Genomic DNA, 56,334 nt, shown 5'->3' with positions numbered 1-56,334 from the left:
TGCTTGCGTGACATCGATCAATGCTGCGACCCGGTGTGGTTTTGATTTCAAATCACGCAGTAACTGTAAGCCACGTAGCGCACGGCTCGAGACTTGGAACTGATCCGCGAGACGCATCTTCTTCAAGGCACCCCGTTGCGTCAAAAGAACGATCTGCGGCGCTTCCTTGAAGCCGATCGCACCCGCGACGACGTCCTGATCCTTCAGGTTGATCGCCTTGACACCAGCGGCCCGGACACCGACGACCGGGACGTCATCTTCCGTGAACCAGAGTCCGAAACCGTTCTGTGTCGCAAGGAACAGGTCCGTTTGACCCGTCGAGACCTGAGCGTACAAGACTTCGTCATCTGCCTTCAGACGGACGCCTTGGAGTGGTTTTGACTTCCGCTGTGCATTGTAATCACTCAGTTTCGAGCGTTTGACCATCCCTTGACGGGTAACGAACAAGCAGTGGTGAGCTTCATCGAACGAGCGGACGAGATCCGCTGAAAGAACCCGGTCACCCGGTTCGAGAGGGACGAGGTTTGCGACGTGTTGACCGCCATCTTTCCATTTCGTATCCGGCAATTGGTGGACCGGAATCAGCAAGTAGTTTCCGCGAACGGTCCAGACGATCAAGTGATCGGTCGTCATCGCTTGCCCTTGGAGCAACGGACGATCCTGTTCCTTCAAGTCCGGCAAGTCGTTCGAGGCACCGAATGAACGGAGTGATGAACGTTTGACGTAACCGTTCTTCGACAGGAAGACCATCGTTTCCTCGACAGCGATCATGACTTCCGTCTTCAGCTTCAGTTCTTCAACTTCCGCTTCGATCGTTGAGCGACGTTTGTCCGCAACTTGTTCTTTCAAGACCGTCAATTCCTTGACGATGAGACGATTACGTGTCTTTTCATCGTTGAGGATCTTCTCAAGACGAGCGATCTCCTTCTCGAGTTTCGCTGCTTCTTCCTGCAACTCGACGATATCGGTATTCGTTAACCGGTAGAGTTGAAGCATGACGACGGCTTCCGCTTGACGGTCCGTGAAGTTGAAGCGCGCGATCAGCTTCTCCTTCGCATCTGCTTTATTCGATGCAGAACGGATCAAGGCAAGTGTCTCATCGAGGACAGAGATCGCTGTCATCAAGGCGGAGACGACTTCCTGGCGGCGTTTCGCTTGCTCAAGATCAAACGCCGTCCGACGGATGACGACTTCCTTGACGTGTGCGAGATACGCATCAAGGAGCGTCAAGACGCCCATTTGCCGCGGTGTCCGCTCGTGGATCGCGACCATGTTGTAGTTATAGGCAATTTGTAAGTCAGTCTGTTTGAGGTAGAAGTGTAAGACACCTTCTGCGTCCGCTTCCTTCTTCAACTCGATGACGACCCGTAAGCCGTCGCGGTCGGTCTCATCACGGACTTCAGCGACACCTTCGACCTTTTTATCAAGACGGAGTTCTTCCATCCGTTTAACGAGATTCGCTTTATTGACCTCATACGGGAGCTCCGTGATGACGATTTGCTGGCGACCGCCCCGCAGTGTCTCGATCGTTGAGCGCGAGCGGATGATGACTTTCCCGCGTCCTGTCTCGAACGCCTTCTTGATGCCGTCAAGCCCTTGGACGACACCACCAGTCGGGAAATCAGGACCTTGCATGTGCGTCAATAAGTCATCGACGTTCTGGACCGTCCCTGAGATCCGACCGATCGCAGCATCGAGGACTTCTCCCGCGTGATGCGGTGGAATCTCGGTCGCGTAACCAGCGGAGATCCCCGTCGAACCGTTCATCAGCAGGTTCGGCAGTAGTGATGGTAAGACGAGCGGTTCCTCCGTCGTATCATCGAAGTTGAGCGTGTAATCAACGGTCTGTTTGTTGATTCCGTCAAGAATGAGACTTGAGACTTTCGACAGACGGGCTTCCGTATACCGCATCGCTGCCGCACTATCGCCGTCGATTGATCCATTGTTTCCTTGCATATCGATCAACGGATAGCGGAGTTTCCACTCTTGGCTCAAGCGGACCATTGCTTCATAGACCGATGAGTCACCATGCGGGTGGTAGTTACCGATGACGACGCCGACCGTCTTCGCCGATTTTCGGTAAGCACGGTCGAACAGGTTGCCTTCCGTATGCATCGCATACAAGATCCGGCGTTGAACCGGTTTCAGACCATCTCGGGCATCCGGTAAGGCACGATCTTGAATGATATATTTCGAATAACGACCAAACCGGTCGCCGACGACTTGCTCGAGCGACAGGTTCAGGATGTTTTGTAGATTAGACATGTTCGTTCACACTCTCTTTCGTCACGTGCTCATTCTCGATGATCGAGAGGTCTTCTGCGAGACCGAAGGCGACATTGTCCTCGATCCACGTCCGGCGGTGTCCGACGTTATCTCCCATCAGGACAGAGACGCGTTTTTCCGCTACGGCAGCATCGTCGATCGTAACCCGAATCAACGTCCGTGTCTCGGGATCCATCGTCGTTTCCCAGAGCTGCGGTGCGTTCATCTCCCCAAGTCCTTTGTAACGCTGGATCATATAACCTTTACCGAACTTCTTCGTCGTTTTCTTAAGCGTCTCTTCGTCCCAGACGTATTCGAACTTCTCCGATTTGCCTTTCCCTTTTGAGACACGATAGAGCGGTGGTAAGGCAACGAAGACCTTCCCAGCGTCGATCAACGGACGCATGTAGCGGAAGAAGAAAGTCAGCAATAAGACTTGGATATGCGCGCCATCGGTATCGGCATCGGTCATGATGATGACTTTATCGAAATTACAATCTGACAAGTCGAAATCAGCTCCGACACCGCCGCCAATCGCGTGAATGATCGTGTTGATCTCTTCATTCTTCATGATATCGGCAAGTTTCGCTTTCTCTGTGTTCAAGACCTTCCCACGAAGTGGAAGGATTGCTTGAAACGTCCGGTTTCGTCCTTGTTTCGCAGAACCACCTGCAGAATCACCCTCGACGAGGAACAATTCATTCTTGTCCGCGTTTTTTGAAGCCGCAGGCGTCAGTTTTCCGTTCAAGATGCTCGAACGTTTTTTCTTTTTCCCGTTTCGTGCTTCTTCGCGCGCTTTCCGTGCCGCTTCCCGGGCTTGCGCAGCGCGAATTGCTTTTTTGATTAACAGCGTCGCCGTTTGCGGGTTTTCCTCCAAGTATGTCGAGAGACGACGACTGATGACAGCGTCACAGCTCGTCCGCGCTTCCGGTGAGCCGAGTTTCGACTTCGTTTGTCCTTCGAACTGGAGGAATTCTTCTGGGATCCGGATCGAGACGATCATCGTCAACCCTTCGCGGATATCATTTCCGTCAAGGTTCTTATCCTTTTCCTTCAAAAGCGTGTTTTTCCGGGCATATTCATTCATGACCCGTGTCATTGCTGTTTTTGCCCCGACTTCATGTGTGCCGCCGTCGCGTGTCCGGACGTTGTTGACGAACGAAAGGACGTTTTCCGAGTACGCATCCGTGAACTGGAAGGCGATATCGACTTCGATCTCATTTTCCGTTCCTTCGAATGCAACTGTCGGATGAAGCGTATCTTTATCATCGTTCAAGTACTGAACGAATTCGCTGACACCGTCTTGGTACTGGAAGATGTCCTGTTTGTCGGACCGTTCGTCCGTCAACGTAATCTTCAGACCTTTTAGCAAGAAGGCTGATTCGCGTAAGCGTTCCGCAAGCGTATCGTAGTTGTATGTCAACGTACTGAAGATCGAGCCATCTGGTTTAAAGTAGACGCTCGTTCCTTTTTGACGCGTCGTACCCGTTTCAAGCAACGTCGTCTTCGGAATCCCGCCGTTTTCAAACGTTTGCTCATATTGTTTCCCGTCACGGAAGATCGTTACTTTCAAATCCGTTGATAAGGCGTTAACGACCGACGCCCCGACGCCGTGTAAGCCACCGGACGTCTTATATCCACCTTGACCGAACTTACCACCGGCGTGAAGGACCGTGAAGATGACTTCAGCAGTCGGTTTTCCCGATGCGTGCATCCCCGTCGGCATCCCACGTCCATGGTCACGGACCGTGATCGCATTATCTTTATGGATCGTGACATCAATTTGTTCCCCGAATCCTGCGAGTGCTTCATCGATCGCGTTATCAACGATCTCGTAGACGAGATGGTGAAGTCCACGGTGATCGGTAGAACCGATATACATACCAGGGCGCTTCCGGACTGCTTCGAGTCCTTCGAGCACCTGTATGGCATCATCATTGTAGTTATTTAAGTCTGTCGCCATTCATTTCACCTCAAAATTCAAAATTACGACGTCGTTTTTACAAACGTTCGTTCGTTATTTCAAGTAGTCTGTCTCTAATTGTAGGCATCTTCTTGCTTCCTGACAAGCATAACCTGTAATGGGCATGAAAAAAGACACCTTCACGAACGGGTGAAGATGCCTAAAGTCGTGCGATGATTCACAGGTATTGATGCTCGATTTTGATGCAACGATTCTCAATATATGGAATGCCAGCGCCGAGCGCCAGGCTCTCTGCTTCGACACTTGAGAGACCCAGTTGATTCCAAATCATCCCGACGTCACCGTGAGCGACAGCATCTTTCGCGACATCCGCCAAAAACTCAGACCGACGGAAAACGTCAACGATATCGATGTGTCCTGGAATGCTTGCAACACTTGGATAGACTTTTTGACCGTTCCACTCGTTTAACGTTGGATTGACCGGAATGACTTCGTACCCGTGTTGAACCAAGTAGTCAGCAATCCAGTTCGCCGTCTTCCCAGAATCACTTGAGACACCGACGACGGCAATGCGTTTTGCATCCTTCAAATACTGACGTGCTTCTTGATCGGTAATCATTTAGAACTCCCCCTTATGAAAATAACTCTTACCTAACACTCTATACCCGAACCAAGATGAAGTATGCGAAATCGAGCACGTTTTCGTCGTTTTTCAGAAATCGTCTTGAAATCAAATGAGTCGACCAATGACCCATCAGACGTCTTCTCGATGCAACTGAGAGCGAAATTGACTATTCATTCTTTTTTAGTGATTTAGGTGACATAATACTATTATTGTTATTAAATAGACTCTACAACCCTTAAACCTCTAAAAATAAGTTAAATTATCACGTGCATCGAGTTGACCAACGACCCGTCTATCACCTTGTCGATGCAACTGAGCGCTCCCTGTCTGACAATTTAACATTGCGTGAAATAACTATTTCACGCAAACAAGTGTCTGACGTACCAACGTTTGGTATACTACTACTAGAGGGGTGATTGTCGGATGAGTTTATTTAAAAACCTAGGAAAAACGATACATAAAACGACCGTTTCGGCTACAGCACCAGCGATTCCCGGTTATGAGCGGATGCCACGCTTCATTCAGTCCTATTTAGATCAGTTAACAGCCAAACATTTCTCATTAGCAACGATGCGCCGCTACGTCTACGATTATGAGGCGTTCTTTCAATTCGTCGCTGCGGCGTCAGGTGAAGAGGTAACAGCGCGAGATATTCCGCTTGAAGCATTCGTCGAGATCGATGCAGCAGGAATCGAAGCCTACGCCGAATACCTTGCCTTAACGAAACAAAATGCACCGAGCGTCATCAACCGGAAGTTATCAGCGTTACAGTCACTGTTTCGTTATTTGGTCGATACCGGTCAGTTGTCGGAAAACCCGGTCGCCAAAGTCAATCGACCGAAACAAGCGAAACGGGAACCGGTTTATCTGACAAAACGCGAATGGGATGAATTGATTCAGTTGTTACCGTCAAACGTCGAGATGAATGCCCGGGAAGCATCACATTATGAACGCGATCGCGTCCGCGACGTGACGTTGTTTCAATTACTTGGCTACAGCGGGATGCGTCTCAGTGAGATGACTCAACTCGTCTGGAACGATGTTGATTTCCACGAAAACACGCTCCGCGTCATCGGGAAAGGTAACAAAGAACGACTGATTCCGCTCGCAAAACCAGCCCGAATCGCCTTGCGCAAATACGCGATTCATTATCAGATGCCAACGAGCGGCGCAGTGCCTGTCTTCCAAAAACACGGGAAACCACTCAGTCCACGAGCGGTCCAGCATATTTTGCAGCGGCACACGGAACGACTGAAGCCAGTCCTGCCCTTTTTAGAGCGCAAAAAAATTACACCGCATAAATTGCGGCATACGTTTGCGACACGTCTTGCGACCGGTGGGGTCGACGTCCTGACGATCCAGCAGCTACTTGGTCACGAATCCGTCGCAACGACACAAGTCTATGCCCATATCGGTGATTCCGAGAAAAAACGCGCCGTCGATTTATTTGATGGTGAACGATAATAATATTATGTTAACTAAAGGAGGAATCTCATGAATTACGGGCTCAGTGAACGCAAAATCAAACAGATGTCTGATGCCTATGCCTTTCGACGGGGAAAAAAGTATGTCGCCGCCCGTAAGGTCACGTTGCACAATTACCGGATGGGTGACGAGCTGATCGAAGCGAGCGTCGACGGCGAGGAACGATTCACGGTCACCGTTCGCGTTAAAGCGCACGGTGTCGACGCTGGATGCAACTGTCCGTCACTTGCGATGGATACGTCATTTTGTGGGCATATCGTCGCTGTTTTGCTGGCGATGCATCATGTGCAGGCACACGGCACACCAACACCGCTCTCGCCGCAAATCCGCCCTTTTACGGCAATTCAAGTCGACGACGCAGGCGCGCGCAAATATTTACGCAGTCTCACACCTGATCGTCGGGTGGCGATTCATTTCGAACTGACTGGACCCGTCGTGACGCTCAAACGATTGACGGATAAACAGCAGCATCAACTGTCCCTGCCCTACTTCGATCGTTTGCTTGGACAGACGGAGTATTTGCAGCGGGTTGCCAATGTTTCGTTCAGTCCTGATTTACAGGAACGGATCGTTTCCGGTACGCCGATCGTTAAGCTCCATCTCGATCGAACGGCTCAGAAAGTTGAAGTCCGCGTGTCGTTTGATTATCAAGGGATTCAGCTGAATCCACTCGACGAGACGATTTATGCTGGACGGGATCAAGTAACGGAGCAAAGTGTCTTACGCTATTTAAGTGAATTCCAAGCGACACCATCGAATTCGCACTATGTCATCACCAGTGATGCCGCGCAGTATGCTTTTTTGCGGAGTCTGCTTGACGAACGGGTTGCGCTCGGTCAACTGGAGTTATTTGCAACGCAAGCCATCCGAACGACGTTACCAAAAGGACCCTTTCATCCGCGGATCGAAGTCGACGTGACAGACCGCCTCGACTGGCTTGTGTTCAACTTTTCGATGGACGGAATTCCGGAAGACGAGCTGAAACGTGTCCTGAAGTCGCTCATCTTACAAAAACGCTATCACCGCTTGAAATCCGGACAGTTCGTATCTTTAGAGGCACGGGCCTTTCAGCAGTTGCAACGGGTTCTCGCCCAGATGGAAGCGAGTGAACGCGACTTACGCGACGGACGACTCGTCTTACCTGCCGTCCGGAACATGAAGCATCTGATCGGTGCCTCCATCCTGCATCTCCATGCCGATTTGCTCGAGAAATGGTTCGAATTGAAATCCGGACAAGGATTCCGGCTCGACTTGCCGAATTCGTTAGAGTCACGACTCTATCCGTATCAACGGACGGGCATTCAATTTCTGAAGAATTTGGACGCGCACGGATGTCACGGCATCTTGGCCGATGAGATGGGGCTTGGAAAGACAATTCAAGCGATTTGTTATGTAGCAACGATTTCGGATAGTCGTGCACTGATCGTCGTACCGGCATCACTGCTCCGCAACTGGGAGGCGGAACTGAAGCGCTTTTTACCCGGTCGACCGGTTCATGTCGTGACGGGATCTCAAACTAGCCGACTTTCCGAACTAAAGTACTTGGCTGAAAACACAGTGACGATCGTCTCCTACACGACGCTTCGGACCGACGTCCGTCGCCACCCTGTATATGACGTCGTTTTCTTTGATGAAGCACAGCACTTGAAGAATCCGCAGTCACAAACGGTCAGTCAACTGCGACATCTGCAAGCAAAACGCCGGTTCGCCTTGACGGGAACTCCACTTGAGAATCGACCGCGCGATATCTGGTCGATCTTCCATGTCTTGTTTCCGGAATTACTGCCGGATTTAGCGACGTTTGAGAAATGGTCGTTTGATGACATGCAACAATTCATTCAACCATTTTTATTACGGCGTGAGAAAAAAGATGTCTTACAGGACTTACCAAAGAAGCAGATCGAGCATCATTATGTCGAGCTCGGACCGAATCAAAAACGATTATATGCGTCGTATCTCGCCAAATTGCAACTCGAGACGCTGCAGCATTTAGACGAAACGAAACGTGAAGATCGTTTGAAGTTACTGGCGGGCTTAACGCGGTTGCGGCAAATTTGCAACGATCCGGGATTATTCGTCGAGGGGTACACAGGGGAAGCAACGAAACGAACGCGTCTGCTCTCACTGATTGCAGAAAAACGAGCAGCCGGAAAACGGATCTTGATCTTCTCACAGTATACGCAAATGCTCGAGCGCATTCGTTCGGATCTCGCGCAACGTCACCTCCCCCACTTCCTATTGACGGGTGAGACACCGCTCGAAGACCGGGTCGCGTTATGCGACCGGTTCAATGACGGTGAAGTCGATCTCTTCTTGATTTCGCTGAAAGCTGGCGGAACGGGACTCAACCTCGCCTCCGCTGATACCGTCATCCTGTTTGACAGCTGGTGGAATCCGGCCGTCGAACAACAGGCAGCCGATCGCGCCCATCGGCTTGGACAACAGTCTGACGTGACCGTCATCAAATTGCTGACACGCGGAACGATCGAAGAGAAGATGACGGAATTACAAGATCGAAAAGCCAAAATGGTCGATGCCGTCCTGACGGCTCCAGACAGTGACGCCTTGACCGTCAAGGAACTCGTTCATCTCGTAACGACAAAGGAGGAACAACGGTGATCCTTGATCTCCTGCTTGGTTATCTCATCGGTAGCATTTTAGGTGGTACGCTCTTTAAGTACATTAGTCGTACCGATTTGGCACAGGTCGGTTCCGGAAACATCGGTGCCCGCAATGCCCATCGTGCCGGTGGGCTTCCGGCTTTTTTATTCGTTTATCTGTTTGATGCCGCGAAGACAGTCTTTGCGTTGCAGATCACTGACACGTTTTATCCGGTCGCCCTCGCCGTGCTCATCGGTCACTTGTTTCCGTTGTTTCACCCACGACGCGGCGGTAAAGGGTACGCTGTATTTTCCGGAATCGTCTTCGCTATCACGCCATGGGCATATCTTGCCGGATTAGGCATACTCGGTTTGTCTTATCTCGTAACGAAAGATAGTGTCAAAGCGGGGCTTATTCCGGTCGTTTTACTTCCGTTACTACCCGTCTTCTTAGACGCAGGGTCAGTCAATATCTTGTGTACCGTTGCCGTAAGTCTACTTGTCCTGTGGGCTCATGATGCACTCCACAAGACAGCCATTACATAAGGAGGACGTCTCCATGATCGACTTTTCCATTGCAACTGCGGACGACGCGGAAGCAATCCATGAATTGAACTACCTCACCTTTACAGAAGAGATTCCGCAACATCAACCGAACATCGAACGGAAACGAATTGATCGATTCCATGATCAGAACACTTACTTGATCGGTAAGGAAGACGATCGACTCGTCGCGATGATCGCCATTCGAAAGCATCGTCCCTTTTCGCTTGAGGAAAAGGGCGTGACGCTAGACGAGACACTGACGGACCCAGCGGAAATCCGCTTACTTAGCGTTCGTCCCGAATACCGCAATAGTCGTACGTTCATGCAATTGATGCGCTTTTTAATGGTCTACCTCGAGCGGGAGACGATTGATCATGTCTATATCAGTGGTACGACGCGGGAAGCAAAACTATACGCGCGGTTCGGCTTCACACCGATTGCAGCGACGCTTGGTAGTGGTGACGCCCAGTTTGTACCGATGTTGTTGTCGCGCGCAACATACGAACGATCCGTCATCGCGGATGTCTTACGTCCCCTGCATTTTCTAGCCGGTCCGGTCGAGGTTGCGCCGACGGTCCGTCAAGCGGCGCAACAAGCACCGCGTCCACACCGGACGGCCTCGATGCGTCAGCTCGATCAAGATTTACGTGGCCGAATGTGTCAGTTGCTGGATTTGCCACATGTCTCGATGGCCGTCGGCAGCGGTACGCTTGCCAATGATATTGTCGCGCAACAACTCACTGGGCATGGATTGATCCTAAACGGTGGCGAGTTCGGTCAACGCTTGATTGACCATGCGGCACGTGCCGGCAAGTCTTTTGATGTCCATACGCTTCCCCCCGGTCACCCGATCGACTTGGGGCTACTCGCTCATCAATTGAGGCAAACGGCATACAACTGGATCTGGTTGACGCATTGTGAGACGTCAACAGGTGTTCTCTACGATCTTGATGCAGTAAAAGTGCTGTTAGATCAACGAACCGCACTCGTCGTCGATGCGATCAGCGCTGTTGGAACCGGACATTTCTCATACGCTGGCTGCACTTTCGTCACGACTGTTTCCGGGAAAGCGATTGGTGGTTTACCGGGTCTTGCGTTCATTGGTCACGCAGATCGCGTCCTACCTTCTCTCTGTATTCCCCGTTATCTGGATTTAGGGCTCTACGCGGAAGGGGTTGCCTTTTCCGGCTCGTCGAACCTGTTGCTTGCCTGTCAGGCAGCGCTTGATGCCCTCGATCTTAATCAAGCAGCAATCAAGATGACCTATCTCGAACAAGCCGTCCGCGCAACTGGATTCCAACTCCTCGCACAACAAGAAGCACAAGCGCCGGGAATACTGACGATCGTTCATCCGTCCGCAACTGATTTAGGCGACGCTCTGCGCATTCAGGGGTATCACGTCCAGTACGAAAGCGACTATCTCGTTTACAATCAGTGGCTGCAAATTTCGACGATGGGACAGACGACGATGCGGCAAATTGAGCGTCTCGTTCGTGTTTTAGTTCGTGAAAATCAACGAATCATCATAAAGAATGAAAAAAACGAAAGACCTCTCAACCCCTGATTTCAAGCGGTTTGGAGGTCTTTCGACTTCAAAAAGATAAAAAAAGAGGTTTATGGATTTAAAACACAGGGGTATAAACTCATTAGCACCGCATCAAACCGGTGACTTACTCACACATGTTTCTCAATATCAGCGTAATGACCTGGGAGAGAAATGCAAAGTCACGAAAGCGTCAGATTCATGAGAGTCTGAAACCGATTGTCTTAGCATGATTCATATTGTTCAGGATTCGTCCTGCTCCTACATTCATTACCTTTTGAGGGCTATACCAAATTCAAGGGGGAAATGAACATGTCAGTTAATTTAACAGCCGAAAAACGCGAGGTACGTCCACGCTCACTCCGTAAACAATTGCGTCATGAAGGAAAAGCTCTTGGCGTCGTGTATGGTTACAAAGTGGAAAGTACACCAATCGCATTTGAAGAAAAAGAATTGCTTAAAATCGTCCGAGAAAACGGTGAAAACGTCTTGATTTCACTCAAACTCGACGGTAAAAATATTAACGTCTTGATCAATCGCCGTGATATGGATGTCTTCACACCAACAGTCGATCACGTTGAATTCATCGCCGTGAAAATGGATGAAGAAACAGAAGTCGAAGCAGACGTTGTACTTGTTGGCGAAGCAGCCGGTGCAAAAGTTGGTGGTTTCCTATCACAAACACTCTTTAAAGTAACAGTCGCCGCTACACCAGATAAATTACCAGAGAACGTCGAAGTCGACGTCACGAACCTCGAAATCGGCGATTCGATTTCTGTAGCCGATCTTCCAGAACAAAAAGATTTCCGCATCGTTACAGAAGGCGATATTCAAGTCGCAGCTGTCGTCGAATCGACACTCGAGCAGGATCTTGAAGAAATCGAAGAAGCAGAGGCACAAGCAGAAGCTGGCGAAGACAACGAAGCGGAAGCAACAGAAACGTCTTCAGAAGAAACAGCTGAAGAGAACGAAGACAATAAATAAGTCGTTTAACGATACGCCCTTTGCGGCGTATCGTTTTTTTTGTGTCTTGACAACAGACGCTGGATTGCCTAAAGTGAACAGCGTATCACCTATTACCATATCCACTAGGGGAGCCCAATTGGCTGAGACGATTCACTTCGGACCCTTCGAACCTGATCTAGTTCATACTAGCGTAGGAAAGTGGAGCGATCACATCCAATGACTCCTGCTGCGCGCAGTTTTTCTGAGGACCGCTCTCTTTTTTACGGAGGGCGGTCTTTTTTGGCGTCTCCCCCATTCAAAGGAGGACGTATCTAATGCAACACTGGAAGATGAAAGAAATCATGGTCATGATGATGCTCGCCGTCGCTTGCGGCGTCATCTATCTTGGTTGGTCAACACTCTGGTTACCGATCTCAGCGATCTTCGGTCCTGTCGGTGCCAACTGGATGTTTGGCATCTGGATCATTGCGAGTCCGCTCGTCGCAGCAATCATTCAAAAGCCAGGTGCCGCTTTAATTGCGGAAGTCGTCGCGGCAGCCGTCGAACTGTTCACAGGTAGTCATTTTGGTTTATCCGCTCTTCTGATCGGAGTCTGCCAAGGACTTGGTGCGGAACTCGTCTTCGCGATGACGCGTTACCGTCGTTATGACACATGGACCTTGATGTTATCGGGTGTCGGAGCCGCGATTGGTAGCATCGTTTATAGTCTAATCGCGAACGGATTCGGTTACTACACAACGACGACGTTGCTTGCGACAACTGGCTTACAATTGATCAGCGGCGCATTACTCGGTGGCTTGCTTGCAGCCATTCTCGTCCGTCGCCTTGTTGCGACCGGTGTCTTGAACGGGTTTGCGGCAGGACGAGCGAAACGGAACGTCGCATGATTACTGTCGACGACCTCAGCATCCGCTATCCGGGTCAGATAAAATCGGTGCTCGATCATGTATCGCTGACGATCGAGTACGGGACGACCCTTTTGCTTGGTCGCAGTGGGAGTGGCAAGACGACATTACTTCATGCCCTTGCCGGACTGACACCGGAAACGATTGAAGTCGAACAGACTGGAACTGTTACCCGCTCTGGTTCGGTCGGAGTGCTGTTCCAAAATCCAGAAGAACAGTTTTGTATGGAGACGATCGGACGGGAAATCGCTTTTAGTTTAGAAAATCGCTCGATTCCACGCGTGGAGATGGATGAACGAATTGAACGCTTACTCGCACTCGTCGGTCTCCCTCTCCCCTTCTCGACACCGATCGCGAGTCTATCCGGAGGAATGAAACAGCGTCTCGCGCTCGCAGCGGTCCTAGCACTTGAGCCGACGATCTTATTACTCGATGAACCAACGGCTCAGATTGATCCAATCGGACAACATGAGCTGATGGCGTTGATTTTTCGGATTCAAAAAGAACACGATTTAACAATCGTCTTGATCGAACACCAACTTGATGTCTGTTTGCCGTACGTCGACCAAGTCGTCTTACTTGAGGACGGATCGATTACTGCGACGGCGGATCCACGGGATCTGTTCCCGCAGGATTACAAAGAGCTTCAAACGAAAGGTATTGCCGTTCCCTCTTTGTATCCGTATACGTTAGAGACGTTACCCATAGATGGACCGCAAGCGGCGCGACTTCAGGTGCCTTCCGCTGTCGCTACAGCTGGGCGCTCTTTGTTACACGTCGCTGCATTATCGACGAAAGCACCATATCCGTTGACCGATGCGACATTTTCCATGCAGACAGGAGAATGGGTGATGCTGCTTGGGGCAAATGGATCCGGGAAAAGTACATTGCTTGCGACACTCGGGCGGTTGCTTCCCAATCGTGGAACGTATCAGCTCCAGGGGCGTCCGGTTCATCGTTACTCCCGGCGTCGCTTTTATGAGCACGTTGGCTATGTCTTTCAACAACCGGATCTGCAGTTTCTTAAGCTGACGGTCGAAGCGGAAATCGACTGGAGTCACCGGGCAGCGACGAATGTTAAGCGCGCGGCGTTGCTTGAACGGCTGGAACTGACATCTGTCAAACAGCAGTCACCACTTGCTCTTAGTACGGGGCAACAACGACGGCTCAGCGTCGCAACGATGCTCGGACAAACGAAAGACTTGTTGTTGCTCGATGAACCGACCTTCGGACAAGATGGATTGACGACACGACGCTTAATGGAACAGTTACAGATGGAACAACAGAACGGTACGACACTCGTCATGGCGACGCATGATATGGAGCTCGTCGCCCGGTATGCGGATCGTGTCCTCGTCATGGAGCAAGGACGGATTGCTTTTGACGGTCGCCCAAGCGAGTTATTCGCTGACGTTCCATTACTCGAGCGCTGTCAGCTACAACGTCCACTTTCGTACCAATTCCAGGAGGTGAAACGTGATGCAAACGAACGTGTCCCCGTTCGCTGAACTCAATCCCGTCATTAAGGGAAGCGGATTGTTTTTGATCATGTTTGCCTTGATTGCAACGAATGACTGGGTCAAAACGTTAGTATTCCTGAGTTTTGCTATCGCACTGCTACTCCTCTCCGGATGGGGTCCTTTTGATTTCTTGAAGCGACTTGCGCCGTATAGTCTATTATTCTTATTGACGTTCTGGATGATGGCGGCTTTCGGCAAAGGAACGAATACTCTTTGGTCGTTCGGTTGGTTTCATGTCACGTCGGAAAGCGTCGCGCACGGCTGGTTACTTGCCTTGCGGATGGCCACGTTCGTCTGCCTGAGCCTCGCTTTCGTCACGACGACCGATGCGACCCGTTTCGTAATGAGCTTGATCCATCAGGCGAAGTTATCGCCCCGCTTTGCTTACGGATTCCTTGCCGGGATTCGCTTTCTGCCGCAACTGGTCGAAGAAGTCCGCGTTTTGCGGCAAGTCCGGATGATTCGCAATGTGCACAGTCGCTTTCCTGGTGATGGATTTCTTTCAATTGGCTTACCGCTCTTCTCACGGTCGATCCAGCGGGCAGAACGGATGGCGATTGCTCTCGAAGCCCGTCACTTTTCAGCAGAGCGAACGTATTACGAGGTACCGGTCGTTCAGCGTCAGGATATTATTTATCTCGTGGTCATCCTCCTATTCATCAGTCTTGTCTTTTGGCTATGATTACCGCCACCCGTATCCGGGTATACTCTAGCAAGACAGATTGAAGGAGAACGACATGAAACGTATCCTCTTGATTGGTGCAGGTCACGCTCACCTGCATTGCATTACACACGGACCAACAGAAGACGTCGAATGGCTGGTCCTGAACGCCTCGACGTACCAATATTACTCGGGCATGTACTCTGGACTTGCTGACGGAACATACGACATGGATGAGATGCGTATTGACGTCGCCGCCTTATGTCGTGCCTATGATAAACCATTCATCAAGGAGACCGTCATCAAAGTCGACCCTGTTGAAAAGGTCGTCTTCGGTGCATCCGGCAGACGTTACACCTATGACGTCGTCTCAACGAATATCGGTTCATTCGACTGGTCGGAAGATACGACGCGATTATCGATTAAACCGAACTACCGGTTACCGGATACATTAAAGCGACTGCAACAAGCAAAGCGTCCGGTCGTGATTGGAAGCGGACCAGCTGCCGTCGAGATGGCGGCGTCCTTGAAAGCGGCGGGTGTACCGATCACATTGATCACGGATCGAGATATCCTTTCTCGTCATCCGGCAGCGGAAGCCATTACGAGACGGTTAAAAGAACTCGGAGTGTACTGGATCAGGGAACGTCCTATAGATGACGAACTACCACTCCGCTTTAAGCAACACCCACCAATCGAGTCAGATGCAATCGTCCGCTTGACGGGTGCCAAAGCTCCGGCATTGTTTGCAGACAGCAATCTCTTCACGGAAAACGGATTTTTACTCGTCAATGAACAGTTACAAGCGCTCGATCATCCAAGCTTGTTTGCTGCGGGTGACGCGGCGACCCTCGTCGCCTACCCCGACATTCCGAAGAATGGTGTCACGGCTGTCCGACAAGCGCCAATTTTGCTTACGAACCTTTTACGATACCTAGAGGAAGAAGCACTGCAAATCTATCGTCCGCAAACGAACTATTTGACGATTTTATCGATGGGACCGCGTCATGCGGTTTCCCTATATGGTCGTCATTATTCGACTCACCCGTTCGGTTGGTACCTGAAGCGCTGGATCGATCAACGGTTCATGCGGAAGTATCGCTCTTAAAAGCGTGCGCCGGCGCACGCTTTTTCTGTACACAAAAACAAGCCATGGACGCGTGTCCATGGCTTATTAAATTAGACGGTTTGATTTCCTTTAACGTACGTCAGTAATGTCTCGTTGAACTTCTCTTGTTCGTCAAGTAACATCCCGTGTCCACTCTCTTCGAAGACTTCGAGTCGCGCATGTGGGATTTCCTTTTGCATCTCTTCCGCAAACTCGAACGGACAGACTTGGTCTTTTTTACCGTGGATGATCAACGTATCGACTTTGATGTTCTCGAGTTTTCCACGTAAGTCTTCGTCACGCAATGCGATTGCTGACTGAATCGTTCCGTGGGATGAAGCGGCGATGCTAAGACCATGGAACCATTGTTGTAGCGGTTCTGGATGCTCCTTCGCAAAGAAGATTTCCCCGAATCCTTTGAGCATCGACGGACGATCCTGTTTCGTGTCGGCAATCAACGCATCGACTTCTTCTTTTGTCATCCCGTATGGATAACCGTCGCGTTGCGTAAAGACCGGTGCCGCAGCTCCCGCAAGAACGAGCTTACTGACTTTTGAATCCCCGTAGTGCAAGAGATAGGACAAGGCGATTCCTCCTCCCATCGAGAAGCCAAGCAACGTGACATTCGCTAATTTCAGCTGTTCGATGACTTCATTGACATCGGACGCCATCGTCTTATAATCGTATCCCGTTGCCGGTGCATCTGATTTGCCATAACCACGATAATCGATTCCGACGTAACGATACCCTTCTTCGACGAGCAGGTTCTTTTGGTACTCGAACATGTTGTTGTTTGCCGGCCAGCCGTGTAAAAAGACGACCGGTTGACCCGAACCGACATCCTCAACGTAAATCTTCGTGCCATCAACTGCTTGAATGAATGTACCCACCATAAAACCCCCATAGTAATAGATTGACCATGCATGCCTCTATTATTCCCGAGTTAATGGATGTCAAACATCTTGATGTTGAAACGTTATAGAAAATTCTGTCTATTATAGAAAATATGGTAAAATACAGACAATCGTATAGAGGAGGTTTTTCATGAGACGCTATATACATACCAGTATTCTCGCAGGAGCAGTTCTCCTTGCCGGGTGCGGAAAAGAACAATACTTAGATCTTACATATGATGCCAATTACTGGGGCGGTATCTCGACTACCTTTGATGGTCAAGAGATACCGGATCTCCCGAAAAAACAAACGGCGGCTTTGTTGAAGGTTTGTCAGCAAAAACCAGATAAGATGCGCTTGCCAGATCGATATGTGCAACACGAAGGATTTGATTTATACTTCCTACCTCCGAGTGTCCAAGGGCGCGAGTTCCAACACGTTCGTTTCCTGTCAGACGAAAAAAAGGACTATTTGGCGTGTCAGCCGATTCGCCACGCGGATTATGCGGTCCACCAAATCAAGCGCAGTGATTACCCATTCGTCGATTGGTCGAACCAACCGCTTAAAGCTAAATCGACAGACGTTCGCTTTAAGCCTGTCCCAAAAGAAGTGACGGATCAACAAAAACAAGAAAATGAAGAAAGTAAAGACACGAAAGGACTTGGTCGTTACCTTTTCCCATCGTATCAATTGTCCTTACCACCGGAAGGACAATTCGTTCTCTTCATGAAAGACAAAAATAAGGATAAAGAACAAACACTCTTCGAGACGACCGAGTCCCGAGTCGGTTCCGAATTGAATTTAGCTTTTCGTGTCATTCCGAATAGTGGTTTGCAGCACACATCGATTGAACTCATGACCAGTGGTGATCGTATTGGGATTCCATCCGTCATTCAAGACCATGTAATGGGGCAATCATATCAAATCGAGCGAAAGCAACTTCCTGCTACGCTTTCAATGGGACAGACGGTTCCTTTTGCGACTGTTTGGAAGAAAGAAGGAGGCAAAATCGTTCAAGAAACATCGCTATATATGCGTCTCAATCAGACCTACAAAAAACCTGAGAATTACAAATATGGCTTTCTTGATGCATCACCAACCACATATGTCGGCTACATTCACGACTCACCAAAGCAGCTCGTCGATAACGATTTTAAATTCATCTCGGCCATTCCAGATAAACTAGCAAAAAAAATGGCTCAAGAATTAAAAGAGACCGATGTGATGGAGCCACAAGGAACAAAGCTGAAACAGAAAAAATTGACCTTGATCCGCAAAGGAAAAAGTCAAACGTTCGAACTATTCGAACGCAAACGAGCTAAAAAGCTTGAAATCTATGTTGTCAAACCGGGATCAAAGAAAGGTGCGAAGCTGTCAGGTACGACAAGTGAAGCACTTAGTGAGGTGCTCAATCAATGAATAAACGTTACTGGATCGGACTAACACTTGGAGCGACGCTAGCATTAAGCGGTTGTCAAAGTGACGCCCCGAATTTTAAATGGGATTACTTATCACAAATGTATGATGGAGGGCAATTCAACGAAAAAGAATCTCGCACTTTGTCAGCTAAAGAGCGAACCGTCATCCAAAAAACGTGTGCGTCTAAAGCGAGCGATGCACCCGTCAATTACGCAGTCGGTAACATCTATTCCGTCATGATGACGAATCCGTTCGAAGATTATGATAGTCAAACCCAAACCGTTCGTTACGTGAAAGCTGGGAAAAAGACGTATTTATATTGTCAGACATCGTCTAAAGATGGGTATTATCCGTTACCAAAGAAAGAAGACATCTTCAAGAAGACTACTCTGACTCCACAACGGAAGAACTTTAGCATGAAGCCTGTTGTATTAAAAAAAGACGACTGGTTCAATCCTGATGAGAAGATCGCAGACCATTCTGCTCGAAAATTAGAACTTCCAGGATCAGGTTACCTCGTCATCGAGGCAACGGATGTCACAAAAAAAGATGCACGGACGACGACTTTCGCATATGCGAATTCTCTGACACCGTTCACCCGTGATGTCAATCTCTACCTCGTCTACAATCAACAATACGATTCGACATACGACGTTTCGGTTCGTATACCGCAGTTGTATGGTGGACGCCGTGCGGAACACCCGATCCATTCAATGAAACAACCAGGAAAGGTCCGATTCGTTCCGGGTGACGGCACGCCGGAACATTATGGAACGGTCATCGCAACGGAGAAAAACGGATGCGAATTCCGCTACGAATTATCGATTCGCCATACGATGCAACAACCGACTGAACTCCAAGTCCAAGGACCGGATCGTACAACAGACGACGACGTTGCGGAAAACCAAAACGAGACACTGTTCCATCAAAAACAGTTTTCGCATGTCCGTTTTGAAGAAGATGATCGAGGAAATCAGTTTTCGGAAAAAGATATTGATTGGGAAAACATGATCATGATGACAAGTGATGAATCCGGGAAATTAAAAAAAGCGATCAAGACGAGTGAACAGGCTGATGTGCGGGGCAAGAGGGCGAAGTGGAAATACTTGACGTTCCGAAAAGGCGTGACTGGTCAACAGTACGAAGTCTATCTTGATAAACGCGTCAAAAAGACTGACATCTACTTAAAGGATCCAAAGCGTGACGTGTCAATCCACTTATCAGCAACGGGTCGTGACATCATCCTCCCTTTATTCGAGCAGTATGAAAAATGACTTATGTCATGAAGACGAATTGTTCCAGTAAATAAATCAAGGAACACCAGAAGATGAAGGCGATCCCCTCTCGCAACCACTCTTTACGCGTCAACGGTTCACGTAAGAAGGACACGCAAGCGAATAGTAAGACGAAGAAGTAGAGATAAATGAAGCCGCCGCTCGTCAAGAAACCGAAGAGCAGGATCATACCACCGAGGACGGATAGGCTAGAGACGACAGGTTTACGATAGACCATACGATGCCACCTCGTTTCATCTAGTTTGTTAGAATATACCCAGATTACGGAAAGACAATCTATTTTAACTTACTAGACAAGACCCCTTGAGAGACGTCCTCCCAAGGGGTCTTGTATTTATTCGGTTGCAGCGCTATGGTCGGCGACGATCGCATATTCCGTGACGGTATTCGACGTCACGAGCGGTTTGACTTCGGACGTTCCGTTATCTCGTTTATGGTGAACCCCTTTATACGCTTGACTCTCCTGCCATGCATGAAACGCCGCTTGATTCGACCATGTCGTCATGATCGTGACGATGTCTTCTTCTTCCTGACTAATGTCGACGAGGACTTGCATCCGGTGGAACCCCTCCATCCGTTCGATTCCCTTCGTCGTCTTAAAACGCGCTGCGACTTGATCTGCTGCGCCCTTCACGACGTGTAGCTGATTCATAACGATCCACATGTTCTTTTCCCCCTTTTTCGTCTTCAGTATACTAAAAGTCACGGGTCATAGAAAACGCAGATGCGTTTTCGCTTCATGACGTCAAGCGTTGGATCGTCTCTTTTCCATCCATACGCGTCGCGATCATTTCGAAGTAGAGCGAATGCGGGAAGGCATCCGGTAACGGTTGGATGGTATGGAAACGTTCCTGACCCGCGACGGTTAACGAGCGCTGCATCGGACGTAATGGTACTTCCCCATCAGCCGTCATCTTATACGGCTCGAACCGAATCGTTTTCATTTGTTTTGAGCCATTCATGCCGTAGGCGACGAGATACCGACCTTCCGGTGTCGCAAGTAACCGTCCCTCGAACCAATCCGCCTCCGTCGTCTGCTTGGTGCGAATGATTCGATCGATCCGTTGTGCCTCATCGGTTTGTTGCAGGAGCAGAAACAAGCGATCATGTTTCGCTTCAAGATATGCGACGGCATAATGTTCAGACAATCTTTCGACGAAGTAGACATCACGCGCTTCGATCGATGTGTTCGTCATCTGTTTATATAACTTCGTGACCGTTTTTGCAGTGAAGGAAGGGGTCTCTGGACGCTGGTACATTCCCGTCAATGCTCCGAGTACTAATCCAATAACTAAGATGAAAAGAAGTTGGCGTTTCATCGATCGACCTGCTTGACGAGCAGGTGATAGCTAGCACCCGGTGGATAATCATCGATTCGCCCGACTTCGATGAATCCCTGTCGTTCATAAAACGAGAGCGCTTGAAATGAAAAGGTCTCGACACGGATTCGGTCGATTCCTGCATCTCGTGCCCATGTTTCCAATCGATGAAATAACGTCGTGCCAAGTCCACTTCCCCGCTCCTCCTTGACGACAAAGAACCATTCAATATGTAACCAGCCCCAATACGTTTCCCCTGTGATGCCACCGATCGGTTGATCGTTTCGCATCGCAAGTAATGTGACGGCTTGTGTTCCATTTGACCGTTTTTTGGCATGAAACGGCGAAGTCTCGACGTTATAGCGTCGCACCTGTTGTCTGATCCAATCTTGTCCGTCTTCATTTTCATTGAGTTGAAATTGCAGCATATCCGGACTCCTTTCCTGCTATAGTAGTAGTGGAGGTGAATACGATGGAACCTACATTCCAAATTGATTGTACAAATTGTTTTGGTTTATGTTGTACGGCACTCGCTTTTTCGAAATCCAGTGATTTCGGTCATGATAAACCGGAAGCGACACCGTGTCGCAATCTTGACACGGATTACAGCTGCCGCATCCATGACCGGTTACGCGATAGCGGCTACAAAGGCTGTACCGTCTATGATTGTTTTGGTGCCGGGCAACATTTGTCACAGCGGACGTTTCAAGGCGATGATGCACCAAAGCGACGCCAAGCGATTTATGCTGCCTTCCCGAAGATGGTTCACTTGTTTGAGATGATGTGGTACGTAACGGACGGAAAACGTGATGTCACGCGTGACATCCACAATCAACTCGATGAGATGCTTGCCGCATTGACCCGATACGCTGCCTTACCGGCGGATCAATTTGCACGGCTTGACCTGATGTCAATCCGTCAAACCGTCCGTCCCCTCCTTGAAATGATCGCTTCTCGTGTTCAAGTTCAGTATAGCGGAAGACGCGACCAGACACCACGCGACTGGGTCGGAAAACAGCTACAAGGACGAGATTTTTCAGGTGCCAGCGTTCAGAACCAGTGGTTGCTAGCGACGAACTTGTCGAATAGCCGTTTGTGCGGTGTCAACTTTCTCGGGGCTGATCTGCGAGATTGTAACGTCAAAGATGCCGATCTGACAGACGCGCTCTTTTTGACACAAGCACAAATCAATGCCGCGATCGGCAACGCGGCGACACAGTTACCGCCGCGTTTGCTCCGTCCGTCCCATTGGCGTTAAACAGAAGCGAACGATAAAGAGACACGTTTTCGGATCATCGACCGAAAACGTGTCTCTTTTTGTATGCTTGTTATCTTTTGCCGAGCATAAAGCCGTCAAAATAACGCCCGCCAAACGGTGTGAGATAATCGTCGACTAACGCGATGACGACTCGGCGGTCATTCGACTGATAATATAACTCAAAAGCCATTGTGTGTCGACTGGCATACTCTTCGTCAAACTCTGCAAGAGCGCGGATCGACCATTTTCCTTGTCCGATGTAGCATTGATTGGCACGAAGGACGAACTCGATGCTCTGTTCATATAAACGTGACGCAATCGCTAGACCTTCTGCGCGGTTCGTCACACTCTCGAAGTCGTCGAGCAAGTCACTTAAAAAATAACGAGCGCGTTGTTGCTCAGGATTCGACCACGCAACAGGTCCATCCGCCAATTGTTGAACGGCTTCCTTGCGGATAGAGGCAAGGTGTGGATGATCCTCGATCGTCCAGCTGTCAGCAATCATGCGTTGCAAGGACGGGCGACCACGTTCCCGGTCACTCTCGAAAAAATGCGCGATCGTCTCAAAGGAATGGACGAATGCTTCGATCGGGACACCGTCATAGGTAAACGATTCCCGGTATGCCTGCCGTCGACTTGCTTCAAAGATGATTAAATCGACATCTGATTGTACGGTCGCTTGTCCTCGCGTATGACTACCGGCAAGTAAGACGGCACAATGATCCGGATAACGTGACGCGACGAGCGGCATGATCCAATCACACCACTCCATGCGTGTCCACTTAGTCTTCAACTTGTTCACCAATCCCGGAGAAGACGGCTAGTTCGTCACCCGGTACGGCAACGATCGTCGCGTCGGCTCGGTGTGGCGCGAGACCGATATCGATCGCCCACGATTCGTAATATGTATCCGATCCATTCAGGACGAGCGTTTGTCCGTTACTGAAGGTCAAGAATAAATGTGGTGCCGTCTTGCCGATCCGGACACCGGTGACCCGTTCCGAGTGCAATGAAACGATTAAGTGTAGCATCTCTTCCTTTGTCGCATGTCGGACGACCCAATTCTGTGTCGTCTCGACATCGCCATAAAATAGACGGTCCGTCTCGATCCGAAGTCGCAGTTCAGGCGCTGTCGTATCGAACAAATTGATGAATTCGAGCGTAACGTAGCCTGCGACATGAACCGTCGCCAATTGTGTGCCGATGAAATAGGTCGTCAAAAGCTGACGGGCGAGTTGATGATCTTCTTTGTTCATGATGAGCACCTCATTTAAAAAGAATGAATGGTATAAGGATGAGTCCGAGAAACTTACTTCCACTCAATTTACCACAAATTAGTCGATCCGAACATGAGAAGAAAGGCATGTTTTTGGTTTTCTGCGGCACGAAGGTGAGAATACGGTATACTGATGAGGAACTGACGTCGATCGTGATCGACAGAGAGGAGCTCCATTTATGCAATATTTCTATATGAGACCCTATCCGGATGATCCAGACTGTTCTGCGCAACAAGCAGAGGCGGATCAGATTGATGTGACGGTACGTGTCGTTGAGACCCATAATTCGGCCAAACGCCGAATGGAACTTGAACAGATGCTTGAGGCGCTGCAAGCGGGAGACGAAGTCATCGTCACGCATCTCTACGTCCTAGCAGACTCGACGCGGCACTTGATTGAGATGCTCGAACAAATGGAGACACGTGGCGCGACACTGTGGTCGCTCCGCGAACACATTCGCACGAGCGAACGGGCATCTTTGTCGTTCCTTGAAACGGCCCGCCACCTGGTCCAGTTGCAAAGTGATGTCATCAGCATGTCAACGCGTGCCGGACTCTCAAAAGCAAAAGAGCAAGGAAAACAGACGGGTCGACCGCGGAAACCCGATGAAAATGTCCGCCGCGCGATTGCGATGTATCAAAGCAAAGAGTATTCGCTCGCTGATATCCGAGAACAGACCGGTATTAGTAAAAGTACGTTATACCGATATCTCGAAAGCGAGACGATCGATGCAACGGATAAAGGCTGATTCCATTGTGGAGTCAGCCTTTTTTGTCAGCTATTTTGCTTTAATGTGTTGCCAAGCCATTTTTGGAGGGCTTTACCGCCTTCATAGAACGAACAATCCCGTAATTCATACGTATGACCGCCTTGTTCAATCAAGTCGAGGAACGTATTCCCGACGTCCCGGTTTTCCCATTTCCGCTGATCCGTCAAATACTTGAAGCCAAAGTTACACTCGACGTTGAAGATGATGTGGAAGGGTTCCTTGAAAGATTGGACGGCGCGGATCATCTCGATCAAAATCATTCGTTTGGGTGACGACGCTTCGAACGTATCGAACAGTGTCGTCCGGCGTCCGTGAAACTCGATGACGCGGATTGCGCGTCCGGTATCGGCTTTAAAGTCATAACTCGTCCGAATCGAGACGATGATTTCACGTTGGTCTGGTTGTACTGGCATGGTGTATCGCTTCCTTTCTCTCGGTCGATTATAGCATGGACCTGTTCCATTTTAATAGATGTCAACGACTCGGTCTCAAGAAGGATTGTCGTAACCCAAAATTTGTCTTATACTAAAATTACCAAATACATAAAGGAGCGTTTTCGTGAAACATCTATTTTCGATACTCCTCTCGGCGAGCCTCTTGATCACGGGTTGCTACTGCACTCTCGACGAACGGACGGACGAGCCACACTTCAAATCACGTGCCCGCTCCATCTCCTCGTATCATACTTTCGACATCGAATACGCGAAAGGACTACGCAAGGAACAAGTCTCAAACCGTACGGTTACCGTGACGGATTCAAATGGTGAGCGGATGCAAACGGAGATTGAAGTCCTAGACGGCAAAGAAATCCGAATCAAACCACCGCGTACTGGATATAAAAAAGGGCGTCGCTACATCATCCACATTCGGGATTCAATCGACGCCCGGAAAGAAGTACATACGAATACGATTCGGGAACGAACCTTCACTGTCGACCGCTGACAGCCAAGGTTCGTTTTTATTTAGAGCGAGCTGGAAAAACGGTATAACTCATCGAGATGACGCCATCGATCACAAGAACGAGTCCCCACAGTTGTAACGTCCGCAAGAGGCTTTTAGTTTGTTCGGTATTTCCGAGCCAGAGAATCATTGCTCCGAGTAAGGCACCACCAATCAAGAATGCCAGGATGTGCCGATAGAATCCGTTGCGTTCCCGTCGCGCACGCGATATGCGTTCTTTTGCTACTTGTTCCTTGAGGATCACCCGGCGATACACCCCATCCGCCCAAGAAATCATCTGCTTCCCGAATGCGAGCGATACGCCGATGTAAATCGCAGCAAGTCCGTGTGCAAGCGTTGCTGTGCTACCGCGACTTAAGTCCAACACTGTTAAGACCAGTAAGACGATATCAATCACGGGTGACATCGCCATCAATCGAAAACCGAGCTTCTCTCGCCTGAATCCATAACGCACGATCAGTCCTGCGACGATGAATACCCAAAATAGAATTTCACAACAAACGATTGCCCAAGCGACGAGTTGCATCGTGATCCTCTCCTTTTTTAATACGACTGTATTATAAAGATAACATCACTTTCATCACTTGACTAGTCTTTTTAATACATTCGTGCTAAAAAAGCTGATATACTTAATGTATGCCAAAACAAGTCAATCACGAAGAACGAAAACGCCTCATCGCAGAAGCGACGTGGCGCACGATTTCTAATGTCGGTATCGAACAAGCTAGCGTCCGGGCGATCGCCAAGGAAGCGGGTCTGTCCCTTGGTGCCTTACGGTATTACTTCATGACCCAAGAAGAATTGCTCCGTTTCTCGATGCAACTCGTCCAAGAACGGGTCCAAGAACGCATTACAACCATTTTCGAGAAAGGAGGAACATCAGAAGAGACGTTATGCAACGTCTTACTCGAAGTCTTGCCGTATGCACCTGAGCATCAGCTTGAGATGCAGGTCTGGTTCCAATTCATGATGTCTGCATATGCGTCTCAATCAACAGAGAATCCAGACGACATTTACCACATGTGTCTGGTATTACTGACACGGATTCCGGACGGTACGTTCCGAGCAGGTATAGACATCGAGCTTGAGAGCGAACGTCTCGCAGCACTCGTTGATGGATTAGCCTTTCATGCGCTGTTTCGACCAGAACGTCTCCCGAAAGAACGATTGCGTCATATCCTTGTCCATCACTTGAATGCCCTATTCGTCCGTCCTTTAGCGCTCGACGACAAATAACCCGAAGTTCCTTCATCTGCATGAGGGAACTTCGGGTTATTCATTGTTTCGCTTCTACGAGGATCAACGATAAAGAACGGATTAAAAAGAACGTCAGAAATGCTGCCCAGACTCCCTGATTGTCAAAACTTGATGTCGACAGCAGCACAATCGCAAAACCGATTCCTGCTTGAATCATCGAGTTCCGGACTGGGGTTGCCTCGACACGACCAGCAAAGATTCCTTCGTAAATCATCGCCCACCCGGCAATCAGCGGTAGGATGATGATCCAGAGATAATAGTCGCGCGCCGCGTCTAGGATCGCTTCTTCTGAAGTGAACAACTGAAGCAACGGTGTTTCAAGGAATAGGAGCACAAGTGACCAGAACACGACTGAGTAGAATCCGAACGTCCGTGCCAAACGGACACTCGTCCGGTATGCTTCCTGATCTTGATGCCCTCTCGCCCGACCGACAAGAACGGTTGACGCATGACCGAGTCCACCGAACCAATAAGAGATCAGATACTGAATCTGCAGTAGGATCGCATTGGCTGCAAGGATATCCGGTCCGAATTGTCCTCCCGCTCGTGTAAACCAGCCGGTAACGAGTAACAGGAAAATCGTTCGAATGAATAAATCTCGATTGACACGAAAGAATTGCCGGTAGGCGTGCCAATCCGTCAAGGCGCGCAGTTCGTCGCGCGTCATCGACAAATGACTCCGAATCAGATAGAGACTGCAGGCGACAATGCTGATTTCCGCGATGATGGTCGCAAGCGCGATTCCAGCAACACCGGTGTTCAATCCGTAGACGAATCCAATATCGAGTACGACGTTGACCCCGATACTGAATAATTGGACGAACAAAGCATGTTTGACTTGTCCCGTTCCGATTAACCAGCCAAGTAACGCATAACCCATCAAGACGAACGGTGCGCCAATCATCCGGTACGAGATGTATGTCTTGACCGCATCCAGCAAGTCAACGGGTGGTGCAAGTAAATAGAGTCCGAGCTGCTCGAGCGGCTGGCGGAATAATAAAATGAGCAAACCGATACAAGCTGCTAGGAACAGCGGTCGGTAGAGCGAAATCCGTAAGGCATGGGCGTCATTCGCGCCGCTTGCCTGAGCACTGAATCCTGTCGTACTGACTTTTAAAAAGCCGAACAACCAGTAGATTGTATTGAAGAAAACGGCACCAACAGCAATGCCACCGATCGCGCGCGGATCACCGGATTGACCGATGACGACGGTATCGGTCACACCAAGCAACGGTGTCGCAATACTTGAGAGAATGAGCGGATAGGCAAGTAACCAAAACGTTTTGTGGTTCGGTTGAGTACTCACCATACTAGCTGGACCTTCATATGTAAGACAAATGATGTAGTAGTGGGTTCAAAAATCATTGGTTCACATCCCTTCAAAGTAATTTTCGAACATACAAGGTATGTAAGCCCTAAGGATATCAAACTCTTTTTCTAAACACTATGGTTTTAGTAGCATGAAAGAATTGTATAGATTAAACTTCATGTTGTATTTAAAAGTACAAGAGTGAATTTGGTAAGTGAAATAAATAGTATGATATTTTCTTTATTTGCGATCTTTTCGTATTCTTTTTCTACCTCTATAACAGCATTGCATTGCTAATTGTTTGCCATATTTTTTGTAAATGCATAAAAAGAAGCCGGACCTAGGGTCTGACTTCTTAAGTCTATTTAAATAGTGTCACTCGTTCATAAGACATCGACGAATTGTTTTGCCTGGTGCTCCAGTTGTTTCGCAGAATCAGCCAACTGATCGAATTCACTCACCGTATGTTCAAGCTGACCGGTACTGTCCTTTACCTTGCTTGAAATCCGTTCGATACTGTGCGAGACCTCCTTGATCCGCTCAACGATCCCTTCGATATTCTCCTTGATTTCTCCGATCGAATGCGAGACTTTATTCGACAGGTTTCGGACTTCGGTCGCGACGACATCGAATCCACGTCCATGTTCTCCAGCACGTGCTGCCTCAATTGCCGCATTCAAGGCGAGTAGATTCGTCTGCGCTGCAATTTCACGGATCGTCTTGACGATGTCAGTGATCGAGTTTGCATCTTTACGCAAGGCGACAAGACTCGATAAGTTCTCGACGGATTCCGACTCGATTTGTTGGACAGTCGCAAGAACGTTCAAACCGTCTTGTCGACCACTTTCCGATTTGACCGTCAAGAAGGCTGATGTCTCATTGAGTTCGGCCGCCATTCGTAAAACGTCCTGCTGGCGAATCGTGATGTCCGATGCAATTTTCGAGACCCCGACGACCCGGCGTCCGTCATCCGAGTAAATCGGCATATATGTCGCTTCGAGCCACTTCTGTTGTCCGTCAGCAGCCCGGCGTTCAATCTCATCCTGATACGTGATGCCTTGCATCAATTTTCGCCAAAACAACTCGTAATCTGGACTATTAACGAAAGCCGGAAAACAGAGATCACGATGGTATTTACCGATTAACTCTTCCACTTCGTACCCCATCGTCCGGGCAAACAATTCATTTACGTATGCGACTTTGCGTCGATCGTCAAAACGAATGATGGCTAGATTTTGTTCGATTGCCCGGATGACTTGTGTGTCGGTGACCTGTGTTACTTGCTCATGCATCGACATGCCGATTCCTCCCTGGATTCAAACTAAAGTCATGATTTACCTATTGTCATATTATCCCTTATATCGACAAGTTCCTGCTATTTTAAATAAAATCTAGTAAATAAAGTGTTCATTTTAATATGCACTCCATCCCCCATCTAGGACGACGATTGCCCCGTTGATGAAACTCGCCTCGTCAGACACGAGAAACAATGCCAAATTTGCGATTTCATTCGGCTGACCGGCTCGTGGATTGAGACCCATGCCAAGCATCGCGCGCCCCATCCCGAATTCATTCAGGTTCGACATCGATTGTCCGATGTTCGTCTCGACAGCGCCAGGTGCGATTCCATGAAAAAAAGACCCGACGATTTTCGTCAGGTCCTATAGCTAGTTCGTTGTAATTGGTTCATCGCGACTTCAGCACGTAGTCGCCGTCCGATTTTCAACGATGCATGGAATATACTTGGATCAAATAATCTAAAGTGACTATCAATCCAGTTTTGTCGATAGATTTCATGTGCTTGTCTAACGATTTCTTCGTCTGACAACTGTTCCATGTCTATTTCCGTGCAGTCGAAATCATCTACACCGAACTCGAAACCACAACATGGACAAATTTCGTTACTCCCCGCAAAGTGTTCATAATATGGTGGACCCTCGAGTTTATTCCATCCACATACGGGACACATATAATACGAATCGTTTTGATTCAAAGATGTGATGCCTCCTTAAACAAATGATCATTCTTATATCTATCGTACCCCATCCGAAATCGTAATCGTTCCGTCACCCGTTTGGATTAACAGTCGTTGACCTTTCGAGCGGCTAAATAATCCTGTGAATAATAGAATGACGAATATGAATGCTAAAAATCCTCCAATGGATAGAACGGTATAGATATAACATTGCTGATCCTGCCATTGCTCGATTAACGAACTAAACCGTGGAACATCATACACACCGAGCACAAGCAGCCCGACACTGATTAGTCCGAGTAATGCCTATGATGACGAGTAAGAATCGATTGAACCCATTCATCTGCACCTCTGCTTTACGATTATTGACTTCTTTCACCTAGGTGATTCAACACATGAAATATTATGTGTGTGGTGTGTTTATTCCCGTTCATTAGAACCCGAATCATTTAAATACACGTTCGTTCAAATGTTCATATATTCTGATTATTCAGACTAAATCAATCAAAACTAGTGCTTTAATTACTATATTTCACGAAAAAAACCTCTTCCAACTTAAGAAGAGGTCAGTATTCGATTTATTTATCATTAAACACATATCCCGTCAATACGTTTTTTCTGTTTTTTCATTTTACATCAATTGGAAAGGCAAAATCGCCATTACCTTCTTTCCAATCGGCTTTAATCTGATAGACGTACTTTCCGGGAGTCGAAGGAACGGTAACCCGCTCAATCTTCTTATATGTTTTCATCTTTTTATGATCTTTGACCGACCATAAGACAATCGCGACGGACTTCGGAGCTGGTCCGTCTTCAAAACGAATCGTCAATCGATCATCAGGATTTGTTCGCGTACTCGGATCACCTTTTACTAAATCGACGGCTTCGGCCTTTGCATCAGCTGTTTCTCCGCGAAACATGCCTGACCAACTATAGGTACCTCTATATACCTTTACTTCACGGTTTTCGATTATCACGGTTGGTTCTGGTGGTTGATGTCGAAATGGATCAAGTAAAAAAAACCATCCGACTGCAATCGCAATCAATCCAATAAATAAAAAACGTTTCATAGACAAACCTCCTATGGGCTAACCTAAAATTTTAAGACAATATAAAACACCTTCGGAGTGGTACACTTTTAAAAAGTACTAACATCGGAGGTATTTTTGCATGGGCAAAAACGTATATTCAAGTGAAGTGAAATGGGCAGTAGTAAAAGATAAGCTGAGTGGAAAATTTTGGTTCTGTTGAAGCCATCGTCAACAACGCTGGATTAATGCCACTATCGCACCTCCATAAGAATCAGCAGGACGAATGGAACACGATGGTCGATGTCAACATTAAAGGCGTCCTCCATGGAATCGGAGCAGTCTGCCGTATATGCGCGAACAAAAAAGCGGACATGTCATCAACATCTCTTCTGTCGCCGGTCATGAAGTCATGCTGTCGAGCGCCGTCTACAGCGGTACGAATTCGCGGTGCGCGCCATCACGGAAGGTCTTCGTAAGGAAGAATCGGTCGACAATCACATCCGTGCAACAATCATCTCACCGGGAGCGGTCGATACGGAATTGAAGGACCATATCTCGGATGAAGAGATCAAACAAGGAATTGGTGACTTGAAAGCCATTGATGCGAGCGCGATTGCGCGTGCCATCGCATATGCTGTTAACGAACCAGAAGATGTCGAGGTCAACGAGATCTTAATTCGTCCGACAGCGCAACGTTAATTGAATGTAGATGTGTAGACAGGACCCCTCATTAGCAAAACAGCTATTGAGGGGTCCTGTTCTGTTTAAAGAAGTCGCTCCGCGATGAGCTGGTACGACTGCAATCGCTTTTCTTGATCAAAGGCATTGTTGATCAGTAAAAACTGATCTGTTTGATAACGCGTTGCTAATGCCTCAAGCCCCTGCGCAACAAAGTCCGGTGTACCGACAATCGCTCGCCGTCGATCTTTACGGATCCGTTCCGTTTGAACGTCATTCCAGACTTTTGCTTCAGTCGAGGCAAACGACGGAACGATTGAATTGCCGAGTCGAACGCCTTGAATCCAGGCATCTTGAGTTCGAGCGAGACGTTCTGCTTCTTCTTGCGTCGGGGCACAGATGACGAAAACGCAGACGATGACGTCTGTTCCTCCTGCCTCACGATAAGTGGAAAGTGTCTCTTCCCAACGATCTGGATTGATGAAGTGACCAAAAACGAGACCACGGTCTTGTTCTGCAGCAATTTTCGCACTACGCGGCGACAGACCAAGGATTGAGATCGGAGACGCTTTTCGATCACGCGGTGTCGTCTTGACGATCCGGTATGGGTGTCGATTCGATAGACTATCTGTCAAGAAGCCAGCCGTTTCCTGAACGAGTCGACTAAACTCAGCTGCCCGGTTTTTTTCACCATCTGTCAAAGCAAGTCGTGTCCGCTCACTTCCACCCGGAGAATTACCGATCCCAAGTTCGATCCGTCCCGGATAAAAGGCGTCAAGCGTCGCAAAGCTCTCGGCGACTTTCAGCGGATGATACTGCGGCAATAACACTCCACCTGAACCAAGCTTTATTTTTGACGTCTTCGCACCCATTCGGGCGATGAACAGTTCCGGTGCCGCACTAAGCAACCCGTTCGTATTATGATGTTCAGCGAACCAGTACCGTTCATAACCGAGTCGCTCAGCTTCTAAGACGAGTCGTTCCGTCGCTTCCATCGTCGCTTCAACCGTATCGTCCTCATGTAACGGCACTTGATCCAGTATTCCTAGTCGCATCACGCATTCCTCCTCTACTCTTTCAGTGTAAAGCGTGGAGGAACGGAGTTCAAAAACGAGGCTCAGACACGAACGAGTCGATCTTCGATGATGACGCCGTCTCGCATCTCGATCGTTCGGTTCGCTCGTTCGGCGAGTGCCGGGTCGTGGGTGACGAACAAGACGCCGCATCCCTTCTCTTCGTTTAATGACCGTAAGAGATTGAAGATGATTTCTCCCGTATCCGTATCGAGGTTCCCTGTCGGCTCATCGGCAAGCAACCATTTTGGTTCATGAACGAGTGCTCGGGCAACGGCGACCCGTTGTTGTTGTCCACCGGAAAGTTGCGACGGCAAACTGCCTGCTTTATCGGCGAGACCGACTTGCGCGAGTAACTGCTCGGCGCGTTCTTTTTTATCATACGGTACTTTCCGACCGAACAGTGGCGCCATGACATTTTCAAGCGCCGTCAGCGTCGGAATCAAATGAAACTGCTGGAAGATGAAGCCGATGTTTTCGAAGCGAAAGTCGGATAATTCTTTACTGTTCAATTTGTTGATTGGTTTCCCGTCATAATGCAACTCCCCGCTCGTCGGTCGATCGAGCGTGCCGATTAGACTGAGTAACGTTGATTTTCCAGATCCCGAAGGTCCGATGATCGAAATGAAGTCGCCCGCCTCAAGTGTCACGTCGATGTCTTGTAACGCATGTGTCTCGACGCCGTCTCCTGAAAATGATTTTCCTATCTGTTTGCATTGAAATGTTCCTTCCATATGTACCCCTCCATTATTCTTGATAACGTACTATTCAAGAATAGATTGGTAATTCCTTCTAAATGAAAGGAAATAAAAAACAGTACTCTTATGGAACAAGAATACTGTCAGGAAACTCTCGGTTGAATAGAAACGAAATTTTTACGATAGACGATCTCATACGGTAAGACGAACAATATACATGCAAGAGTCGTGAACTGAATCATGCTACCGATTGGTGGTAGTGGAGACAGCGATGCTTCATGCCACACTTCATATAGACCAATGAACAAAAACAGAACGACGCTACTCGTCGTCACGTAGATAAGCAACCGAAGGGTCAATGGATAATGTCGGACAATCCATAACATCGGTAATCCAAAGATAAAATAGGATAACGTCATCGCAAACGTCCCGAACTGATAGACGATCTCAAAGTCAATCGTTGTCAGGAACGAATACGCCGTGAACGCTAAGAACGAAAGAATCGTCACAACAGCCGCATAACTGATCCAGCGCATACGGTTGGCTCCTCTCCTGAATGTTATTCCTGTACACGCGATCGTGACAGAAACCTAATATGTACAATTAGTGTAGGTAGTTCGATTTCATTTGTCAATTATCTTCAGATTGACTTATTCAGTCTATGTACGATTGTAATGAGAGCGAATTCATAGAATAATGAAAAAAGAGAATAAGAAAGTGAGGTTTTATCGATGGATGAACAATTAACGGTGTTTCGTGATCGCTTTGAAGCTACACCTGATTACCACGATGGTCTTTCGTTTATTGAGGTCGAGTCACGTCTGACACCTTCAAAACGAGCAGCACTCGCTTGGATGGAACAAACAGGAGGAGAACCGAATGTCGTAAACCTTGATGGACGATTCGTCATCATCGATACGGTCAAAGAGAGTCCAGCTGGTCGACGAAGCGTTTGTTTTGACGAAGTCGCTCGACTCGGTCGAAAGAAAAATGCGCCCGAAGCTAGCGTCGAGTCAATGCTTGAAGCACTCGATCTCGACCTGTTGACACCAGAACAATATCAAGAACTTCAGACACAGTTTTCGCTTGACGAAAAGACTTCCAGTTGGCTCGCAACACCAGACGTGATTCGTCAAAAAGGTGGCGCTTTGTTTGGAGATCGTCGTTATGAGACGACATTCATCTATCACAACGGAGTGGATTCCTATTATGCGAGCCGCGGATTCCGTGTTTTACTTGAATTGGAATAAACCAAAAACCGCTTCGTAGTCTAAACGAAGCGGTTTTTTTACAATAATAGGGAATAATACCCAATCGTGATATGATGGACGTTGAGTACAGGAGGTGGACGTCATATTTGTATTGGGATTGATTATGGGTAGTCTTTTAATGTTGCTCAGTTTCCGGTTATTCCACCAGCAACAACCGGATACAATTGCGTTATGTAAAGATATCTTCTATGTGTTTGAAGTCCATCCGGAATATCGATTCCGATATATCAGTCCGTCCCTCGATGACCATATCGGCAAGGGAGTGGCAGCAGCCAGCTATATGGATCCGGATCAGTGTTTTGCAAGGATTCATCCGGAAGACATCGAAGTCTTGATGTCGAAGATTTCGGGCGACTGTGACTACGATCAACCGTTCCGGCAACGCTGGCGGACAAATGACGGGACGTACGTCTGGTTCGAAGAATATGCGACACCGATTCGCGAAAATGGACAGATTGTTGCCATCCAAGGGGTGATCCGTAACATTGACGAGCAGTTGAAATCACAACAGGCATTGCTCGATCAATACCGTATCGATGCCTTGACTGGTCTAGGAAATCGCCATGCCTTTAACGAGGCTGTCCGCGATCTCGATCAAGAGAAGGCGACGTATGGATTGATTCTGCTTGACTTGAATGAACTAAAGGAGCTCAACGACCGGTTCGGTCACGCGGTCGGTGACGCCTTGCTTGAACAAACAGGACTTTGCATCCGCAGCTTAACAAATCATGGTTACCGGATTGGTGGTGATGAATTCGTCTTGATCGACGATAGTGCGTCGATTGACACGTTTGAGGCATTCGTCGAACACGTCCGCTCGACGTTCGCGACGCACGAGATTGGACTCGCGATCGGTGCCGTGCATACGACAACAGGACGCCGGATCGACGACGTCCTGCATGAGGCAGATGCACGGATGTATCAAGAGAAGATGAAAAAACGCTTAGGTCGCCAGCATGGATTGATGCGCTTGAAGCAGTAAGGCGTTGAAGCGTTCTGGTTGATCGAGATTTGCCGTATGCCCTGCTTCCTCGACCGGTAAGACGATGACGTTCGGCACGTGTTCCGCAACGAACGCGGTTGCGTCGACTTCGTACGTTTCATTCGTTCCGTTTAGGATGACGACCGGCAAGGTGATCGACTGCAACATCGTTTCCGTCAGTGCCGGGAAACGGAACGTCATCAAATCGAGGACTGTCCGTGCTGTCGTTTTCCAGGCAGGACCATGCAACTGTTCAAATTGGTCGGCAATTTCCGGTGCTTGCTGATCGATGTTAAGGAAAAACTCTCGTTGTTCGCGCATCAGCGGTTCCATCGCTTTAGGAATGAATGGTGAAAAACCCGTGATACATACCCCTTCGAGTTCGTCCGGTGGGTCGAGTGCCAGTTGCATCGCAAGCGTCGCGCCGAGCGACAACCCGAGAATCCATCCTGGACCTTCCTGTGCCATCCGTTCGCGGATGGCACGTGTTGCTTGTTGTAGATAATCCTCCGTTGCCGGTTCCGTCGTCATTCCGTGACCAGGTAGATTGATCGGAATGAACGTAAAATCATCCGCTAAAGCGGAGAGCTGTGGTGCAAAGTGTGTTGCTGCCGTTCCCATTAATCCATGTAATACGTACATGCGTGTCATAAATTAAACTCCTTCGGTTGATGTAGTGTCAATATCGCGTTTACGATGACGTCCGGACGATCGCGATGCATCAGGTGAGATGTGCCCGGAACGAACGTCACGTTCGCCTGATCGGATAGTTTCGCCTGTCGCTGAATCAGTTCCTGCCATTTTTCTTCCATTCGCTCCAGTTCGTCTTTTGGAAAACCAGCAGCGCTCATCGTTTCGATCGACTGCGCTTTGTCCCGTCCAAGAACGGTCAACGGAACACCGAGATCGCGCATGCGTGGTTGAAGATCTTTCGCATCAGATTTCCACCGCGAGATGATCGCATGCATCGCCCGGTAATACGCTGGGTTCCAATCCGTGCGGTCATCCCCGTCCGGGAAACGGTCACGTAAATCAGTTGCTTTTGATAGTTCTTCGAACCGATCGATCCAGACGGCGTCATCCCCTTCCCGGTCGAGCATCGGTGTATCCAGCTGATCGAGTTCTGCTAAATCAACGGACGTCGCATCCACGAGAACGAGACCGGCGACACGTTCTGGATGATGTAGAGCAAAAGCTTGCGCGACAAGACCACCGTAGGAATGACCGACGAGTGTGACCGGGGTCGTGATATTCGTCGCGTTAAGAAACTGGTCGATTTGGCGTAAGATGCCGGTCGTTCCGTCCATGTAATCCTCCGACCATTCGTGCGGATGAAAGCTGACGACGCGATAGTCCGGTGTTAGTTTCGTCAAAATGTCCGCCCAGTCTTGATACGTTCCACCGAGTGAGGGTAACACTAACAACGGTCGACCTGTCGAACCGTCATCGTAGTACGTCACTTGTTTCTCTTGTTGCTGAATCATTCGTTCCAATGAAATCATTCCTCTATAGTATGAAAGGTGTTGTTGATCTTGATTCGTGCTTTATTGTTTGATTTAGACGAGACGTTACATGACCGATCCGGTTCTCTTCCCTGTTTCCTTCGGGATCAGCATCAACGTTTTCGTGAAGTTGCGCCTGTTCCGATCGACGACTACATCACGACGTTCTTATTGCTTGATCAAGAAGGACGCGTCTGGAAGGACGTCGTCTATACGGAAATGATTCGTCGCTTCGAGTTGTCGCTTTCTGTTGAAGTACTGCTACACGACTACGTGACGCTTTATCCGTTCTTCGCACGGAGCTTTCCGGGAGTCGACACCTTTTTTTTGCAATTATCGCCTGAGCTACCCATCGGCTTACTGTCGAACGGTCGGACGACGTTCCAACGTGCCGTCTGTGACGCCATCGGACTGTCTCCCTCCTTTACGCAGATCGGGATCTCGGAACAAGAAGGCGTTCGTAAACCGGATCCGACATTTTTCCTTCGCTTAACGGATCGTTTAGGTGTTCGCCCGGACGAAGTCCTTTATGTTGGCGACAATTACGACCACGACATCTTACCGGCACGCGCCCTCGGCATGCAGGCGCTTTGGAAGCGCACAGGCGATGTTCCATTGACTGACACGCAATTTTCGGACTGGCGCCAGTTACCTGCCCCACTCCAAGACTTGATACGAAAGGAGAACCAGCCATGACGGAACAGATTCGCCGTTTCCAACCTGACGATTTTGAGCAGATTCATCGATTGAACGCATTAGAAGGATGGCAGGATCTCGTCGCTGATCAAGAGCGGACCCGCAACGCGTGGATGAATGCAAATGCCGCTTTCGTCCTTGAGTCTGACGGAGAAATCCTTGCCTATGTCCGCGCTTTAACGGACGGTTCAGTGACGACGTTCGTCTGTGAGCTCCTCGTCAGCCGAGACGCACGCAAGCGTGGGTATGGGCAACAGTTGCTCGATCACTTGCAACTCACCTATCCGACGCGGATCGATCTCCTGGCAACTCGTCAAGCTGCTTCCTTTTATGAACAACAAGGATTTCGTGCTTTCCATGGTTTCCGTAAATCACGATGAAGCGAGTGATTTCGAATAACTCGTGCTCGTCACGCTGTAGCCCATCGATTGATAAAAGTGATGGGCTGCTTCGCGTTCTGGTCGATTACCACTGTTCAGTAAAACGGCAGTTGCTCCTCTTGCATGCGCCCAGTCTTCCGCTGCTCGGATCAAACGGCGTCCAATTCCCTGCCGACGATATTTCGCGTTGACGACAAACGCGACGATTCGGACATAGGTCGTATCATGCTCGAACGCTTGCGCCTGAAACAGACCGACGCAGCCGAGAAGCATATCGTCGTCTTCTAACACAAGCAATTCATAATCCGGATGACGGGTGACCCGCGAAAATCGTTCGCGTAAGACGTCCTCGCTTGCCGGATAACCAAGCTGCGTCATCAATCCGACCAATTGTGGTAGATCGTCTGTTGTCCAAGACCGGATGGTCATATTTCTCTCCCCCATTATCGTGTGGGCGACAGAATCATCACCCGTTCTCGACCCTCTTCCTCACCGACGATCAGCACGTGCTCAGATACCGGATCATCCTTGATTTGATAGACGCATCAAGGTTCGACGCAAAATTAGATGTGTCCTGTTCCAGTTGCGTATCGGTCAAGACATCATCCGTGACGCCGAGTCGTTTCCCTTTCAGCTGTTGCCAGTCTAAATTCGTCATCTCTTTTGCTACTTCGTAAAACTGTTCATCATAATACATGCCGACGACCATCGATTGCGACGATTGCTCGGGAACGGTCTCATGCAAGGAGCTGAAACCGATGATCGTCAGACCTGCAGCAAGGCAAACAGCTCGTACCGAGCGCCGGCGCCGTTTTGCTTTTCGGATACCCTGAATTGTTCGTTGCCTGACGGATGACGGTACGTCGATCAAGAATTTTGGCTCGTGATTCATAGACTCATCCCCTTCTGTCGTCGTACTTTCTCGAGTGCGCGGTACAACGTGCTTTTGATCGTACTCAGTGGCACATTGAAGGTTTGCGCAATCTCTTGCAATGACAAATCTTCTTCATACCGGAAGTAGACGATTGATCGCTCGGTCGGCTCGAGGACATCCAGTAAATCGTCCAAGTACAAGCGATCGACGAGACGCTCTTCAAACGACGTCGTTTGACTGGGTTCGATCGCGAGCGGCTGAAACGACGCTCGATGTTGCTGGAAAGCGCAATTCATCGTGATGCGCGTCAACCACGTCTTAAAATACGAAGCATCCCGTAAACTCTTTCGCCCACGCCATGCCCGGTACACGACCTCTTGGACGTTCTCAAGCGCTGCCACCTCCTCTTTCAGATAAATGAAGGAAATACGGTACACATAGTCTTCTTCTGCGAATAAAGTTGCTTCAAAAGCAGCGTCGGATAATGCTGCACCTGACTTTCGAAACACATCGGCATCCTCCTTTTTTACAATCACTCCCCTATTAGATACGCGACACGTTTAAAAAGTTTCATTTTTTTCAAATTTTTCTTATAATTCCCTTTTCTTGCATGAATGAATTCGATAGGATGGGAAGCAGAGAGGGTGATGAACGTGTACAAGAAACTCATTGCTTTACCGGAGCTTACGCACCTCGAAGGGGCGGTCTCCATCCACCAGCAAGGTGAACAAATCTTTAGCCATGCTAACAGATTCGCACATCGGGGCTACCGTATATCGAATACAGAAACGACGCGCTTCGGAATTGCCTCTGGTGCGAAACTCTTCACGGCGGTCGCCATCTTACGGTTAGTCGAGGCAGGAAAGGTTGCACTCGACGAACGCGTCGCGACGATTCTACCGGACATAGGAATCGATCTAGACGGTGTGACCGTGCATCATCTGTTAACCCATACGTCAGGCATCGGTGATTATTTTGACGAAGCGACGATGACCGATTTCGAAGAGGTCTTTCAAGATTTCCCGATGTACCGTTTGCGTCGTCCCATCGATTTTTTACCGTTGTTTCAGGGCCAAAATAGACAGTTCACTGCGGGTGAACGTTTTCAATACAACAATGCGGGATACATCCTGCTCGGTCTCGTGATCGAACAATTGACGAAACAACCCTTCGCGGATTACGTGACGAACGAATTATTCACTCGTGCGCAAATGACGCAGTCTGGCTACTTCCGACTCGACTCCCTGCCGGCGGATACAGCCACCGGCCATATCGAGAATGAAGACGGTACGTGGCGAACGAATCACTATGCGTTACCAATCATTGGCGGACCAGATGGCGGTGCCTTCCTCACAGCATCAGATATGGAACGTTTTTGGCGAAGTCTTCTGACGCATCAGTTGCTGTCTGAATCGATGACTACTCAACTGTTTCATCCTCACGTCAAAGTCAACGATGTTGCGTCTTATGGTTACGGCGTCTGGCTGAAACGACTCGATGCCTCGCACGAGAAGTGGCACATCATGGGTTACGACCCGGGCGTCAGCTTTCATTCCGCCTATTATCCACAATCGGAAACGATCGTCACCGTCTTATCGAATACGTCTGATGGAGCCTACGCGCTCGTTCAGGCCATCGAACTACTTTTACTTGAGAAAGAAATCCATACATGAACCTTTATATCGCTTCTCGCTTTGATCACACGTTGACCGTCCGCTGGCTCCGCGATGAACTCCGCTTGCGTGGACACGATGTAACATACGACTGGACGATGAATGATCGGGCAGAGGATCCCGAAGCATTACGAAAGATTGGTCTTGCTGAATTCGAAGCCGTGCAACAAGCGGACGCCTTCGTCCTCGTGTTACCAGCAGGGAAAAGTAGTCACGTCGAACTCGGGATTGCGCTCGCGACGAATCGCCCGATTTACTTATGCATGCCGGATGCGACGTACTTCACCGGACCATTGGCCAGTACGTTTTATCATATCGGACGGACGACTCCTTGCTTCGGAACGAAAGAAGACTGGCTCGCGCAAATTCTCGCCGATCGCTTACCGGAAGAACAACTGACGTCATGAGGACCGTCCTGTTGACGATTGGACCGACCCATGCCGAGAAAACGACGTTCGCCAAAAAGCTTGCCTATCGTCTCCCCTCAAGCCTTATCATCGATCAGGATCTACAAGCACGCTTTTTGCTCGAACATTATCCGGACCTCGTTCCAACAGAAGGACCGAATCAGATCAAACATGACTTGACGGGATGGTTGATCGAACAGGCAATCACGTCTTCCGTCGAGACGATCATCTTATGTAATGCCAACACCTCACGGATTGGTCGTAAAAAATTATTAGATCCATTCTCCCGTTCGACGTTCCGCTCGATCCTCGTCTGGTTCGATTTACCCGAAGCCATCCTTTCAAACCGACTGACTCACTCCAAACGCGATGGACGAGAAATTCGTGGCGAATCGTCGTACTACGACATCTATCAGCAACAACGAATCGAGCCGCCAGTTACAGGTGAAGCGGACCAAATCGTTCGTCTTCGTTCGCCGGAAGACGTTGAAGCATTCCTCGATCATGTCACGGATTCGTCGCATGACTTTCTTTTCGATGAAGTGTCGACTGATTGAATAACATTACAATCGCACGTAAAGCATGAACATGAGATTCGACCTTCTTTCGACTCTTTGACCGTCGATTCCAGGCTCGTGGTAAAGACAATTCGTTTCTCTTAAGCGGATTCATAATGACCAGTCGATATGTAACCGATTACAAATGAAACAAAGAAAGTAGGAACGATTATGTCTGAAGAACAACGATTGACTGGCGGAAATGTCTCCGCTGTCTATCAAAAAGGCAACTATGTCTATCGTACACAAAATGAGAACAGTCCAAATGTTCACCGTCTATTACGCCATTTAAAAGCGAAACATCTATCCGGTGTTCCGCGTTTCGTCGGCATCGATGAACAAAATCGAGAGATCCTGACCTTCCTCCCTGGCGAAACGGCCGATTATCCGCTAAAAGCATACATGTGGCATGACGACGTATTAGACGATGTTGCGCATCTGATGCGCCAGTATCATGACGCTACAGTCGACTTCGACGTCTCACCGGACTGGGCACCGTTGCTCAATACCCCGACTCCACACGAAGTCATCTGCCACAACGATTTTGCCGTCTACAATACGATTTTTCAGGATCAAAAACTGAGTGGCGTGATTGACTTTGACCTCGCGGCACCCGGTCCACGTGCTTGGGACATCGTCTATACGCTCTATACGTTCGTTCCGCTTAGCAGCAGACGACAAGCACCTGACGGATCCGTTCTTGCTTATTCACTAGAGCAAGATGACACACGTTTCGCCAAGCGAGTGAGTCGGTTCCTTGATGCGTATGGCTATGAAGGACCGCGTTCCGAACTGCGATCCATGTTATTGTTGCGCATCGAAGCCCTCTATCTATTAATTGATCAAAGAGCTGCGGACGGTGATGCTGCCTTCATCAAGATGAAAGAAGAGGGTCACGACATACATTACCGCGCGGAATACCGTTTCATCGCGGAACATGGGGAGAAGTGGTTCATCGATAAAGATTCATAAGAAAAATAACAGTTTATCTTTCACGTTAGATGTCCGTGATCTTCATAGAGGAGTGATTTCCCGTGAAAACGATTGATCTTGATTTTCTACTGACAATAGAAGAATACGATCTCGAATTGGATACAATGTCGTTAAAGGCGAACGACCATTACGCGATTGATTTCTATTTTTATGGCGCTGACGAAACATTCAAGCTTTTGATTGACGATCCTTCGCGCGATTACTTTTTAATGCGTTTTGAAAAGTACGCCGTTTTCCTAGGGACATTACAAGAGCATGGCATCATCGACGACAGACTCCGAAATCCGTTCCCGGTCGTGAAATCAAAAGAATCGATCTTGGGAGAGTTCGCTGCGCAGTATATGAAAACGAAGGAAATCTATACGGAACGGGGCGACTTGCACTTATTTGCCATCAGGACGCATGAACAAGATTTTTATATTCTGTCCTACAGTGATCCAATCATCATTGATCTTATGGCGAAAGAGGATTGATCGAACAGCAGTTGTTACATCATAAAAAAAGGAGGATGAACGTAGCTTGAAAAAAACACTAATATTACTTTTAACTGCTCCCCTTCTGCTTTTATCTGCTTGTACAGAAGAGCAAAAGACAACACAACCCACTACTAAAATGTTATCAAAGAGTACAAAAGTAAAATCCGAATCTGTAAAAATCGATGCCGAAAGTACATTGAACATTGTTTTTCTTTATGAACCATATAAACAATATCTACAATCGTCCTTAAAAAACAATGATCCTGAAGTAGATAAAAAGAATTATGCGAAATATGTCTTAAGCTATATCGACAAAATCGGGGAAAAGGAGCAGTTTGCGACAGCCGACTTGAAAGGTTTCCCGATGTTGCAATCAACCGTGTACGAACAAGAGCTACTCGATAAAATCGAGAACTTGATGAAACAACAAGAGGACATTACAAAAATCATCAAAAAAAATTACATCGCTTCTCATAAGATCCTTGCCAAAAAGAAAAGTACCATTATCGTCGCTCCGGTTAATCCTGAATCCTCTTTCGATCTTCAGTCGATGAAAGGTGTTACAGGAGCAGCCTATAAAGATGCATTCATTCTCTACCTGGATACAAACTACGATCAAGACATCCTGGCATATTCGACGGCACACGAATATCATCACTTAGTCCTCAAGGATACACCTGATTTTAGTTTAAGTACGACTCTTAATTCAGTCATCGTCGAAGGAAAGGCAGATGCCTTTGCCGACCGAATCGTCAAAGGCGTCTCCCCTCCATGGAATGTCGAAATGGATGAAGCAACGAAGAAACATGTCGTACATCTGGTCAACAGCAATGAAGTATCACAACTCGACTTCGTCGTAGGTAACGAACAAAAAGAGATTCCTCGTTGGAGTAACTACATGTTGGGGCGTGATATCCTCAATCACTATTTTGAATCGCATCCAGATCAGTCCATTGCTGACTGGACCTATACGGATCAAGCAGATATCTTAAAAGGATACACGTATCAAAAGATTCTTGAACAATGAGGTACTTTCATGAAATACACATGTTCCGTCTGCGGATATGCGCAAATGGACGACGTTGCTTATGACGAAAATGATGACGCTTCGTTTGAACTTTGTTCTTGCTGCGGCTTTCAGTTCGGAGTAGACGATGATGTCGAAATCGAAGACGGTATTTTTTTATCGAGAAGTGAGACACACGACTTGTATCGCGCGAACTGGCTCAAAGAAGGTGCTAAAGTCTTTAGCCCTTATGCCTTTAAGCCTGGTCCAGGAAAGGGTGAACCTTTAGCGAGAACGGCTTTGGAAAAACAATTACGAGCAATTCATATCAGACTAGAAACATATTAAAAGAGCGCCACACTTCACGAAGATCTCGTGTGAGTTCGCGCTCCTTTTTTATGTCATCATGCTCGAATCTCGTGCATCATCAACAAAACGGTCACGATAGTTCCTTGATGCAGATGATTCTCAATCGTTACCTCACCATCATGTGAATCGATCATCCGTTTGACGATTAACAGATACGTCTAGTAAATCAAGGACAATTCGAAGTGATTTCTTCGTCCACTGTTGTTCCAATATTAGGTGTGACGTCCGAGGTTGTTTATCGAGGCGGTACCGTTTCCTTTCAATAACCGTCTACCGATTTTTTGTTTCAAGCGTTTCTGAGAAATAGAAGAATATTTTTAATGTCTTCGATTCCACTACTCTTTTCGTTCCTTATGCCTCTCATCGTCCTAAAAAGATGGTGGTATCGATTCACAGGAGCATCAGCATGATTCTTCCACTGATCCATAGCCTTTTCTTGCATCTTCATTTCGTTTTAAATGCCTTCCTTGATCGGTGCTTATCCGTTCTTAGAGAGAAGTTATGGGAAAAACATAACTGAGTAAGGATTGCGAAAATAAAAACACAATAGACAAAATTTTCTAAAAATAATACACTATATTTAACCAAATTATGTAAAAGGAGTGGTCGCATGAATATTACCTTTCAAGATGTTTCGCACTCGTTCGAGCGAAGCGGTGTCCGGACCGATGTCTTGCATCAACTAAACGGACAATTTTTGCAATCGGAAGTAACGGCACTCGTCGGTCCGTCCGGGTCCGGAAAATCGACGTTCCTTAGTCTTCTTGGTTCGCTTGATCGTCCGACGTCCGGTCAAATCCTCTATGACGGGCAGGACATCACGTCTTGGAAGAACAAACGTTTATCGCAATTCCGCTCGCAAGAGATCGGCTTCATCTTCCAGCAGTTTCACTTGTTACCGGCACTGACGGTGTCCGAGAACTTAAAGGTCGCCTTGTTAAAACAAAAGACGTCGTTTAATCAAGACGAGCGGATTCTCGAGCTGCTCGAACGGGTTGGACTCGATGACAAACGAAATGCTTTACCTGCTCAACTATCCGGCGGGCAACAACAACGGGTCGCGATCGCCCGTGCCCTGCTTCACCATCCGCAATGGATTCTCGCGGACGAGCCGACCGGTAATCTCGATTCCATGACCGGTGACGCGATTTTTGAACTGTTGCTAGAACTGCATCGTGAAGACAAATGTGGCGTTTTATTTGTCACACACGACTTAGAACTCGCCGAACGCGCTGACCGAATTCTCTTCATGCAGGATGGTCGGATCGTCGAAGACCGCCGAAAACGCACGGTGCAAAGTGTTTAAGTACTGTTTAAAGGGAGGTGTCTCGCGTTGCACACGTTTCGTGCCAAATTAATCACGAGCTTTATCGGCTCACTTGTCGTTTTTCTATTGTTGTCGGTATCGACGCAGTCTGCGTATGAAGCGTTTCGGAATGCGGACTTCTCGGAACAGGAGACGACGATCGTACGAGATTGTAATCATGATGACGTATCAAAACTTATTTTCAAAAAAAATAGTTGTACACTCGATAACACGATCGACGAAAATTCTGAAGGTGAAATTTTAGGTATAAGTACAGGTAAAACGGAAAAAGTGGATGGAACAGCACGTGGAAAAGCCAATGCTATCAAGTCGCCAGGCTTTTTGAAATCAGCCGAAGAAAAGGCAGGGTCTAGTTTTTCGATCATCCTTCTCTTGTTGCTTCTTTTCGGAAGTTTCATCATTTATTTTGTAATCAAAAAACGAAAGCGACTCACAGGAAAACATACTTTAGACATTACGGAGACTATGGAAGATCAATCAAATCTTTCTTTCAAGAATAAAACTTCGTCTACAACAACTCAGTCTATGCCTACTCCTCCTATAGAATCATTACGCCTGATGCTATTTGATTTTAACCAACGATTACCACGAGCCCTCAAGCGACGAAGCCATGAATCGTTGACAGACTGGACGGAGCGCATTCATCTGGTGACGCCACTCTCCCCTTACTTCGTCACCCGCTACGCAGCGCAAGCAGAAGTAGAAGCACTCGATGCACAAGCGATTTACCATTTCGAACAAGATCTTGCGCGTTATTTAAAGACGCAGCTCTCCCAATAACAAGCAAAGGAGACTACATATGATTCGTTTCGTCATCAATCAATGGCGCCGGCAGCGCGGGAAATTCATCCTTACGCTCGTCGGTGCGCTCATCATCAGCGCTGGACTCAGTCTAATGTTCAACTTGACCGACTCCAGTCAGGGAACGGTCGAACAAACATTACAAAAGAAATGGTCATCTGCGTATGACATCGTCGTACGACCGAAAGGCAGTCAGCTTGCAAGTGAGTCGAATGATTTACTCGAACCGAACTATTTAAATGGTATCAATGGTGGAATTTCCTTTGAACAATACCAACAAATCAAACAAATGAATGCGATTGATATTGCAGCTCCGGTTGCTGTCATGGGGTACGCCAATATCGGCATCTCGATTCCAAATCAAATCCACTTTCCGGACGAGCCTGGTATTTATCGACTGAGTAATTCACATTATGGTGCTGGTGGATTTTCGAAAGAACTCATCGCACAGGATGGTGCCTACTTTTCAACTATGGAAGAGCCGCTCGTTCCTCCGAATACGCGATTGATCCATCTTCAAAATCCGCAAGATTTTTCATCCATACAACCCTTTACCTATAGTCTTATCGTCGGAATCGATCCGGAGGCGGAAGCGCAACTCGTCGGTTTGGATAAGAGCATCCTGAATCAGAAGAAGTTTCGTTACTTTAATCAAGAGGATGTCCCCTCAGCCAGCAAGAAGAGTTCCAACGAATTCAATATTCCGGTATTGATTAATCCAAAATCCTTCAACACGGGATATAGTCAATTTAAGTTAGAACAAGTTAACGTCGATCTGAAAACGAAACAAGCACGTGACACCTTCTATCAGCGACTAGCTCAATCGAACGCTCCTCAACCTCTCGATCAAGAAAAACGAAAGATCATCCAAGACATTAAAGTCGATGCCTCTAAAGTCGAGAGCGCTTTTTTTGATTCCCTACTCGGTCAAAAAACTAAGGTACTTCCGCATTCGGAAGCAAATACTAACGCTCAACTCGTCGCCCAATCAGGCTCTTTGACTTATCAAACGGTGAAAAGTCCGTTCCCTATACGCTGGGAGAATGCTTATGAAGTGCATACAGCACCTACTACATTCAAAAATGCTATATTACCATCCTCTTATCTTCCGAAACGCGGCTTCCGAACGGTAGATTCTTATGAAATAAAAATGAAAAAATCGGATGGATCTGCTTTTAAATCAATGAATCCTTATTTGACGTTTAATGTCGTCGGTTTGTATGATCCGAACAAGATCAATGTCTCCAAAGATCCATTGAACGAATTACCGATGGAGACCTATCGACCATCGGCTGCGAGTATCGTACTTGACTCAAAAAATGAACCGGTCAATCCTGCTCAACCGATCAACACGACCGGGAATCCAATTGGTCTGTTGACGAACTCTCCAAACGTTCTTACGACAGTCGATAGTGTCCAAGAGGTGATGGGCGATCAATCGATTTCATCGATCCGGTTAAAAGTAAAGGGTGCTTCTTCTGTCGGTGAACAATCAGATAAAACCTTACAAAGTATCAAGTCGGAAATCGAACGAGAGACTGGTCTTATCGCTACGATCACCAAGGGTTCCTCCCCACAACCGGTCGTTACGAAGGTCGTCAATGACGGCAAGACGCTCGGTTGGATCGAACAACCGTGGATCCACATCGGTGCTGCGATGACAATCTTCCGTGAGACAAGTGTCGGTTTCTCAGGAGTCATCTTCGCGATGCTCGCCGTCGCCATCGTTTATGTCCTTGCAACGAGCTACGTCTCGATGCTCGCTCGCCGGAAGGAGTTTGCCGTATTACTCGCACTTGGTTGGCGGACGAAGGACCTTTATAAAATCGTCTTGATTGAGGCAGCCATCCTAGCCGGATTCGTCTCGACGATTGCCTTGATCGTCGAAGGCATTTTCTCGCTCGTTCGGAACGAAGCGATGAACGGCTGGAGTCTTGTTTGGATTGCTCTATTCAGTCTCGTCATCTACCTGGCTGGCGCGACCTGGTCGGCGTGGACGATTCGCCGGATCTCGCCGTATGAAGCGATCAAGACCGGCGAATACGCGAAATCGGCTCGTATCGGACTGAAGCTTCGTTCGACCGTGACATTGGCGCTAAAAGAACTACTTGGGAAATGGAAGCGGAACAGTTTGTCCGTCCTCTCGATCGCTCTACCAACGGCACTACTAACGTTCTTCTTGTTCGTGACGTTCCATCTACAAGGTGTTCTTTACACGTCATGGCTCGGTCAATTCGTCGCCCTGCAAGTCGGTCCGATGCATTACGTGACGATGGGTGTCGCCATCACGATCGCTATTTTGACGACGGGAGAGATCATGTGGCAAAACGTCACCGATCGCAGGGCGTCACTTGCTGTCTTAAAAGCGCTCGGTTGGACGAACGGCGCGATCCGGCAGTTGATCGTCCTCGAAGGATTCCTTGTTGGTCTGATTTCCGGCATCGTCGGACTGATTGTCGCTTATACGACGATTTACTTCCTGTATGATCTTGTTCCGTGGAATGAACCGTTGCTGATTGGCGTGTCGCTTGCCTTACCGATTTTGTTCGGTGTCATCGCTGCCTTCATCCCAGCACAACTGGCAGCACGTGTTCAACCGTATCAAGAATTAAAAGATGCTTCGTAAACTAAGGAGTTGTACACATGAATTCTATTCAAGCAATATTTTTTGACCGAGACGGAACGATTGGTGGAGATAACACCGTCCACTATCCCGGAACGTTTACGTTATTCCCTCACGTCGCTTCACTAATGGAACGTTTACGTAACCAAGGTATGTTGTTGATTGTGTTTACGAATCAGCCTGGTATTTCAAAAGGACTCGCGCGTGAAGAGGAGTTCCGGACAGAATTACAGGACTTCGGCTTTGATGACATACTGATTTGTCCGCATGCAGCGGAAGATCACTGCACCTGTCGCAAACCATCACCAAATTTATTATGGCAAGCACAAGCAAAACACGATCTCCGACTCGAGCAATGTGTCGTCATTGGGGACCGCTGGAGTGATATGGTGGCAGCCGCTCGTGCTGGATGTATCAAAATCTTAGTCCGAACCGTTGCTGGAGAGAGCTCCATTCGTGATTACGCTGACCGGATGGATCAAGCAAACGTCGACTATATCGCCGACGACTTGGCAGAGGCAATCGCTTGGCTCGACACGCAAAACTGAATAATCGAAAAGGCGCGACTTCCGTAAACGGAAGTCGCGCCTTTTGTTATTTCTTGGAACGTTTCGATTGAGAAGCTGCGTAAACACTGACCGCTAACACAAATAAGATTGCAAACCATGTCCAAAATGACATGCTACCGTCTCCTTTTGATGATGCGAGGGTACTTAAACTGTCTTCTTGTTCTTACCAAAAAGTTCCTGCAATCATTTGTTAGCGATTTTTCGTAATAGATAGAGTGCATAGATGATCGATGGGATCGCCATCGCCATAAGAATGAGATGGACACTCCCAAATAAAAGATTCATTGCTAGACTAAAATCTGACACTTTTGTTTCCTCCTACAGCTCAATTCTTCTTCTAGTTACTCTTCTAGAATAATACATTGATTCGTGTTCAACGCCTTACAATTATGTAATAAATTTCAATTCACATTCTTTTTCCAATACTTCACGGTTACACTAAACGTATGAAAAAGAGAAAGTACTCATCGATGGTCTTCTCTTTTCCTTGAATAATTAGCTGATATTGTACACCTGTTTTTGATCAATCATCATTATGAATCAGCTAATCGTTATTTAAAGGAGTGAACGTAGTGCATATCATAACTACCCAATTAATCGAATTCATTCTCGAGAAGTATCAGTTAAATGATTACATTTTCTATGAGTCATCTTACGCTCGACACAAAATAAACGACCAAACCGTCTACTCTTTTGAAACGTTTTGGATTCCGCGAGGTGCATCTGTTATCGAGGAAGAGGATGGAACGATGCTTCCAGAAGGAACCGTGCAGATTACGATTGACCCTGTTACGAAACGAACGACGACGTTATCCTTACACGGTCCGAACTCGATTCATTCCGTGCCTGACGATTTACGTGATTCAACCACTCGGATGGCATGGATCGAATCAGAGACCGATATGATCCATGGTACGCATTTCATGCTCGAAGAAGAAAATGACACTTTTTTCAGTTATGTGAGTTGTCACGAAGGGATTCGGCTGTCTCCCGGTTGTTTCATTCATCTGACATTAACGGAAAACGGTCAACTCGATGAGTTGTTCCTATACGGTCCTCACCCGAGTGATCATCATGTGAATCAGGAACCTTTCGCTTTAACGCTCGAGGACATCGACTCGCTAGCTAAACAACAAATAAAGTGGTTCTCCTATACAAAACCAGGACATCAATACGCGCATACTGTCGTCGAGACGTTCGTGACACAAGAAGGATCAATCCTTGTGCCTAGTAAACTGGATTTCACGTCATCACTCGATCGAAATGACATCTTAACGTGGGCAAATTCGTCAACTTCAATTCTCAAACGCCATCCTTTCCAATCAGCAGCAAGTGTGACAGCAGAGGATGTAATCATGCAGACCGAACATCCTGATTTTCATCCGATTTCGCAAGAGACGGTGAACGCCTGTCGAAACGCGATTCAAAAAATCGTCCAAAACGTCTACCCTAGTGAATCCGGACAATGGATGATTCGTCATATCTACCGGCAACATCCTTACCTTGCTGTCAAATTGTCACGCGCGCATCCGACGTCATATGTTGATCAGCAAAGACGCGTCACGATTCTCCTTGACGAAAAGACGCTTGACTGGATTAGCTTGACCGACGATCAGGAACTCCATACCGCGCTCGCATCCGTTACTCCACCGGAACTCGAAGATCATCAGCAAGACATCATCTTCAACGCATTACGTCCGTACCTTTTACTCACGCCGCGTTATGTGTTTGCCGCTTCAAAAGGTCAATACGTTCTCTGTGGTTTGCTTGACTCGAATCATGCTTACTTACCGGCAACGAACGAAGTCGTTTTAATGCGCGACTTATGAGTTAGTTCAGCCATTGATCTATCCGATTGCTTACGTCTTTCGGGAGATTAAGTCGTCTCAGTTGTTCGAGTCGTTCTCGGTCCACTTCCTGATCAGCAAGACAGTGCTCAATCATCACGACTTTTTGTTCTCGTCCTGGGATCAATTGATAGATGACATACCAATCGACGAGTGACATAAATGGAAGTCCGGTCTCATTAATAATCGTTTGTTCAGCAAACGGATAGATAAAGATCCCCTCGTCATGGCGAATCTGCAGACCGCTCATTAGATCGAGATCGATTCCTTCGATCATAAATTCTTGGAACACTTCCGTCGCGTAAAGTGACGTCTCGTCTTGTTCAACGACAGTTCCCATCTCAGATAACAATAGGACTGCCCGTTCGGCGTCCGCTAACGCGACGACGAGATCGATGTCGCGCGGAGTGACAGGCAGTCCATGATGGTGTAACAATAATGAACCACCGATGCCAAAGTGAATCCGTTCTTGCTGCAAACACGCGACGACTTTTTCTAAGACTTGCTCAATACTCATCGTCGGAACCCCGCTGCTCGAAACGGCCCTTCCATCGAAATCGTAAAGATGATCCGGGCAATTTCTTCCGGTGATGTCTCGTTTGGATGGCGCAACCAGGATTCGATGACACCGAGATGGGCGGCTGAGAGATAGGCAATGAGATAATTTTCTGGAACGAGCCGTTCTCCTTGTTCCGGTAGTCCCGAGAACAGAATCTGTTGCATGTAATCACGGACGCGATTCCGAAACATCCCGTCACTCGTCGGACTGAGCAAGATTCGCATCAGCGTCCGATTTTCATAGAGGAAGATCAAAAACGGGATGATGCGCCGGTATGGCGAGTCCTCCTTTTGGTTGATCAGGACAAAGGGAATCTCGCGTTCAAACGTCGCTTCAATCTTTTCAAAAATCTCATTCGTCATCCGCTCGAGTAGTTCGTATTTATCCGCGTAATGATGGTAGAACGTCCCGCGGTTGACTTCCGCCCGATCCGTCAACAACTTAATCGTCACAGCATCAAAACCAACTTCGTCGATCAGCTGAAGGAACGTCTCACGAATCCTCCGGTCGGTCCGAATGACGCGTAAATCCTGTTTTTTCATTGAAATCGCCTCTTTCTTCAACATTTTAGAAGGATGTGTCGCTTAAGCGACAGATGGACGTCAAGTGGTCATTGCTCCCAGTTTATCTCCCTTTTATAATGAAATTAATCAACACGTTGTTCAATAATTATTTCATAAAAGGAGGGAGAATACGATGGATTTACAACTACACGGTGTATCAAAATCGTTTCATCAACAGGACGTCCTCCAACAGATTGATCTTTTGATTCCGTCCGGTGAGATTTGTGGCTTGCTCGGTCCGTCAGGTTCCGGTAAGACGACGTTGATTCGCTTGATGATTGGCGCGATTCAAGCAGATGCTGGAACGATTCAGATTGGTGACACTTCGATGCCAAGCTTCAAGATGCTTTCGCAGATCGGTTTCATGCCACAAAACGATGCCTTATACGAGGATTTATCGGGGCTTGCGAACCTACAGTTTTTCGGTTCCTTATACAACATGTCTCGTCAGGACTTAGCAAAACGAATCGAAGAAGTGTTGACGCTCGTCGATTTGACGAATGATCAAAAAAAGCTCGTCCGTCATTATTCCGGTGGGATGAAGAAACGATTGTCCCTTGCCATCTCAATCCTACATCGTCCAAGCATTCTATTCCTGGATGAACCGACCGTCGGGATCGATCCCGTGTTACGCCGCCAGATTTGGAATCAATTCCAAGCGATTCGTACGCAAGGTACGACGATTGTCGTCTCGACCCACGTCATGGATGAAATCAATGAATGTGACCGGGCTGCATTGATTTATAACGGTCGGATTATCGCCTACGATCCGCTCGACCGTTTGCTCGCACAGACTGAAAACGGTCAGGTCGAGGAACTGTTCCTGCTCGCTGGAAAGGACGTGACGTGATGTGGCAACTCGCACGACGGGTCATCCGTCAAACGTTGAACGACAAACGAAGCGTCGGACTGATTATGCTTGCTCCGTTATTAATCTTCACCTTGATCTATTTCCTACTTGGAAACGATGACTACACGCCTGCCGTTGCCATCAGTCAAGATGTACCGGCTCCCGTCTCACAATCGATCGAAAAACAGGATCTGACGCTTAAAACGTATAACGGCAGTGATGCGGACGCCTATCTCAAGGACCATGAAACGGTCGACGTCGTCTTAGACATGAAAGACAATCAGCTAGCGTTGAACCTCCGCGAACCTTCGACGAAAAGTTCCAAAGCGTTACGCGAAATTCAAGCTGGACTGGCATCCCTGCAGCCGACAATGCAACTTGAGACGAACTATCTCTATGGTGATGTCGATCAATCGACGTTTGATGCGCTCGGTTTCGTCTTTTTATCCTTGTTCTCGTTCTTTTTCGTCTTCATCTTATCAGCGATGGCACTCGTCAAGGAACGCAGTGGTGGAACACTCGAGCGCTTGATGATGACACCGATTCGCCAGACCGACGTCATCTTCGGCTATACGCTCGGTTATAGCGTTTTTGCTTCCATCCAAGCCATTCTTGTCGTCCTGTACGCGACGACCGTACTTGACTTACCGTCTGAAGGTTCGATCATCTGGGTCTTCCTGACGATGCTTGGACTTGCCGTCGTCGCGGTCTTGTTCGGGGCAACGATTTCGATATTTGCCCAATCTGAGCTACAGGTCGTCCAGTTGATTCCCTTTACAATCATTCCGCAGATCTTCTTCTCCGGTTTGATTCCGCTCGATCTGATCCCGTACGGACTTGGTAACATCGGATATTTCACTCCGATTTTCTACGGAGCGAGTGCGATCAAGGAGGTACTCGTCTACGGTAACGGTTGGTCGAGCATCTGGCCGTACTGGCTCGGATTATTTCTCTACGGAGCCGCCTTGTTCCTGTTGAACATGCTTGCCCTTAACAAGTATCGCGGACATCAAAAAAGACACGGCTGATTACACGAGCCGTGTCTGATTTTGCTTAAGCTGTTCGAGGAAAGCAGTCCGTCGAGAGGGATCGAGTGTCTGCTCTTCCACGTCGGCATAGCGAACGAGCTGATAGATCTCATGCGGGACTGTGACTTCTAAGCGTGTTAACCACTCCGTCAGCGTCTCATGTGTCCGTCGTTGCTGCGCTGAAGCAAGTGACCGATTGAACGCGCGCAACGCTTCACGAATTTCCGATTCAAGGAGTCTGTCTTCTAAGGAGAACTGGACTTCAGGCGTTAGCGAAAGCGATGCAGGAGATCGTTTTGTTGGATAACGAGATCGAAATGACCACTGCATGCGGTTGAACCGTTGTCGACGATAGAGATAGATGATCATCACTAGAGCGACCATCCAAGGAGCCACGCGAGTGATTTGATTGATTGCATCCGTCCATGATCCCTTTCCCACTTCAACAACAGGTTTCTTATCCGGCTCTTTCCGATATCCTTTGTGCCCATTTTTTAAAGAGTCCAGTGCCTTTGTGATCAAATCTTTTTTCGCATAGATGACTTTTTTAGTCGGTAAGATCGTGCTCGGGACATGTACCCAGTTTCCCGTCGACTGATCGATCGGAGGATCGACTAATGCTTGATACGACAGTTTTACACCCACGACGCCTAAAAATAGCAATACGCATGTCATGAACGTCATTCCAATCATTCGACTTCTCATTTCATTTTGCACCTCCAAAATGAATTGAAATCCTTAACACAAGACCTTTTCCCATATGTTACCATGAAAGGAGGCGATTCAGATGAGTTACGAAAAAGTATTTCAAATGCCGATGTTGCAGCTGTATCAGGTATACCGTCAAAAAGTCGAGCGCAAGCAACGGACGCAAGACGAGCTTGATGACGTGCTGTTCTGGTTGACCGGACACACGCCATCAACTCTTGAACAAGCCATACAAACCCAAACTGTCGCAGCCTTTTTCGAGCACGCACCCGACCTGAACGAACGCCGCTTTCTTGTCACTGGCGTCATCTGCGGGATTCGTGTGGAACATCTAACGGATCCGTTAATTCGTAACATCCGGATTCTTGATAAACTCGTTGACGAACTGGCGAAAGGAAAAGCATTAGCTAAAGTCTTACGATAAGGAGGAATGCTGATGTCTACGATACTCAGTACACTGGCCATCTTCATCATGGTGACCAGTGTGGCTTATTTCACCGTCTATCAAGTTAAACGAAATAAAGGAACCCATCGTTCCCCCGTCTATCGACTTGTCTTTAGTGGTCTGTTGGTCGGCTTGATGGTCAGTTATTTTTGTTGACGTGAGTCGTGATTTTCAGTTTTTAATTTAAACAATAAAATCATTAATACAGTATTTGAAATAATGAAGGAGGTATATGCCTGAAACTTCGAAAATGGATCCTTCCACTTTTATTGCTCACCTGTCTCGTCTCACCGAATGCTGCGACGTCGTATGTGAAATGGACGATCGCTCCGGCTGGTCACTATCTCGAAAGGCTTCAAGCGGCTGACATCTCTTATAAATTTCGGCAACAGACGCTCTACATTCAAGAAAAGGATTTGCATCGCGTCACGACGTGCTGTACGTAATTCCTATACAAAATCCCCTCAT

General features: G+C 48.0%; 64 protein-coding genes, 2 pseudogenes and 1 riboswitch (1 of these 67 running past the window's edge). Of the genes and pseudogenes, 37 read left to right on the top strand and 29 right to left on the bottom strand.

What is annotated here, in order from left to right; translation table 11 throughout:
• The 3 genes from parC to B3M90_RS09760 all read right to left on the bottom strand — a co-directional run.
• A protein-coding gene (gene parC / locus B3M90_RS09770) for a DNA topoisomerase IV subunit A (protein WP_290783844.1) crosses the window boundary here: on the bottom strand, positions 1 to 2,265 show its 5' portion. It extends 141 nt beyond the left edge of the window; the window shows 2,265 of its 2,406 coding nt (coding positions 1–2,265); the start codon lies at positions 2,263 to 2,265; its stop codon lies beyond the left edge, outside the window.
• Positions 2,258 to 4,228, bottom strand: coding sequence for a DNA topoisomerase IV subunit B (gene parE, locus B3M90_RS09765; protein ID WP_035407952.1), 1,971 nt, complete (start codon positions 4,226 to 4,228; stop codon positions 2,258 to 2,260). Before parE ends, parC begins: the two co-directional genes overlap by 8 nt.
• Positions 4,229 to 4,406: 178 nt before the next feature.
• Positions 4,407 to 4,808 (bottom strand): CoA-binding protein, encoded by a 402-nt coding sequence (locus B3M90_RS09760; RefSeq protein WP_035407950.1) that lies wholly within the window; start codon positions 4,806 to 4,808, stop codon positions 4,407 to 4,409.
• Between the two features lie 429 nt (positions 4,809 to 5,237).
• Between B3M90_RS09760 and B3M90_RS09755 the strand changes: the two genes are divergently transcribed.
• The 9 genes from B3M90_RS09755 (at position 5,238) to B3M90_RS09715 (ending at position 16,148) form a co-directional block, all read left to right on the top strand.
• Positions 5,238 to 6,278 carry a tyrosine-type recombinase/integrase gene (locus B3M90_RS09755; protein ID WP_290758487.1) on the top strand — a complete coding sequence of 347 codons (1,041 nt, stop codon included), beginning with the start codon at positions 5,238 to 5,240 and terminating at the stop codon, positions 6,276 to 6,278.
• Positions 6,279 to 6,308: 30 nt separating this feature from the next.
• Complete coding sequence (locus B3M90_RS09750) at positions 6,309 to 8,918, top strand: DEAD/DEAH box helicase (protein ID WP_290783842.1); 2,610 nt, start codon at positions 6,309 to 6,311, stop codon at positions 8,916 to 8,918.
• Entirely contained in the window at positions 8,915 to 9,445 is a 531-nt protein-coding gene (locus B3M90_RS09745) for a glycerol-3-phosphate acyltransferase (protein ID WP_290783840.1), read from the top strand. The genes B3M90_RS09750 and B3M90_RS09745 overlap by 4 nt, the downstream gene beginning before the upstream one ends.
• A gap of 13 nt (positions 9,446 to 9,458) precedes the next feature.
• Positions 9,459 to 11,009, top strand: coding sequence for a GNAT family N-acetyltransferase (locus B3M90_RS09740; RefSeq protein WP_290783838.1), 1,551 nt, complete (start codon positions 9,459 to 9,461; stop codon positions 11,007 to 11,009).
• A 291-nt stretch (positions 11,010 to 11,300) separates the two neighbouring features.
• Positions 11,301 to 11,972 (top strand): 50S ribosomal protein L25/general stress protein Ctc, encoded by a 672-nt coding sequence (locus B3M90_RS09735; RefSeq protein WP_035407916.1) that lies wholly within the window; start codon positions 11,301 to 11,303, stop codon positions 11,970 to 11,972.
• Positions 11,973 to 12,068: 96 nt separating this feature from the next.
• Positions 12,069 to 12,168, top strand: a riboswitch (TPP riboswitch).
• Between the two features lie 100 nt (positions 12,169 to 12,268).
• On the top strand, positions 12,269 to 12,841 hold the full coding sequence (locus B3M90_RS09730; RefSeq protein WP_214853841.1) for an ECF transporter S component: 573 nt from the start codon (positions 12,269 to 12,271) through the stop codon (positions 12,839 to 12,841).
• Positions 12,838 to 14,367, top strand: a complete 1,530-nt coding sequence (locus tag B3M90_RS09725; RefSeq protein WP_290783836.1) for an ABC transporter ATP-binding protein — start codon at positions 12,838 to 12,840, stop codon at positions 14,365 to 14,367. Before B3M90_RS09730 ends, B3M90_RS09725 begins: the two co-directional genes overlap by 4 nt.
• The gene (locus B3M90_RS09720) at positions 14,339 to 15,061 is read left to right on the top strand and encodes an energy-coupling factor transporter transmembrane component T family protein (RefSeq protein WP_290783834.1); all 723 of its coding nucleotides are present in this window, start codon (positions 14,339 to 14,341) and stop codon (positions 15,059 to 15,061) included. The genes B3M90_RS09725 and B3M90_RS09720 overlap by 29 nt, the downstream gene beginning before the upstream one ends.
• 55 nt (positions 15,062 to 15,116) lie before the next feature.
• Complete coding sequence (locus B3M90_RS09715; protein WP_290783832.1) at positions 15,117 to 16,148, top strand: NAD(P)/FAD-dependent oxidoreductase; 1,032 nt, start codon at positions 15,117 to 15,119, stop codon at positions 16,146 to 16,148.
• A gap of 71 nt (positions 16,149 to 16,219) precedes the next feature.
• On the opposite strand, the gene B3M90_RS09710 is transcribed toward B3M90_RS09715, so the two are convergent.
• Positions 16,220 to 17,038: an alpha/beta fold hydrolase gene (locus tag B3M90_RS09710; protein ID WP_290783830.1), complete on the bottom strand. Its 819-nt coding sequence runs from the start codon at positions 17,036 to 17,038 to the stop codon at positions 16,220 to 16,222.
• Between the two features lie 154 nt (positions 17,039 to 17,192).
• Between B3M90_RS09710 and B3M90_RS09705 the strand changes: the two genes are divergently transcribed.
• The gene (locus B3M90_RS09705) at positions 17,193 to 18,461 is read left to right on the top strand and encodes a hypothetical protein (RefSeq protein WP_290783828.1); all 1,269 of its coding nucleotides are present in this window, start codon (positions 17,193 to 17,195) and stop codon (positions 18,459 to 18,461) included.
• Positions 18,458 to 19,735, top strand: a complete 1,278-nt coding sequence (locus B3M90_RS09700) for a hypothetical protein (RefSeq protein WP_290783826.1) — start codon at positions 18,458 to 18,460, stop codon at positions 19,733 to 19,735. Before B3M90_RS09705 ends, B3M90_RS09700 begins: the two co-directional genes overlap by 4 nt.
• Position 19,736: 1 nt before the next feature.
• On the opposite strand, the gene B3M90_RS09695 is transcribed toward B3M90_RS09700, so the two are convergent.
• The 4 genes from B3M90_RS09695 to B3M90_RS09680 form a co-directional block, all read right to left on the bottom strand.
• The gene (locus B3M90_RS09695; RefSeq protein WP_290783824.1) at positions 19,737 to 19,973 is read right to left on the bottom strand and encodes a hypothetical protein; all 237 of its coding nucleotides are present in this window, start codon (positions 19,971 to 19,973) and stop codon (positions 19,737 to 19,739) included.
• A gap of 117 nt (positions 19,974 to 20,090) precedes the next feature.
• Positions 20,091 to 20,420, bottom strand: coding sequence for an antibiotic biosynthesis monooxygenase (locus tag B3M90_RS09690; protein ID WP_035407890.1), 330 nt, complete (start codon positions 20,418 to 20,420; stop codon positions 20,091 to 20,093).
• A 73-nt stretch (positions 20,421 to 20,493) separates the two neighbouring features.
• Positions 20,494 to 21,075: a hypothetical protein gene (locus B3M90_RS09685; protein WP_290783822.1), complete on the bottom strand. Its 582-nt coding sequence runs from the start codon at positions 21,073 to 21,075 to the stop codon at positions 20,494 to 20,496.
• A complete protein-coding gene (locus tag B3M90_RS09680; protein WP_290783820.1) occupies positions 21,072 to 21,503 on the bottom strand; it encodes a GNAT family N-acetyltransferase in 432 nt (143 codons plus the stop codon). The genes B3M90_RS09685 and B3M90_RS09680 overlap by 4 nt, the downstream gene beginning before the upstream one ends.
• Before the next feature lie 44 nt (positions 21,504 to 21,547).
• On the opposite strand from B3M90_RS09680, the gene B3M90_RS09675 reads away from it, so the two are divergent.
• Positions 21,548 to 22,333: a pentapeptide repeat-containing protein gene (locus B3M90_RS09675; protein WP_290783818.1), complete on the top strand. Its 786-nt coding sequence runs from the start codon at positions 21,548 to 21,550 to the stop codon at positions 22,331 to 22,333.
• Positions 22,334 to 22,403: 70 nt separating this feature from the next.
• Here B3M90_RS09675 and B3M90_RS09670 read toward each other — a convergent pair whose 3' ends face one another.
• Both B3M90_RS09670 and B3M90_RS09665 read right to left on the bottom strand, forming a co-directional pair.
• On the bottom strand, positions 22,404 to 23,105 hold the full coding sequence (locus B3M90_RS09670) for a nucleotidyltransferase domain-containing protein (protein ID WP_290783816.1): 702 nt from the start codon (positions 23,103 to 23,105) through the stop codon (positions 22,404 to 22,406).
• 10 nt (positions 23,106 to 23,115) lie between these two features.
• Complete coding sequence (locus tag B3M90_RS09665; protein ID WP_290783814.1) at positions 23,116 to 23,589, bottom strand: hypothetical protein; 474 nt, start codon at positions 23,587 to 23,589, stop codon at positions 23,116 to 23,118.
• A gap of 199 nt (positions 23,590 to 23,788) precedes the next feature.
• On the opposite strand from B3M90_RS09665, the gene B3M90_RS09660 reads away from it, so the two are divergent.
• Entirely contained in the window at positions 23,789 to 24,358 is a 570-nt protein-coding gene (locus B3M90_RS09660) for a recombinase family protein (protein ID WP_214853883.1), read from the top strand.
• A gap of 26 nt (positions 24,359 to 24,384) precedes the next feature.
• On the opposite strand, the gene B3M90_RS09655 is transcribed toward B3M90_RS09660, so the two are convergent.
• Positions 24,385 to 24,792 (bottom strand): hypothetical protein, encoded by a 408-nt coding sequence (locus B3M90_RS09655; RefSeq protein ID WP_035407875.1) that lies wholly within the window; start codon positions 24,790 to 24,792, stop codon positions 24,385 to 24,387.
• A gap of 145 nt (positions 24,793 to 24,937) precedes the next feature.
• Between B3M90_RS09655 and B3M90_RS09650 the strand changes: the two genes are divergently transcribed.
• Entirely contained in the window at positions 24,938 to 25,321 is a 384-nt protein-coding gene (locus B3M90_RS09650; protein WP_214853912.1) for a hypothetical protein, read from the top strand.
• Positions 25,322 to 25,337: 16 nt separating this feature from the next.
• Here B3M90_RS09650 and B3M90_RS09645 read toward each other — a convergent pair whose 3' ends face one another.
• A complete protein-coding gene (locus B3M90_RS09645; RefSeq protein ID WP_290783811.1) occupies positions 25,338 to 25,865 on the bottom strand; it encodes a hypothetical protein in 528 nt (175 codons plus the stop codon).
• Positions 25,866 to 25,975: 110 nt separating this feature from the next.
• Between B3M90_RS09645 and B3M90_RS09640 the strand changes: the two genes are divergently transcribed.
• Positions 25,976 to 26,575, top strand: coding sequence for a TetR/AcrR family transcriptional regulator (locus B3M90_RS09640; RefSeq protein WP_290783809.1), 600 nt, complete (start codon positions 25,976 to 25,978; stop codon positions 26,573 to 26,575).
• A 40-nt stretch (positions 26,576 to 26,615) separates the two neighbouring features.
• Here B3M90_RS09640 and B3M90_RS09635 read toward each other — a convergent pair whose 3' ends face one another.
• The 5 genes and pseudogenes from B3M90_RS09635 to B3M90_RS09615 form a co-directional block, all read right to left on the bottom strand.
• Positions 26,616 to 27,905: an MATE family efflux transporter gene (locus B3M90_RS09635; protein WP_290783807.1), complete on the bottom strand. Its 1,290-nt coding sequence runs from the start codon at positions 27,903 to 27,905 to the stop codon at positions 26,616 to 26,618.
• Positions 27,906 to 28,288: 383 nt separating this feature from the next.
• Positions 28,289 to 29,203 (bottom strand): methyl-accepting chemotaxis protein, encoded by a 915-nt coding sequence (locus B3M90_RS09630; RefSeq protein WP_290783805.1) that lies wholly within the window; start codon positions 29,201 to 29,203, stop codon positions 28,289 to 28,291.
• Positions 29,204 to 29,317: 114 nt separating this feature from the next.
• Positions 29,318 to 29,536: pseudogene (locus tag B3M90_RS09625) on the bottom strand (SDR family oxidoreductase); the annotation flags it as partial.
• A gap of 401 nt (positions 29,537 to 29,937) precedes the next feature.
• Entirely contained in the window at positions 29,938 to 30,153 is a 216-nt protein-coding gene (locus tag B3M90_RS09620) for a hypothetical protein (RefSeq protein WP_290783803.1), read from the bottom strand.
• A 353-nt stretch (positions 30,154 to 30,506) separates the two neighbouring features.
• The gene (locus B3M90_RS09615; protein ID WP_290783801.1) at positions 30,507 to 30,950 is read right to left on the bottom strand and encodes a hypothetical protein; all 444 of its coding nucleotides are present in this window, start codon (positions 30,948 to 30,950) and stop codon (positions 30,507 to 30,509) included.
• 161 nt (positions 30,951 to 31,111) lie between these two features.
• Between B3M90_RS09615 and B3M90_RS14550 the strand changes: the two are divergent.
• Positions 31,112 to 31,610: pseudogene (locus tag B3M90_RS14550) on the top strand (SDR family oxidoreductase); the annotation flags it as partial.
• Positions 31,611 to 31,675: 65 nt separating this feature from the next.
• Here B3M90_RS14550 and B3M90_RS09600 read toward each other — a convergent pair.
• The 3 genes from B3M90_RS09600 to B3M90_RS09590 all read right to left on the bottom strand — a co-directional run bounded on the left by B3M90_RS09600 (position 31,676) and on the right by B3M90_RS09590 (position 33,896).
• A complete protein-coding gene (locus tag B3M90_RS09600; RefSeq protein WP_290783794.1) occupies positions 31,676 to 32,644 on the bottom strand; it encodes an LLM class flavin-dependent oxidoreductase in 969 nt (322 codons plus the stop codon).
• Positions 32,645 to 32,706: 62 nt separating this feature from the next.
• Positions 32,707 to 33,396: an ABC transporter ATP-binding protein gene (locus tag B3M90_RS09595; RefSeq protein WP_290783791.1), complete on the bottom strand. Its 690-nt coding sequence runs from the start codon at positions 33,394 to 33,396 to the stop codon at positions 32,707 to 32,709.
• A gap of 107 nt (positions 33,397 to 33,503) precedes the next feature.
• A complete protein-coding gene (locus tag B3M90_RS09590; protein ID WP_290750545.1) occupies positions 33,504 to 33,896 on the bottom strand; it encodes a hypothetical protein in 393 nt (130 codons plus the stop codon).
• Positions 33,897 to 34,091: 195 nt separating this feature from the next.
• On the opposite strand from B3M90_RS09590, the gene B3M90_RS09585 reads away from it, so the two are divergent.
• Together B3M90_RS09585 and B3M90_RS09580 are read left to right on the top strand one after the other, a co-directional pair.
• The gene (locus B3M90_RS09585; protein ID WP_290783788.1) at positions 34,092 to 34,610 is read left to right on the top strand and encodes a DUF4256 domain-containing protein; all 519 of its coding nucleotides are present in this window, start codon (positions 34,092 to 34,094) and stop codon (positions 34,608 to 34,610) included.
• 124 nt (positions 34,611 to 34,734) lie between these two features.
• On the top strand, positions 34,735 to 35,613 hold the full coding sequence (locus B3M90_RS09580; RefSeq protein WP_290783785.1) for a sensor domain-containing diguanylate cyclase: 879 nt from the start codon (positions 34,735 to 34,737) through the stop codon (positions 35,611 to 35,613).
• Here the strand turns inward: B3M90_RS09580 and B3M90_RS09575 are convergent.
• The gene (locus tag B3M90_RS09575) at positions 35,575 to 36,264 is read right to left on the bottom strand and encodes an alpha/beta fold hydrolase (protein WP_290783782.1); all 690 of its coding nucleotides are present in this window, start codon (positions 36,262 to 36,264) and stop codon (positions 35,575 to 35,577) included. The two genes, B3M90_RS09580 and B3M90_RS09575, sit on opposite strands and share 39 nt — an antisense overlap.
• On the bottom strand, positions 36,261 to 37,097 hold the full coding sequence (locus B3M90_RS09570) for an alpha/beta fold hydrolase (RefSeq protein WP_290783780.1): 837 nt from the start codon (positions 37,095 to 37,097) through the stop codon (positions 36,261 to 36,263). Before B3M90_RS09570 ends, B3M90_RS09575 begins: the two co-directional genes overlap by 4 nt.
• Positions 37,098 to 37,145: 48 nt before the next feature.
• On the opposite strand from B3M90_RS09570, the gene B3M90_RS09565 reads away from it, so the two are divergent.
• Entirely contained in the window at positions 37,146 to 37,811 is a 666-nt protein-coding gene (locus B3M90_RS09565; protein ID WP_290783777.1) for an HAD family hydrolase, read from the top strand.
• Positions 37,808 to 38,191: a GNAT family N-acetyltransferase gene (locus tag B3M90_RS09560; protein ID WP_290776785.1), complete on the top strand. Its 384-nt coding sequence runs from the start codon at positions 37,808 to 37,810 to the stop codon at positions 38,189 to 38,191. The genes B3M90_RS09565 and B3M90_RS09560 overlap by 4 nt, the downstream gene beginning before the upstream one ends.
• Here B3M90_RS09560 and B3M90_RS09555 read toward each other — a convergent pair.
• The 3 genes from B3M90_RS09555 to B3M90_RS09545 all read right to left on the bottom strand — a co-directional run bounded on the left by B3M90_RS09555 (position 38,183) and on the right by B3M90_RS09545 (position 39,574).
• Positions 38,183 to 38,620 carry a GNAT family N-acetyltransferase gene (locus tag B3M90_RS09555; protein ID WP_214857676.1) on the bottom strand — a complete coding sequence of 146 codons (438 nt, stop codon included), beginning with the start codon at positions 38,618 to 38,620 and terminating at the stop codon, positions 38,183 to 38,185. The two genes, B3M90_RS09560 and B3M90_RS09555, sit on opposite strands and share 9 nt — an antisense overlap.
• A gap of 70 nt (positions 38,621 to 38,690) precedes the next feature.
• The gene (locus B3M90_RS09550; protein ID WP_290783773.1) at positions 38,691 to 39,083 is read right to left on the bottom strand and encodes a hypothetical protein; all 393 of its coding nucleotides are present in this window, start codon (positions 39,081 to 39,083) and stop codon (positions 38,691 to 38,693) included.
• Entirely contained in the window at positions 39,080 to 39,574 is a 495-nt protein-coding gene (locus B3M90_RS09545; protein WP_290783770.1) for a sigma-70 family RNA polymerase sigma factor, read from the bottom strand. Before B3M90_RS09545 ends, B3M90_RS09550 begins: the two co-directional genes overlap by 4 nt.
• 144 nt (positions 39,575 to 39,718) lie before the next feature.
• Between B3M90_RS09545 and B3M90_RS09540 the strand changes: the two genes are divergently transcribed.
• From B3M90_RS09540 to B3M90_RS09490, 11 genes are all read left to right on the top strand, one after another.
• Positions 39,719 to 40,738: a serine hydrolase domain-containing protein gene (locus tag B3M90_RS09540; RefSeq protein WP_290783767.1), complete on the top strand. Its 1,020-nt coding sequence runs from the start codon at positions 39,719 to 39,721 to the stop codon at positions 40,736 to 40,738.
• Positions 40,735 to 41,145: a group-specific protein gene (locus B3M90_RS09535; RefSeq protein WP_290783764.1), complete on the top strand. Its 411-nt coding sequence runs from the start codon at positions 40,735 to 40,737 to the stop codon at positions 41,143 to 41,145. The genes B3M90_RS09540 and B3M90_RS09535 overlap by 4 nt, the downstream gene beginning before the upstream one ends.
• Positions 41,142 to 41,702, top strand: a complete 561-nt coding sequence (locus B3M90_RS09530) for an AAA family ATPase (RefSeq protein ID WP_290783761.1) — start codon at positions 41,142 to 41,144, stop codon at positions 41,700 to 41,702. Before B3M90_RS09535 ends, B3M90_RS09530 begins: the two co-directional genes overlap by 4 nt.
• Before the next feature lie 171 nt (positions 41,703 to 41,873).
• Positions 41,874 to 42,674 carry a phosphotransferase gene (locus B3M90_RS09525; protein WP_290783758.1) on the top strand — a complete coding sequence of 267 codons (801 nt, stop codon included), beginning with the start codon at positions 41,874 to 41,876 and terminating at the stop codon, positions 42,672 to 42,674.
• Positions 42,675 to 42,736: 62 nt separating this feature from the next.
• Entirely contained in the window at positions 42,737 to 43,168 is a 432-nt protein-coding gene (locus tag B3M90_RS09520) for a hypothetical protein (RefSeq protein WP_290783755.1), read from the top strand.
• A 199-nt stretch (positions 43,169 to 43,367) separates the two neighbouring features.
• A complete protein-coding gene (locus tag B3M90_RS09515) occupies positions 43,368 to 44,198 on the top strand; it encodes a DUF2268 domain-containing protein (protein ID WP_290783752.1) in 831 nt (276 codons plus the stop codon).
• A 9-nt stretch (positions 44,199 to 44,207) separates the two neighbouring features.
• Positions 44,208 to 44,525 carry a hypothetical protein gene (locus B3M90_RS09510; protein ID WP_290783749.1) on the top strand — a complete coding sequence of 106 codons (318 nt, stop codon included), beginning with the start codon at positions 44,208 to 44,210 and terminating at the stop codon, positions 44,523 to 44,525.
• Between the two features lie 631 nt (positions 44,526 to 45,156).
• On the top strand, positions 45,157 to 45,852 hold the full coding sequence (locus B3M90_RS09505; protein ID WP_290783746.1) for an ABC transporter ATP-binding protein: 696 nt from the start codon (positions 45,157 to 45,159) through the stop codon (positions 45,850 to 45,852).
• A 579-nt stretch (positions 45,853 to 46,431) separates the two neighbouring features.
• A complete protein-coding gene (locus B3M90_RS09500; protein WP_290783743.1) occupies positions 46,432 to 46,653 on the top strand; it encodes a hypothetical protein in 222 nt (73 codons plus the stop codon).
• Between the two features lie 19 nt (positions 46,654 to 46,672).
• Positions 46,673 to 49,300 carry an ABC transporter permease gene (locus B3M90_RS09495; protein WP_290783740.1) on the top strand — a complete coding sequence of 876 codons (2,628 nt, stop codon included), beginning with the start codon at positions 46,673 to 46,675 and terminating at the stop codon, positions 49,298 to 49,300.
• A gap of 17 nt (positions 49,301 to 49,317) precedes the next feature.
• Positions 49,318 to 49,845, top strand: a complete 528-nt coding sequence (locus tag B3M90_RS09490; protein ID WP_290783737.1) for an HAD-IIIA family hydrolase — start codon at positions 49,318 to 49,320, stop codon at positions 49,843 to 49,845.
• A 204-nt stretch (positions 49,846 to 50,049) separates the two neighbouring features.
• Here B3M90_RS09490 and B3M90_RS09485 read toward each other — a convergent pair whose 3' ends face one another.
• Positions 50,050 to 50,172 (bottom strand): hypothetical protein, encoded by a 123-nt coding sequence (locus B3M90_RS09485; protein ID WP_255344362.1) that lies wholly within the window; start codon positions 50,170 to 50,172, stop codon positions 50,050 to 50,052.
• Positions 50,173 to 50,438: 266 nt separating this feature from the next.
• Between B3M90_RS09485 and B3M90_RS09480 the strand changes: the two genes are divergently transcribed.
• On the top strand, positions 50,439 to 51,695 hold the full coding sequence (locus B3M90_RS09480) for a hypothetical protein (protein ID WP_214853979.1): 1,257 nt from the start codon (positions 50,439 to 50,441) through the stop codon (positions 51,693 to 51,695).
• A gap of 1 nt (position 51,696) precedes the next feature.
• Here B3M90_RS09480 and B3M90_RS09475 read toward each other — a convergent pair whose 3' ends face one another.
• Both B3M90_RS09475 and B3M90_RS09470 read right to left on the bottom strand, forming a co-directional pair.
• Positions 51,697 to 52,230, bottom strand: a complete 534-nt coding sequence (locus B3M90_RS09475; RefSeq protein WP_290776768.1) for a hypothetical protein — start codon at positions 52,228 to 52,230, stop codon at positions 51,697 to 51,699.
• On the bottom strand, positions 52,227 to 52,814 hold the full coding sequence (locus B3M90_RS09470) for a TetR/AcrR family transcriptional regulator (RefSeq protein WP_290776767.1): 588 nt from the start codon (positions 52,812 to 52,814) through the stop codon (positions 52,227 to 52,229). The genes B3M90_RS09475 and B3M90_RS09470 overlap by 4 nt, the downstream gene beginning before the upstream one ends.
• Positions 52,815 to 52,968: 154 nt before the next feature.
• On the opposite strand from B3M90_RS09470, the gene B3M90_RS09465 reads away from it, so the two are divergent.
• Together B3M90_RS09465 and B3M90_RS09460 are read left to right on the top strand one after the other, a co-directional pair.
• A complete protein-coding gene (locus B3M90_RS09465) occupies positions 52,969 to 53,685 on the top strand; it encodes an ABC transporter ATP-binding protein (protein WP_290783733.1) in 717 nt (238 codons plus the stop codon).
• Entirely contained in the window at positions 53,685 to 54,713 is a 1,029-nt protein-coding gene (locus B3M90_RS09460; RefSeq protein WP_290783730.1) for an ABC transporter permease, read from the top strand. Before B3M90_RS09465 ends, B3M90_RS09460 begins: the two co-directional genes overlap by 1 nt.
• On the opposite strand, the gene B3M90_RS09455 is transcribed toward B3M90_RS09460, so the two are convergent.
• On the bottom strand, positions 54,714 to 55,388 hold the full coding sequence (locus B3M90_RS09455; protein ID WP_290783727.1) for a hypothetical protein: 675 nt from the start codon (positions 55,386 to 55,388) through the stop codon (positions 54,714 to 54,716).
• Positions 55,389 to 55,500: 112 nt separating this feature from the next.
• Here B3M90_RS09455 and B3M90_RS09450 point away from each other — a divergent pair, with 112 nt between their 5' ends.
• From B3M90_RS09450 to B3M90_RS09440, 3 genes are all read left to right on the top strand, one after another.
• Entirely contained in the window at positions 55,501 to 55,845 is a 345-nt protein-coding gene (locus B3M90_RS09450) for a DUF2200 domain-containing protein (RefSeq protein WP_290783724.1), read from the top strand.
• A 12-nt stretch (positions 55,846 to 55,857) separates the two neighbouring features.
• The gene (locus B3M90_RS09445; protein ID WP_290783722.1) at positions 55,858 to 56,022 is read left to right on the top strand and encodes a hypothetical protein; all 165 of its coding nucleotides are present in this window, start codon (positions 55,858 to 55,860) and stop codon (positions 56,020 to 56,022) included.
• A 155-nt stretch (positions 56,023 to 56,177) separates the two neighbouring features.
• The gene (locus B3M90_RS09440) at positions 56,178 to 56,312 is read left to right on the top strand and encodes a hypothetical protein (RefSeq protein ID WP_290783719.1); all 135 of its coding nucleotides are present in this window, start codon (positions 56,178 to 56,180) and stop codon (positions 56,310 to 56,312) included.
• Positions 56,313 to 56,334 lie beyond the last annotated feature (22 nt).

The organism is Exiguobacterium sp. UBA6309 (assembly GCF_002439205.1).
Classification (GTDB): domain Bacteria; phylum Bacillota; class Bacilli; order Exiguobacteriales; family Exiguobacteriaceae; genus Exiguobacterium_A.
This window is presented reverse-complemented; position numbering and strand designations above follow the sequence as displayed.

Bases quoted from the DNA above. Each gene is read 5' to 3' on its own strand.
- B3M90_RS09725 (WP_290783836.1), top strand. From the start codon at position 12,838: ATGATTACTGTCGACGACCTCAGCATCCGCTATCCGGGTCAGATAAAA.
- B3M90_RS09470 (WP_290776767.1), bottom strand. From the start codon at position 52,814: ATGAAAAAACAGGATTTACGCGTCATTCGGACCGACCGGAGGATTCGT.
- B3M90_RS09730 (WP_214853841.1), top strand. From the start codon at position 12,269: ATGCAACACTGGAAGATGAAAGAAATCATGGTCATGATGATGCTCGCC.
- B3M90_RS09615 (WP_290783801.1), bottom strand. From the start codon at position 30,950: ATGAAACGTTTTTTATTTATTGGATTGATTGCGATTGCAGTCGGATGG.
- B3M90_RS09560 (WP_290776785.1), top strand. From the start codon at position 37,808: ATGACGGAACAGATTCGCCGTTTCCAACCTGACGATTTTGAGCAGATT.
- B3M90_RS09550 (WP_290783773.1), bottom strand. From the start codon at position 39,083: ATGAATCACGAGCCAAAATTCTTGATCGACGTACCGTCATCCGTCAGG.
- B3M90_RS09665 (WP_290783814.1), bottom strand. From the start codon at position 23,589: ATGAACAAAGAAGATCATCAACTCGCCCGTCAGCTTTTGACGACCTAT.
- B3M90_RS09715 (WP_290783832.1), top strand. From the start codon at position 15,117: ATGAAACGTATCCTCTTGATTGGTGCAGGTCACGCTCACCTGCATTGC.
- B3M90_RS09630 (WP_290783805.1), bottom strand. From the start codon at position 29,203: ATGTCGATGCATGAGCAAGTAACACAGGTCACCGACACACAAGTCATC.
- B3M90_RS09735 (WP_035407916.1), top strand. From the start codon at position 11,301: ATGTCAGTTAATTTAACAGCCGAAAAACGCGAGGTACGTCCACGCTCA.
- B3M90_RS09750 (WP_290783842.1), top strand. From the start codon at position 6,309: ATGAATTACGGGCTCAGTGAACGCAAAATCAAACAGATGTCTGATGCC.
- B3M90_RS09575 (WP_290783782.1), bottom strand. From the start codon at position 36,264: ATGACACGCATGTACGTATTACATGGATTAATGGGAACGGCAGCAACA.
- B3M90_RS09555 (WP_214857676.1), bottom strand. From the start codon at position 38,620: ATGACCATCCGGTCTTGGACAACAGACGATCTACCACAATTGGTCGGA.
- B3M90_RS09580 (WP_290783785.1), top strand. From the start codon at position 34,735: ATGGGTAGTCTTTTAATGTTGCTCAGTTTCCGGTTATTCCACCAGCAA.
- B3M90_RS09635 (WP_290783807.1), bottom strand. From the start codon at position 27,905: ATGGTGAGTACTCAACCGAACCACAAAACGTTTTGGTTACTTGCCTAT.
- B3M90_RS09585 (WP_290783788.1), top strand. From the start codon at position 34,092: ATGGATGAACAATTAACGGTGTTTCGTGATCGCTTTGAAGCTACACCT.
- B3M90_RS09660 (WP_214853883.1), top strand. From the start codon at position 23,789: ATGCAATATTTCTATATGAGACCCTATCCGGATGATCCAGACTGTTCT.
- B3M90_RS09465 (WP_290783733.1), top strand. From the start codon at position 52,969: ATGGATTTACAACTACACGGTGTATCAAAATCGTTTCATCAACAGGAC.
- B3M90_RS09690 (WP_035407890.1), bottom strand. From the start codon at position 20,420: ATGTGGATCGTTATGAATCAGCTACACGTCGTGAAGGGCGCAGCAGAT.
- B3M90_RS09495 (WP_290783740.1), top strand. From the start codon at position 46,673: ATGATTCGTTTCGTCATCAATCAATGGCGCCGGCAGCGCGGGAAATTC.
- B3M90_RS09530 (WP_290783761.1), top strand. From the start codon at position 41,142: ATGAGGACCGTCCTGTTGACGATTGGACCGACCCATGCCGAGAAAACG.
- B3M90_RS09645 (WP_290783811.1), bottom strand. From the start codon at position 25,865: ATGCAACTCGTCGCTTGGGCAATCGTTTGTTGTGAAATTCTATTTTGG.
- B3M90_RS09460 (WP_290783730.1), top strand. From the start codon at position 53,685: ATGTGGCAACTCGCACGACGGGTCATCCGTCAAACGTTGAACGACAAA.
- B3M90_RS09595 (WP_290783791.1), bottom strand. From the start codon at position 33,396: ATGGAAGGAACATTTCAATGCAAACAGATAGGAAAATCATTTTCAGGA.
- B3M90_RS09670 (WP_290783816.1), bottom strand. From the start codon at position 23,105: ATGGAGTGGTGTGATTGGATCATGCCGCTCGTCGCGTCACGTTATCCG.
- B3M90_RS09760 (WP_035407950.1), bottom strand. From the start codon at position 4,808: ATGATTACCGATCAAGAAGCACGTCAGTATTTGAAGGATGCAAAACGC.
- B3M90_RS09570 (WP_290783780.1), bottom strand. From the start codon at position 37,097: ATGATTCAGCAACAAGAGAAACAAGTGACGTACTACGATGACGGTTCG.
- B3M90_RS09640 (WP_290783809.1), top strand. From the start codon at position 25,976: ATGCCAAAACAAGTCAATCACGAAGAACGAAAACGCCTCATCGCAGAA.
- B3M90_RS09740 (WP_290783838.1), top strand. From the start codon at position 9,459: ATGATCGACTTTTCCATTGCAACTGCGGACGACGCGGAAGCAATCCAT.
- B3M90_RS09475 (WP_290776768.1), bottom strand. From the start codon at position 52,230: ATGAGTATTGAGCAAGTCTTAGAAAAAGTCGTCGCGTGTTTGCAGCAA.
- B3M90_RS09755 (WP_290758487.1), top strand. From the start codon at position 5,238: ATGAGTTTATTTAAAAACCTAGGAAAAACGATACATAAAACGACCGTT.
- B3M90_RS09505 (WP_290783746.1), top strand. From the start codon at position 45,157: ATGAATATTACCTTTCAAGATGTTTCGCACTCGTTCGAGCGAAGCGGT.
- B3M90_RS09590 (WP_290750545.1), bottom strand. From the start codon at position 33,896: ATGCGCTGGATCAGTTATGCGGCTGTTGTGACGATTCTTTCGTTCTTA.
- B3M90_RS09685 (WP_290783822.1), bottom strand. From the start codon at position 21,075: ATGAAACGCCAACTTCTTTTCATCTTAGTTATTGGATTAGTACTCGGA.
- B3M90_RS09455 (WP_290783727.1), bottom strand. From the start codon at position 55,388: ATGACATGCGTATTGCTATTTTTAGGCGTCGTGGGTGTAAAACTGTCG.
- B3M90_RS09525 (WP_290783758.1), top strand. From the start codon at position 41,874: ATGTCTGAAGAACAACGATTGACTGGCGGAAATGTCTCCGCTGTCTAT.
- B3M90_RS09675 (WP_290783818.1), top strand. From the start codon at position 21,548: ATGGAACCTACATTCCAAATTGATTGTACAAATTGTTTTGGTTTATGT.
- B3M90_RS09445 (WP_290783722.1), top strand. From the start codon at position 55,858: ATGTCTACGATACTCAGTACACTGGCCATCTTCATCATGGTGACCAGT.
- B3M90_RS09655 (WP_035407875.1), bottom strand. From the start codon at position 24,792: ATGCCAGTACAACCAGACCAACGTGAAATCATCGTCTCGATTCGGACG.
- B3M90_RS09695 (WP_290783824.1), bottom strand. From the start codon at position 19,973: ATGGTCTATCGTAAACCTGTCGTCTCTAGCCTATCCGTCCTCGGTGGT.
- B3M90_RS09700 (WP_290783826.1), top strand. From the start codon at position 18,458: ATGAATAAACGTTACTGGATCGGACTAACACTTGGAGCGACGCTAGCA.
- B3M90_RS09450 (WP_290783724.1), top strand. From the start codon at position 55,501: ATGAGTTACGAAAAAGTATTTCAAATGCCGATGTTGCAGCTGTATCAG.
- B3M90_RS09500 (WP_290783743.1), top strand. From the start codon at position 46,432: ATGCTATTTGATTTTAACCAACGATTACCACGAGCCCTCAAGCGACGA.
- B3M90_RS09490 (WP_290783737.1), top strand. From the start codon at position 49,318: ATGAATTCTATTCAAGCAATATTTTTTGACCGAGACGGAACGATTGGT.
- B3M90_RS09535 (WP_290783764.1), top strand. From the start codon at position 40,735: ATGAACCTTTATATCGCTTCTCGCTTTGATCACACGTTGACCGTCCGC.
- parE (WP_035407952.1), bottom strand. From the start codon at position 4,228: ATGGCGACAGACTTAAATAACTACAATGATGATGCCATACAGGTGCTC.
- B3M90_RS09510 (WP_290783749.1), top strand. From the start codon at position 44,208: ATGAAATACACATGTTCCGTCTGCGGATATGCGCAAATGGACGACGTT.
- B3M90_RS09680 (WP_290783820.1), bottom strand. From the start codon at position 21,503: ATGCTGCAATTTCAACTCAATGAAAATGAAGACGGACAAGATTGGATC.
- B3M90_RS09600 (WP_290783794.1), bottom strand. From the start codon at position 32,644: ATGCGACTAGGAATACTGGATCAAGTGCCGTTACATGAGGACGATACG.
- B3M90_RS09720 (WP_290783834.1), top strand. From the start codon at position 14,339: ATGCAAACGAACGTGTCCCCGTTCGCTGAACTCAATCCCGTCATTAAG.
- B3M90_RS09705 (WP_290783828.1), top strand. From the start codon at position 17,193: ATGAGACGCTATATACATACCAGTATTCTCGCAGGAGCAGTTCTCCTT.